The 55281-nt window shown below is 56.3% G+C and carries 57 protein-coding genes (2 of these 57 only partly in view); 28 read left to right on the forward strand and 29 right to left on the reverse strand.

What is annotated here, in order from left to right; translation table 11 throughout:
- The 9 genes from RSK20926_RS14505 to RSK20926_RS14545 all read right to left on the reverse strand — a co-directional run.
- On the reverse strand, positions 1-166 hold the 5' portion of the coding sequence (locus tag RSK20926_RS14505; protein WP_008207816.1) for a threonine aldolase family protein. It extends 869 nt beyond the left edge of the window; only the first 166 of its 1035 coding nucleotides appear in the window; the start codon lies at positions 164-166; the stop codon falls past the left edge of the window.
- On the reverse strand, positions 166-636 hold the full coding sequence (locus tag RSK20926_RS14510) for a YcgN family cysteine cluster protein (protein WP_008207818.1): 471 nt from the start codon (positions 634-636) through the stop codon (positions 166-168). Before RSK20926_RS14510 ends, RSK20926_RS14505 begins: the two co-directional genes overlap by 1 nt.
- The gene (locus tag RSK20926_RS14515; protein WP_008207820.1) at positions 633-1580 is read right to left on the reverse strand and encodes a bifunctional riboflavin kinase/FAD synthetase; all 948 of its coding nucleotides are present in this window, start codon (positions 1578-1580) and stop codon (positions 633-635) included. The genes RSK20926_RS14510 and RSK20926_RS14515 overlap by 4 nt, the downstream gene beginning before the upstream one ends.
- 96 nt (positions 1581-1676) lie before the next feature.
- Positions 1677-2120 carry a MaoC family dehydratase gene (locus RSK20926_RS14520; protein WP_037255243.1) on the reverse strand — a complete coding sequence of 148 codons (444 nt, stop codon included), beginning with the start codon at positions 2118-2120 and terminating at the stop codon, positions 1677-1679.
- Between the two features lie 216 nt (positions 2121-2336).
- Positions 2337-3212, reverse strand: coding sequence for a TIGR01459 family HAD-type hydrolase (locus RSK20926_RS14525; RefSeq protein ID WP_008207822.1), 876 nt, complete (start codon positions 3210-3212; stop codon positions 2337-2339).
- Positions 3213-3329: 117 nt separating this feature from the next.
- Positions 3330-3998 carry a helix-turn-helix transcriptional regulator gene (locus RSK20926_RS22155; RefSeq protein ID WP_232281908.1) on the reverse strand — a complete coding sequence of 223 codons (669 nt, stop codon included), beginning with the start codon at positions 3996-3998 and terminating at the stop codon, positions 3330-3332.
- 673 nt (positions 3999-4671) lie between these two features.
- A complete protein-coding gene (locus tag RSK20926_RS14535; RefSeq protein WP_008207824.1) occupies positions 4672-5592 on the reverse strand; it encodes a manganese-dependent inorganic pyrophosphatase in 921 nt (306 codons plus the stop codon).
- 112 nt (positions 5593-5704) lie between these two features.
- Complete coding sequence (locus tag RSK20926_RS22160) at positions 5705-6463, reverse strand: hypothetical protein (protein ID WP_008207825.1); 759 nt, start codon at positions 6461-6463, stop codon at positions 5705-5707.
- A complete protein-coding gene (locus RSK20926_RS14545) occupies positions 6463-7506 on the reverse strand; it encodes a TraB/GumN family protein (protein WP_050773091.1) in 1044 nt (347 codons plus the stop codon). Before RSK20926_RS14545 ends, RSK20926_RS22160 begins: the two co-directional genes overlap by 1 nt.
- Before the next feature lie 108 nt (positions 7507-7614).
- Here RSK20926_RS14545 and RSK20926_RS14550 point away from each other — a divergent pair, with 108 nt between their 5' ends.
- Positions 7615-8304, forward strand: coding sequence for a DUF2161 domain-containing phosphodiesterase (locus tag RSK20926_RS14550; protein WP_008207828.1), 690 nt, complete (start codon positions 7615-7617; stop codon positions 8302-8304).
- Positions 8305-8347: 43 nt separating this feature from the next.
- On the opposite strand, the gene RSK20926_RS14555 is transcribed toward RSK20926_RS14550, so the two are convergent.
- Together RSK20926_RS14555 and RSK20926_RS14560 are read right to left on the reverse strand one after the other, a co-directional pair.
- Positions 8348-8902: a VPLPA-CTERM sorting domain-containing protein gene (locus tag RSK20926_RS14555; protein WP_008207829.1), complete on the reverse strand. Its 555-nt coding sequence runs from the start codon at positions 8900-8902 to the stop codon at positions 8348-8350.
- Between the two features lie 250 nt (positions 8903-9152).
- Positions 9153-9707: a VPLPA-CTERM sorting domain-containing protein gene (locus RSK20926_RS14560; protein WP_008207831.1), complete on the reverse strand. Its 555-nt coding sequence runs from the start codon at positions 9705-9707 to the stop codon at positions 9153-9155.
- A gap of 494 nt (positions 9708-10201) precedes the next feature.
- Between RSK20926_RS14560 and groES the strand changes: the two genes are divergently transcribed.
- The 7 genes from groES to RSK20926_RS14595 all read left to right on the forward strand — a co-directional run bounded on the left by groES (position 10202) and on the right by RSK20926_RS14595 (position 16451).
- On the forward strand, positions 10202-10489 hold the full coding sequence (gene groES, locus RSK20926_RS14565; RefSeq protein ID WP_008207832.1) for a co-chaperone GroES: 288 nt from the start codon (positions 10202-10204) through the stop codon (positions 10487-10489).
- Between the two features lie 81 nt (positions 10490-10570).
- Positions 10571-12223, forward strand: coding sequence for a chaperonin GroEL (groL, locus tag RSK20926_RS14570; protein ID WP_008207833.1), 1653 nt, complete (start codon positions 10571-10573; stop codon positions 12221-12223).
- 86 nt (positions 12224-12309) lie between these two features.
- On the forward strand, positions 12310-13203 hold the full coding sequence (locus RSK20926_RS14575) for an HNH endonuclease (RefSeq protein ID WP_008207834.1): 894 nt from the start codon (positions 12310-12312) through the stop codon (positions 13201-13203).
- Positions 13204-13291: 88 nt separating this feature from the next.
- Complete coding sequence (locus RSK20926_RS14580; RefSeq protein WP_008207835.1) at positions 13292-14134, forward strand: DMT family transporter; 843 nt, start codon at positions 13292-13294, stop codon at positions 14132-14134.
- Between the two features lie 40 nt (positions 14135-14174).
- The gene (locus RSK20926_RS14585; RefSeq protein ID WP_008207836.1) at positions 14175-14981 is read left to right on the forward strand and encodes an alpha/beta fold hydrolase; all 807 of its coding nucleotides are present in this window, start codon (positions 14175-14177) and stop codon (positions 14979-14981) included.
- Positions 14978-16129, forward strand: coding sequence for an alpha-D-ribose 1-methylphosphonate 5-triphosphate diphosphatase (locus RSK20926_RS14590; protein ID WP_037255247.1), 1152 nt, complete (start codon positions 14978-14980; stop codon positions 16127-16129). Before RSK20926_RS14585 ends, RSK20926_RS14590 begins: the two co-directional genes overlap by 4 nt.
- Before the next feature lie 22 nt (positions 16130-16151).
- Positions 16152-16451, forward strand: coding sequence for a hypothetical protein (locus RSK20926_RS14595; RefSeq protein WP_008207839.1), 300 nt, complete (start codon positions 16152-16154; stop codon positions 16449-16451).
- A gap of 148 nt (positions 16452-16599) precedes the next feature.
- Here RSK20926_RS14595 and RSK20926_RS14600 read toward each other — a convergent pair whose 3' ends face one another.
- From RSK20926_RS14600 to RSK20926_RS14610, 3 genes are all read right to left on the reverse strand, one after another.
- Positions 16600-17682 carry a 5-(carboxyamino)imidazole ribonucleotide synthase gene (locus tag RSK20926_RS14600; RefSeq protein ID WP_008207840.1) on the reverse strand — a complete coding sequence of 361 codons (1083 nt, stop codon included), beginning with the start codon at positions 17680-17682 and terminating at the stop codon, positions 16600-16602.
- Positions 17675-18175, reverse strand: a complete 501-nt coding sequence (gene purE, locus RSK20926_RS14605; RefSeq protein ID WP_083805799.1) for a 5-(carboxyamino)imidazole ribonucleotide mutase — start codon at positions 18173-18175, stop codon at positions 17675-17677. The genes RSK20926_RS14600 and purE overlap by 8 nt, the downstream gene beginning before the upstream one ends.
- 325 nt (positions 18176-18500) lie before the next feature.
- Positions 18501-18725 carry a YdcH family protein gene (locus RSK20926_RS14610; protein ID WP_008207844.1) on the reverse strand — a complete coding sequence of 75 codons (225 nt, stop codon included), beginning with the start codon at positions 18723-18725 and terminating at the stop codon, positions 18501-18503.
- A gap of 178 nt (positions 18726-18903) precedes the next feature.
- Between RSK20926_RS14610 and RSK20926_RS14615 the strand changes: the two genes are divergently transcribed.
- From RSK20926_RS14615 to RSK20926_RS14635, 5 genes are all read left to right on the forward strand, one after another.
- Entirely contained in the window at positions 18904-19317 is a 414-nt protein-coding gene (locus RSK20926_RS14615) for an Hsp20 family protein (protein ID WP_198136585.1), read from the forward strand.
- A 5-nt stretch (positions 19318-19322) separates the two neighbouring features.
- Positions 19323-19547, forward strand: a complete 225-nt coding sequence (locus RSK20926_RS14620) for a DUF1150 family protein (RefSeq protein WP_008207848.1) — start codon at positions 19323-19325, stop codon at positions 19545-19547.
- A 136-nt stretch (positions 19548-19683) separates the two neighbouring features.
- Positions 19684-20568, forward strand: coding sequence for a PhzF family phenazine biosynthesis protein (locus RSK20926_RS14625; RefSeq protein WP_008207850.1), 885 nt, complete (start codon positions 19684-19686; stop codon positions 20566-20568).
- A gap of 39 nt (positions 20569-20607) precedes the next feature.
- Positions 20608-21471, forward strand: coding sequence for a glycosyltransferase family 10 domain-containing protein (locus RSK20926_RS14630; protein WP_037255253.1), 864 nt, complete (start codon positions 20608-20610; stop codon positions 21469-21471).
- 74 nt (positions 21472-21545) lie between these two features.
- Positions 21546-22688 carry a hypothetical protein gene (locus tag RSK20926_RS14635; RefSeq protein ID WP_008207852.1) on the forward strand — a complete coding sequence of 381 codons (1143 nt, stop codon included), beginning with the start codon at positions 21546-21548 and terminating at the stop codon, positions 22686-22688.
- Between the two features lie 86 nt (positions 22689-22774).
- Here the strand turns inward: RSK20926_RS14635 and RSK20926_RS14640 are convergent, their stop codons facing one another.
- From RSK20926_RS14640 to trxB, 4 genes are all read right to left on the reverse strand, one after another.
- Positions 22775-24850, reverse strand: coding sequence for a bifunctional sulfate adenylyltransferase/adenylylsulfate kinase (locus RSK20926_RS14640; protein ID WP_008207853.1), 2076 nt, complete (start codon positions 24848-24850; stop codon positions 22775-22777).
- 159 nt (positions 24851-25009) lie between these two features.
- Positions 25010-26707, reverse strand: coding sequence for an adenylate/guanylate cyclase domain-containing protein (locus tag RSK20926_RS14645; RefSeq protein ID WP_037255255.1), 1698 nt, complete (start codon positions 26705-26707; stop codon positions 25010-25012).
- Positions 26708-26830: 123 nt separating this feature from the next.
- Positions 26831-27163, reverse strand: coding sequence for a ribonuclease E inhibitor RraB (locus tag RSK20926_RS14650; protein ID WP_008207855.1), 333 nt, complete (start codon positions 27161-27163; stop codon positions 26831-26833).
- Between the two features lie 5 nt (positions 27164-27168).
- Positions 27169-28110 carry a thioredoxin-disulfide reductase gene (gene trxB, locus RSK20926_RS14655; RefSeq protein ID WP_008207856.1) on the reverse strand — a complete coding sequence of 314 codons (942 nt, stop codon included), beginning with the start codon at positions 28108-28110 and terminating at the stop codon, positions 27169-27171.
- 227 nt (positions 28111-28337) lie between these two features.
- On the opposite strand from trxB, the gene RSK20926_RS14660 reads away from it, so the two are divergent.
- A complete protein-coding gene (locus RSK20926_RS14660) occupies positions 28338-28838 on the forward strand; it encodes an Lrp/AsnC family transcriptional regulator (RefSeq protein WP_037255293.1) in 501 nt (166 codons plus the stop codon).
- An 86-nt stretch (positions 28839-28924) separates the two neighbouring features.
- On the opposite strand, the gene RSK20926_RS14665 is transcribed toward RSK20926_RS14660, so the two are convergent.
- From RSK20926_RS14665 to lgt, 5 genes are all read right to left on the reverse strand, one after another.
- Complete coding sequence (locus RSK20926_RS14665; protein ID WP_008207858.1) at positions 28925-29683, reverse strand: Hint domain-containing protein; 759 nt, start codon at positions 29681-29683, stop codon at positions 28925-28927.
- A gap of 315 nt (positions 29684-29998) precedes the next feature.
- Positions 29999-30160 (reverse strand): hypothetical protein, encoded by a 162-nt coding sequence (locus RSK20926_RS23040; protein WP_198136586.1) that lies wholly within the window; start codon positions 30158-30160, stop codon positions 29999-30001.
- Between the two features lie 244 nt (positions 30161-30404).
- Positions 30405-31160 carry a peptidoglycan editing factor PgeF gene (gene pgeF, locus RSK20926_RS14675; RefSeq protein WP_008207861.1) on the reverse strand — a complete coding sequence of 252 codons (756 nt, stop codon included), beginning with the start codon at positions 31158-31160 and terminating at the stop codon, positions 30405-30407.
- Positions 31157-32227: a class I SAM-dependent methyltransferase gene (locus RSK20926_RS14680; protein WP_008207862.1), complete on the reverse strand. Its 1071-nt coding sequence runs from the start codon at positions 32225-32227 to the stop codon at positions 31157-31159. The genes pgeF and RSK20926_RS14680 overlap by 4 nt, the downstream gene beginning before the upstream one ends.
- Complete coding sequence (lgt, locus tag RSK20926_RS14685; RefSeq protein WP_008207863.1) at positions 32224-33123, reverse strand: prolipoprotein diacylglyceryl transferase; 900 nt, start codon at positions 33121-33123, stop codon at positions 32224-32226. Before lgt ends, RSK20926_RS14680 begins: the two co-directional genes overlap by 4 nt.
- Before the next feature lie 97 nt (positions 33124-33220).
- On the opposite strand from lgt, the gene RSK20926_RS14690 reads away from it, so the two are divergent.
- The 5 genes from RSK20926_RS14690 to RSK20926_RS14710 all read left to right on the forward strand — a co-directional run bounded on the left by RSK20926_RS14690 (position 33221) and on the right by RSK20926_RS14710 (position 36486).
- Positions 33221-33469: an accessory factor UbiK family protein gene (locus RSK20926_RS14690; protein WP_008207864.1), complete on the forward strand. Its 249-nt coding sequence runs from the start codon at positions 33221-33223 to the stop codon at positions 33467-33469.
- A gap of 374 nt (positions 33470-33843) precedes the next feature.
- Positions 33844-34344: a YbjN domain-containing protein gene (locus RSK20926_RS14695; protein WP_008207865.1), complete on the forward strand. Its 501-nt coding sequence runs from the start codon at positions 33844-33846 to the stop codon at positions 34342-34344.
- A gap of 42 nt (positions 34345-34386) precedes the next feature.
- Positions 34387-35202 (forward strand): pyrroline-5-carboxylate reductase, encoded by an 816-nt coding sequence (proC, locus tag RSK20926_RS14700; RefSeq protein ID WP_037255257.1) that lies wholly within the window; start codon positions 34387-34389, stop codon positions 35200-35202.
- Complete coding sequence (locus RSK20926_RS14705; protein WP_008207868.1) at positions 35195-35533, forward strand: tRNA-binding protein; 339 nt, start codon at positions 35195-35197, stop codon at positions 35531-35533. Before proC ends, RSK20926_RS14705 begins: the two co-directional genes overlap by 8 nt.
- Positions 35534-35535: 2 nt before the next feature.
- A complete protein-coding gene (locus RSK20926_RS14710) occupies positions 35536-36486 on the forward strand; it encodes a 2-hydroxyacid dehydrogenase (RefSeq protein ID WP_008207869.1) in 951 nt (316 codons plus the stop codon).
- 60 nt (positions 36487-36546) lie between these two features.
- Here RSK20926_RS14710 and RSK20926_RS14715 read toward each other — a convergent pair whose 3' ends face one another.
- Positions 36547-37128: a thymidine kinase gene (locus RSK20926_RS14715; protein ID WP_008207870.1), complete on the reverse strand. Its 582-nt coding sequence runs from the start codon at positions 37126-37128 to the stop codon at positions 36547-36549.
- 422 nt (positions 37129-37550) lie between these two features.
- On the opposite strand from RSK20926_RS14715, the gene RSK20926_RS14720 reads away from it, so the two are divergent.
- Both RSK20926_RS14720 and arsH read left to right on the forward strand, forming a co-directional pair.
- The gene (locus RSK20926_RS14720; protein WP_008207871.1) at positions 37551-38027 is read left to right on the forward strand and encodes a hypothetical protein; all 477 of its coding nucleotides are present in this window, start codon (positions 37551-37553) and stop codon (positions 38025-38027) included.
- 4 nt (positions 38028-38031) lie between these two features.
- A complete protein-coding gene (gene arsH / locus RSK20926_RS14725) occupies positions 38032-38748 on the forward strand; it encodes an arsenical resistance protein ArsH (RefSeq protein WP_008207872.1) in 717 nt (238 codons plus the stop codon).
- 96 nt (positions 38749-38844) lie between these two features.
- On the opposite strand, the gene RSK20926_RS14730 is transcribed toward arsH, so the two are convergent.
- Positions 38845-39966, reverse strand: coding sequence for a beta-ketoacyl-ACP synthase III (locus tag RSK20926_RS14730; protein WP_008207873.1), 1122 nt, complete (start codon positions 39964-39966; stop codon positions 38845-38847).
- Positions 39967-40062: 96 nt separating this feature from the next.
- On the opposite strand from RSK20926_RS14730, the gene RSK20926_RS14735 reads away from it, so the two are divergent.
- The 3 genes from RSK20926_RS14735 (at position 40063) to RSK20926_RS14745 (ending at position 44740) form a co-directional block, all read left to right on the forward strand.
- On the forward strand, positions 40063-40605 hold the full coding sequence (locus tag RSK20926_RS14735; protein WP_008207877.1) for a MarR family winged helix-turn-helix transcriptional regulator: 543 nt from the start codon (positions 40063-40065) through the stop codon (positions 40603-40605).
- 62 nt (positions 40606-40667) lie between these two features.
- On the forward strand, positions 40668-41675 hold the full coding sequence (locus RSK20926_RS14740) for an efflux RND transporter periplasmic adaptor subunit (protein WP_008207879.1): 1008 nt from the start codon (positions 40668-40670) through the stop codon (positions 41673-41675).
- 11 nt (positions 41676-41686) lie between these two features.
- Positions 41687-44740, forward strand: a complete 3054-nt coding sequence (locus tag RSK20926_RS14745; protein ID WP_008207880.1) for an efflux RND transporter permease subunit — start codon at positions 41687-41689, stop codon at positions 44738-44740.
- A gap of 200 nt (positions 44741-44940) precedes the next feature.
- Here RSK20926_RS14745 and RSK20926_RS22540 read toward each other — a convergent pair whose 3' ends face one another.
- Positions 44941-45288, reverse strand: a complete 348-nt coding sequence (locus RSK20926_RS22540) for a hypothetical protein (RefSeq protein WP_198136587.1) — start codon at positions 45286-45288, stop codon at positions 44941-44943.
- 62 nt (positions 45289-45350) lie between these two features.
- On the opposite strand from RSK20926_RS22540, the gene RSK20926_RS14760 reads away from it, so the two are divergent.
- Positions 45351-46477, forward strand: a protein-coding gene (locus tag RSK20926_RS14760; RefSeq protein ID WP_085979697.1) for an IS3-like element ISRosp5 family transposase whose coding sequence is annotated in 2 segments (ribosomal slippage) — positions 45351-45615 and positions 45615-46477 — 1128 coding nt in all. Because the reading frame shifts where the segments join, the coding sequence is not laid out codon by codon here.
- 147 nt (positions 46478-46624) lie between these two features.
- Here the strand turns inward: RSK20926_RS14760 and carB are convergent.
- Positions 46625-49981, reverse strand: a complete 3357-nt coding sequence (gene carB, locus RSK20926_RS14765; RefSeq protein WP_037255260.1) for a carbamoyl-phosphate synthase large subunit — start codon at positions 49979-49981, stop codon at positions 46625-46627.
- Between the two features lie 237 nt (positions 49982-50218).
- Between carB and RSK20926_RS14770 the strand changes: the two genes are divergently transcribed.
- From RSK20926_RS14770 to aspS, 3 genes are all read left to right on the forward strand, one after another.
- Positions 50219-51379, forward strand: coding sequence for an aminodeoxychorismate synthase component I (locus tag RSK20926_RS14770; RefSeq protein WP_037255262.1), 1161 nt, complete (start codon positions 50219-50221; stop codon positions 51377-51379).
- Positions 51322-51978 carry an aminotransferase class IV family protein gene (locus tag RSK20926_RS14775; RefSeq protein ID WP_037255297.1) on the forward strand — a complete coding sequence of 219 codons (657 nt, stop codon included), beginning with the start codon at positions 51322-51324 and terminating at the stop codon, positions 51976-51978. The genes RSK20926_RS14770 and RSK20926_RS14775 overlap by 58 nt, the downstream gene beginning before the upstream one ends.
- Before the next feature lie 395 nt (positions 51979-52373).
- Positions 52374-54227, forward strand: coding sequence for an aspartate--tRNA ligase (gene aspS / locus RSK20926_RS14780; protein ID WP_008207889.1), 1854 nt, complete (start codon positions 52374-52376; stop codon positions 54225-54227).
- A gap of 321 nt (positions 54228-54548) precedes the next feature.
- Here the strand turns inward: aspS and RSK20926_RS23045 are convergent, their stop codons facing one another.
- Together RSK20926_RS23045 and RSK20926_RS14785 are read right to left on the reverse strand one after the other, a co-directional pair.
- Entirely contained in the window at positions 54549-54695 is a 147-nt protein-coding gene (locus RSK20926_RS23045; RefSeq protein WP_008207890.1) for a hypothetical protein, read from the reverse strand.
- A gap of 3 nt (positions 54696-54698) precedes the next feature.
- A protein-coding gene (locus RSK20926_RS14785; protein WP_008207892.1) for a response regulator crosses the window boundary here: on the reverse strand, positions 54699-55281 show its 3' portion. 137 nt of this gene lie beyond the right edge of the window; only the last 583 of its 720 coding nucleotides appear in the window; its start codon lies beyond the right edge, outside the window; the stop codon is at positions 54699-54701.

Raw genomic sequence — 55281 nt, forward strand, 5'->3', positions numbered from 1 at the left:
GGTAGACGGCGGCCTCTGGGGCTTCAAAGATCTCGCGGATCTTTGCCGTGACCGCTTCCATCTCGGCATCAGAGCCATAGGCCATCGCATAGCCTTGGTTGGCTTTGGTCAGGGCGTCAAGGACTTGCTGCGGCACAGGGCCAGAGTTGTCAGAAGCAAAATGCATCAGATGGGCTCCTCGATGATGTGGTCTTCCCAGTCTTCTTCTGGGGTATCGAATTCTGAGACGGTCCAGCCGCGCACTGATACCCCCGCCTGATGCACGCTTTCCGGATCCCCGGTTTCAAGCGGGTGCCAGGCGGGCAGGGGTTTGCCCTGCCAAAGCAGGCGATAGGCACAGGTCTGCGGCATCCAATAGGCATGCGTGTCCAGGTTCTCTGGCTTCAGCACAATACACTCCGGGATGAACTGATGGCGGATTTCATAATGGGCGCAGCCGCAGGTCGCATCGTCAAGCAAGCGGCAGGCCACCCGCGTCAGGGCAACTTCGCCACTGTCCTCATCCTCTAGCTTGTTCAGGCAGCATTTGCCGCAGCCATCACAAAGTGCTTCCCATTCTTGCGTGGAAAGTTTTTCCAGCGGCTTCTTCTCCCAAAACCGATAGGAGAGGCCTTTTCTGTCGATACCTTCACTCATGCGCTGGGTCGTGCCTCTGCGGCTAGAATGTCGCGTGCGCTGTCACAATCCGCAGTCATCTGCGCAATCAAGGCCTCCAAGCCGTCAAACTTCATTTCCGGCCGCAGGTATTCCACCAGGGCAACCGAGAGCGTGGCGCCATAGAGGTTGCCGGTAAAGTCAAAGAGGAAGGTTTCGATATTTGGGTGTTCGCCGTCAAACATGGGGCGCACCCCAACCGAGGCAGCACCTTGATAGCTGCCTTTATGTGGACCGTCGAGTACATCGACCAGGACTGCATAGACCCCAAAGGCCGGGGGGTGCAGCCCATCAATCGACATATTGGCGGTGGGAAAGCCCAGCTCACGCCCGCGCTGCTCCCCGCCGATCACCTCGCCTTCTAAACGGTGCCAATGGCTGAGCATGGCCGCCGCTTCGCGTGGGCGCCCTTCGCTCAGTGCAGTGCGTATAGCCGTAGAAGAAACGGTGTTTTCCGAATGGGCCATCAGAGGGGCTATGGTCACGCCGAAACCCATCTCGGCACCAAAACGCTGCAGGTCTTCGGCGGAGCCGCTGCGGCCCTTGCCAAAGCAGAAATCCGCCCCAACCACCACATGGCGCAGGCCCAGACCTTCCGAGATGACCTTGCGGGCGAAATCCTCGGGCGGTAGGCCGGAGAGCGCGGAATTGAAGTTGAGTTGGTAAAGGCGATCAACCCCCAGCTTCTCCAACCGAGAAGCGCGTGCTTCGGGTGACATGAGGCGAAAGGGAGGGGCGTCAGGGGCAAAGAACTCCCTTGGGTGGGGTTCGAAGGTCATGACCCCCAAAGGCGCCTGTGGGGCAGCGGCACGCGCCAGATCGATCACCGATTGGTGGCCGCGGTGAACTCCATCGAAATTACCGATCGCAACGCTGGCGCCGCGATCTTGCTCTTCCACGAATTGATAGTCTCTGACGATACGCATAGGGCCTGCCTATCGCCCCTCTGTAGGGCTTGCAAGCGCCGGATAGGCCAGAGGTGCAACGGAACTCAGCGGTGCCACTGGCAGAGATGCGGACCGTCAGTCGAATTTGCGCGACGGTGCCATTACCATGGCCTCGCCAACCAGAACCTTTTTACCGTCAACCATGCAACGGCAGTCGAGCTTTACGCGACGCTTGTCGATGACAATATCTGTGACTTCGACTTCTGCCAGAACCATGTCACCGGGTCGTACTGGCGCCAAGAATTTGAGGGACTGGCTCATATAGATGGTTCCATGCCCAGGCAGTTGTTCCCCGATGACAGCAGAGATCAGCCCCGCGGTCAGCATGCCATGAGCGATGCGGCCCTGAAACATGGTGTCCTGGGCATATTCTTCATCCAGGTGAACCGGGTTTCGATCGGTGGAGACCTGGGCGAACATCTCAATATCTTCGTCTGTCACGATCTTCCGCACATAGCGGGTCATGCCCATTTCAATATCTTCGATACAGATGGTTCCGCGTGGCATGTTATCCAACATTCGATCCTCCATTAGATCGGTCTGGTAATTTTTGGACGCTTTTATTATTGCGTTTGCAACTTTATTACTTTGCAGGTGCAGAAAATCAAGGGATTTCTTCCGATGATTTTTGCGCTGCTTTGCTGCACTGGCACAAAAGAAAAGGGCGGAAGCTCTGCTTCCACCCTTTCTCGGTTGGTTTTTATAATAGTTTGAAAATAAACTATTTTAGAGGATTTAGCGCAGAAACCCTATGCTGAAAGTGGGAGCCGATTGTTCCTGTTCCAGGTAACTCTGCAAGGCTTCCGGGTCAGGCTGGACCGATGTTTTTGTCTCACTGGCTGCAAGACCGCCGGTGATGAAGAGGGAATCGATACCCTCTCCCATTCCGCCTGCGATATCGGTATGCGGCCCATCGCCAATGGCAAGAATATCGGCATCCGCGATATCCTCTCCCAGTTCGGTCAGGCGACGGCGTGCCAGATCATAGATGGGAGGATGGGGTTTGCCGAAGTAGAGGCTCTCCCCGCCCATTTCAGTGTAAAGGCGCGCCAGCGCGCCGGCACACCATTCACGGGTCTCGCCCCGATCGACTATGATATCGGGATTTGCGCAGAGGAGTTTCATATCCTTCTGCTTGGCGAAAAGGAAATCGGCGCGGTTCACCTCTGGGTCCGCCAGTGGATCAAATGGACCGCAGCAGACAATACCCTCAGCCTCTGCCAGGGGAACGCGGGTGATCTCGATCGGGTTATCAAGCAGCTTCAAGGGTTCAAAGAAACCCGCGTCGCGCTCCCATTCACCCATGAAATAGACCTTGGTCCCCACGGCGCCCTGCAACATTGCACTGCGCGCAGAATCCCCGGATGTTGCAATGGTGTCATAGGCATCCTCGGGCACATTGAACTGGGCCAATTGGCCTGCAACCCCTGCGCGGGGTTTTGGTGAATTGGTCACCAAGACAACTTTACCTCCACGGGCGCGATAGGCTTGGAGTGCGGCAACCGCATCGGGAAAGGCAGTGATGCCGTTATGGACGCAGCCCCATAGATCAACAAAGAGCGCCTTGTAGCGGTCGGATACTTCGGCGAGAGAAGAAATGATCTGAGTCATGAGGATCCTTAGTGAAACGCGAAACGGGCTGGCGCAGATATGGCAGAGTTGCGCGTTCTTTGCCAGCCCGCGGGGAGAGAGCTGTCGCTCCGCGATTTTCAAGAGGGAGAGAGGCGCCTAAAGGGAAATGAGACCAAGCGACATGGCAAGAGCCAAAGCATGTTCGCGGGTATTTGCACCCAGGGCTTTGCGCGCCTTGGCAAAATGCTGCGACACAGCCACTTCGCTGATGCCCAGGGTCTCTGCAATGCGTGCGGTCATCATGCCCTCAGCAAGGAGGCTCAGAACCTCTCGTTGCCTTGTCGAAAGAATATCTTTTTGAAGCGTGCGATATTGCTTGGCCTTGGGAGCGCTTTCTGAGGAAATGGTTGTAGAGAGGAGCGCAGCCAATAGGTCCTTGCCGGTCATATCCAGTTGTGGTTTATCCGTGGCAGTTTCCTCAAAGCCGAGCGTCACGAATTTGCCAAAATCACCGTCTTTGCCAAAACGTGTGCAGTAGAGCGTTCCAAAACCTGTGTTTTTTAGTTGATGACTCAAGGTCCAAGCTTTGCGCGTTTTTGCCTCATCGCGCCTAACCTGGCCGCAATGAAACAACATGCTGCCCGGTCCACCGGCAAGCCCCTCAACGAAAGGGTCGTCCTTTACGTATTCTTCCGCAATGTATTCTTCCATCCAATGTCCAGGCATGTTTGTGGAAAGCCAGGAAATCGCTTTCATGGAACTATGGGCTTCTGCGACAAGGATACTTTTAACGCCTAGTTGCTCTGCTATGTCTTCGGCAGCCATCCAGCGATCCTGTCCTGGGCCCTGCGCAAGAAGTTTGTCCAATGAATCGATGAGCTGGTTCTTCTTCATAGATTTAGTCAACTTACACTCAGGCACACTGCCCTGCAGGGCTAATACGAAACGTAGCCTTGACGTTAGGTGGCGTCAGGGGTTCTTGCAAGAGGTATAAGCAAGCTATCGATATTGATAGGTTGTCGGACTTGGGGAATAAAACCGATAAGAGGTTGTGCTGTTCACTATTGTGTGGGCCTGCACGCGGGCCGTCGGTGGAAAGACGATTTTAAAAGTTTCATTTTCCTGCGCAGTGCGATGCAATTTGGCCTGTATCAAGCTGCAGGGCGGCGGAAAACCGTCGCTTGGGTTTTTAAAGGGACGTTTCCGGTGTCCCAGAAGTATTAGTCCTGCCGACGGTCCGGCTTATATCCGTGAATGCCAGCGTAACTTCTGAGCTTAGCGAATTGCGCGGAAAGCTGGATGGAGCGCGTATACTCTGGCCCGTGGGCGAGTGTGATGTCGCACCTACCATATGCTAGTTGACCCTGAAGGCCATCAAGAACCCGGCCGAACCCTGGCCAATTCCTGCAGCCGATTTTCACCTCCCTGTGTTGCAACGGCAGTCATAGAAAAAGGGCACCCTGAGGCGCCCTTTTTACGATCTCCAATTTCAGAAGGATCACACTTTCAGATTTGGGATGATCTGCTTTTTGCGCGACATGATGCCTGGCAGGACAACGCTGTCTCCCTCAACGCTGGCGCCAAAGCTTTTTTCGGCGACGCCTTTAACCAGGTCGTTTGGAACCAGCAGGGTGGCTTCTTCTTTCAGAATGTCCACGACAAAGAGAAGCACCTCATCGACGCCATCTTCACTGGCAACGGTCTTGAAGGTCTCCATCAGGCTGTCTTTGCGGTTCAGCGGGATCTCTGGCGCGGTGGTTTCCAGAACAGAGACGCGGAACTTGGTGCCCTCTACCTCATACTCTTTTGAATCCATCCGGATCAGTTCCGCGTCGGAAAAGGCAGAGACGTCAGATTTTGCGGCAAACATTTTGGCAGCAAAGTCGGTCACGTCCACGCCCAGGTCAGCGGCAAGCGCAGCAACAACTTCGCGGTCATGATCCGTGGTGGTGGGGGAGCGGAACTCCAGCGTGTCGGACAGAATACAGGTCAGCGCCGCGCCTTTGATGGCTTCTGGCATCTTTGCCGCATCCTCACCCATCAGATCGTACATGATGGTGGCGGTGCAGGCCAGCGGACGGATGGTGATGTCGATGGGGCCTTTGGTCTCCAACCCGCCAACCAGCTTGTGGTGGTCGATGATCGCTTGGACGTCGGCGCCATTGATATTGGCGGGCAGTTCGGCGGGGTTGTTGGTGTCGACGATGACAACAGGCTGGTCATCCGCAACATCTGCGATGATCGCAGGCTTCTCCAGGCCCCAGTGCTGCAGCATGAAAGCCGCTTCGGTGTTCGGCTCACCCAGCAGTTTGGGCTCAGCGGCAACGCCTTTCACCTCATTCAGATACCAGGCCCACACAATCGGAGAGCCGGTGGAGTCGGTGTCGGGGGATTTATGGCCAAAAACTTGGACAGTCATGATGCGATCCTATGAACAATGGGGAGTTTGCGGGCCTTATAGCAGGGAGTGAAGAATTGTCACCCCGTCTGTGCTGCGATGCGGCACAAAGCCATATGCGGCCCAGGAATGCTCAGTCAAATAGATCCGGGGTGTTTTGATCTCTCTCCACTCTCCCGGTCTGCTCTAGCACCGGACTTGCAAACATGCGGATCTGCTTTGCGAAATCAGGGTGGCTTCTATCCAGGTGAGCTGCAAGTTTCATGAGCATCTCCAGATCGGAAACTTCCATCTCTGGAAGCGCTTCATCAAGTTCTTCATCGTCACACTCATCTGCCAGCATTTGCAGAAACCCATTTGCCCAGGAGCAGCCCTTTATGGCGCAGAACCCTTCACTGAGATAGGCCACTTCATGTTGCGTGTTGCCCGCTTGAATACTTCTATAGGCACTCATGGCCATATCTTCGGCGTGCAATTCAAACCAGTTCTGCAAGTTTGACAGCGCTAGCATATCGCCCTTGGTCAGCCAGGTTTCTTTGGGGCGATAACTGTGGTGGTGCGCCTCTTCATGCAGTGGCAATCCGTTCCATTTTCTCGGAAAGGGAGGGGCCCCGGCGTATCCCTCGTCGCTTGCGTATGCGGCTGCGACGATGGTTGAAAAGAAGTATAAATTATCCAACGTGCGTGGAGCGGTTTCCCAGAGCCATGGCAAGGCAGCATAGGTCAGTGGATAAAGACTTCCTTGGTGATACAGGTCCTCCCAGAAAAGAGCGTTTGCTCTTTCCTGGCTCCAATCTGCGCAGAGACTCCGCAGGGTATCCGGGCAGGAATGCGCCTCATAAGCGCCATAGAGGCGGTCCCAAATCGGATCAGAGAACGGGATCTTGCACATCAGTTTGACTCTGGAAGGGTGGGTTTCAGCTTTACGGCCAAGAAGGTTTCGCGCTCCAGCGTGTAGCCTTCTGCTTGCAATAGATCCAAAAGACCGCCCTTGCCTGGCAGATGCAGCGCGCCAACGGCAACCATGATATGGTCTCCCTCGGCAGCCTCGATGACAGGCATCCAGTTCCGATTGCGCTGTTGGATCAGATCAGCAAAAAAATCATCCCACATCGCGTTTGCTTCATCTTGGGGGAGGTCCGTCTTGCTGAGGAAATCTTCTCTTTGGAGCTCAAGAAAGGTCAATACCTTCTCTTCGAAATAGGCTGCGATCATAGAGGCGACAATATTCTCATTGTCACCTCCACTCCCCATCATTGCCAGATGCGGGCGCATTTCCTGAATCTGTTCTTCGATACTACCTTGGTTCAACATCTGAATGGCGACAATCGGGTCTTCCAGCGAAAAACCGGGTACTCCAAGATCCTGAGCCATCGTGGCTAGCCTGCGATCCAGACCGTTTCGAAGATCTTTTTGTTTCTTCAGACAGTGCGGGATGCCAAGCGAGATTGCCAAGAACCAGGGACGCATTTTTGCCGCCAACCAGCTGGGCATGCCCGCAGCCTTGGCCTGAGCGGCAATGAGCTGCCAGTCTTCCGCCGGTAGCAGGTCGATCAGTGTGGGGCCCTCGGTGATAAAGGTGGTTTCGGGAGAAAGCGAAAGCTGTCTTTCAAAGCGCTTCAACTCTGCGGGCGTTGCTTCCAGATAGAGCGCATCCATTTCGGCCAGCGGCTTTGCAAGGCTGGCAGCGACCTCATCCATCCCCGACGTGTTGAGATGCAACGTACCCACCAAATGAATGCTGCGATCCTCCTTTCGGGCGATCCAGTAGTTGCCGGATCTATAGGGCTCTTGTGCAAGTCGTGCTTGCGCGCGTTGAATCTGCTCTTCTGGTGCCAAATGGCGGGTATCTTTGCCGTTGCATTGTGCTGCAGACGAAATCGGAACGAGAGCGAGAAGGGGGAGCAGGAGAAGCAGTGAAAGGTATCTGGGCATTTGATCAACTTTTGATTGTACCAGCAAATTTCTAGAGGGAGTATCGAGAGAGATCAAGTTGCAGACAAATTGTTGTTTTGGAGCGGTTTTCCTGCGATGAAACAAGGAATGGAACGCGAAGATCAACTCTACCTGCCGATAAAGGCGATGCTTGAAGCTCAGGGCTATGAGGTCAAGGGGGAGGTGGGGGCCGTGGATGTCATGGCGCGGCGTGGCGATGAAGAACCTGTCATCGTCGAGTTGAAGCTGCGTTTCTCGCTTTCGTTGTTCCATCAGGCCATTGCGCGGCAGTCAGTTACTGACCTCGTTTACATAGCCGTTCCGCGGCCAAAGGGACGCCAGGCACGGCGGATGCTAAAGGACAATCTGGCCTTGTCTCGCCGCCTTGGGCTCGGCCTGATCACGGTATTGGAAGATGGGCGCACTGAGGTCCATTGTGATCCAGGCCCCTATGCCCCGCGAAAATCAAAGAAGCGCCAACAACGTTTGCTGAGAGAATTCGGACGCCTTCAGGGAGATCCGAATCTCGGAGGGTCAACGCGCAGAGTTTTGATGACGGTCTATCGCCAAGATGCTCTGGCCTGTGCTGGCTTTCTGGTGGAAGCCGGCCCAAGCAAAGGCGCATCGGTTGCAAAGGCAACCGGGGTTAAACGTGCAACGCAGGTGATGCGCAGCAATCACTACGGCTGGTTCGAAAAGGTTTCTGTGGGGGTTTATCAAATCAGCGACAAGGGGCGCCTGGAAAGCGCCAAATGGCCGTCCCAACCAGAAATGCCAAAGCCCCAGGGAGCTGAGTGATACCTTTGGACAGAGATTCCGAGCTTCTGGCGAAGGCAGCCCGCTAGTTTGCTTGACGCGATTTGCGGCGCCTCAATCCGCCCAAGCCAAGGAGACCCAGCCCCAGCATTATCGAGCTTGCTGGCAGTGGAACCGGCGCAACGGACGAGGTGAAGGTGATGGAGCCGTAAAGCTCGTTGACGGAGCCGGCAAAGTTCACGGTCGAGCTGAAATCAAAAAACAGGTTGAGAAAACCGTCATTGATCAAGCTGGAAAAAACAGCGTTGGAGATCGTGGCACTTCCTGTGCGGAGGATAGCGTTTGCCGAACCTTCATCTCCAGCGAAATCAAAACTATCGTTGCTAGGGTCAGCATCTAGTACACGGCCAAGGCTGAACCCGTCGATTGATACCAGGACATTCTCATTTGTGGCGTCCAAATCCCCCCTAACTGAGAAGGTGAAGGTCGCATCGCCGGTGATCGTAGTTGGTGTCACCAGGTTGTCAAAGGCGATATTGGGGCCAATGCCACCGGCGCTTGTAGGGCCAAAAGTGATCGTCGTAGCCTGCGCAGCGCTTGCTGAAAACGCCACACTAGCTGCAAACAGAATGGATTTCATCGAACAGCCTCATAGTCTTGTTCCGCTGTGCCGAAACGAATTAACTTTGCACTTACTATCAGCTTCTCTGGTTCTGATCAATGGTGGGAAAAGGGCTTGATTGTTGCTGAAGGCAAAACATGTGCTTTTGCTGCTAGATGCCAGATGCAGCACGAATGCATGTGCGGAAAGGTTAAAGGAAACAAAGCCCGAAGCGCGAAAGTTGCGCAACGGGCTTTGCTTCTCTTGCTTCTGAGTGGAAAGCTAAGGGTTAGGCTGTTTGCTTTTGCTTGCGGCGGCGCATGGCGCCTAGCCCGAAAAGACCCAGACCCAGCATTCCAGCTGTTGCGGGCAGTGGTACCGGCGCCACTCCAGAAGTAAAGGTGATCGACCCAGAAAGAAGTTGAACCGTTCCGCAACAATTCACCCCGGCACTATAGTCAAACAGTAGATTAAGAAAGCCATCGCTGATCAGGCTTGCAAAGACCGCATTGGAGATTGTCGCGCTGCCCGTGTGGGTGGAAGAACTCTGCGTGCCGCTATCTCCAGCGAAATCAAAATCATCATTGCTAGAGTTGTTGTCAAATACACGGCCGAGGCTAAAGCCATCGATCGAAACATCCACGTACTCTGAGACGTGGTCCAAATCTCCGCGCGTGGAGAAGGTGAAAGTGGCATCGCCGATGATTGAGGTTGGCGTAACTAGATTATCAAAGCTTATATTAGCTCCGCTAGTCGTGGAACTGGTCGGCCCAAAGTCGATGGTGGTTGCGTGAGCGGTCGCAGCTGCAACGGTGAAGCAAGCAGCCAAAATAGTTGATTTCATGATCAAATCCTCACATCTGATTCGAAAAAGTTAAGCGGAATTAAACCAAGTTAACATAAAGTTAACACTTCACCAAAAAAATGCAGAAAAGCAATGAAACTTCTTAGTTTGTGGTAACCCCTTTAGCTGAACACAGTGAGCTGAGATTTGGCCTAGGGGCGGTGGAAAGCGTGACTGTAATGGGCATGTATCGCCCAAAATGAAGCGTTTTTTCGCGTGCTTTGACCGCTTGGTTGCGTCCTGCGCACAGGGATGGATTGGGGCACTGCTCGAATTTATTCTGTCACTTTCTGCCCCGTCACCTGGGATCTTTGGAATGCCAAGCAGCTGGAACAGGAGCCTGCTCAAATTTTATTGCTCTTATCGGTTGACTCACAGCTGGCGCCTGCCTAGCTATTCGTCCGTTAGCACTCATTCGATGTGAGTGATAACGCCCTCTGCGGGGAGCAGGGGGATAGAGATAACAACCTTTGAGCCTTTAAGGAGCTGCAAAGATGGCATTGAAACCACTCCACGATCGCGTGCTGGTTCGTCGTACCGAAAGCGAAGAAAAAACTGCTGGCGGTCTGATCATTCCTGAATCCGCCAAGGAAAAACCCAGCGAAGGCCAGGTCGTCGCAACCGGCGAAGGCGCCCGCAAAGACAATGGTGAGCTGATCGCAATGGCGGTTTCCGCTGGCGACAACATCCTGTTCGGCAAATGGTCCGGCACCGAAGTCACCGTCGACGGCGAAGAGCTGCTGATGATGAAAGAAAGCGACATCATGGGCATCATCGAGTAAGCCACCGGGTTTTCCCAACTGGCTTCTCTGATCCCATAACTTATCGCTAAAAAACACAGATTTTCTCGAGGAGAATAAAACATGGCTGCTAAGGACGTCAAATTCGACACCGATGCCCGCAACCGTATGCTCGCCGGCGTAAACGTACTGGCCGATGCCGTCAAAGTGACCCTGGGCCCCAAAGGCCGTAACGTGGTTCTGGACAAATCTTTTGGTGCGCCACGCATCACCAAAGATGGTGTTTCCGTTGCCAAAGAGATCGAGCTGGAAGATAAGTTCGAAAACATGGGCGCCCAGATGGTGAAGGAAGTTGCTTCCCGTACCAACGACGAAGCAGGCGACGGCACCACCACTGCCACCGTTCTGGCTCAGGCGATCGTCAAAGAAGGTCTGAAGCAGGTTGCTGCTGGCCTGAACCCAATGGATCTGAAGCGCGGCATCGACCTGGCAACTGCCAAAGTCGTCGAAGGCATCAAAGCCTCTGCTCGTGACGTAAAAGACTCTGCTGAAGTTGCGCAAGTGGGCACCATCTCCGCCAACGGCGAAGAAGCCATCGGCAGCCAGATCGCTGACGCGATGCAGAAAGTCGGCAACGAAGGTGTTATCACCGTCGAAGAAAACAAAGGTCTGGAAACAGAGACCGATGTTGTTGAAGGCATGCAGTTCGACCGCGGCTACCTGTCGCCTTACTTCGTGACCAATGCTGACAAGATGATTGCAGATCTCGACGACTGCATGATCCTTCTGCACGAAAAGAAACTGTCCTCGCTGCAGTCCATGGTTCCGCTGCTCGAGCAGGTGATCCAGTCGCAGAAGCCTCTGCTGATCATTGCTGAAGATGTTGAAGGCGAAGCCCTGGCGACCCTCGTGGTCAACAAACTGCGTGGCGGTCTGAAAATTGCTGCGGTCAAAGCACCTGGTTTCGGCGACCGCCGCAAAGCCATGCTGCAGGACATCGCCATCCTGACCGGTGGCCAGGTGATTTCTGAGGATCTGGGCATGAAGCTCGAGTCCGTCACCATGGACATGCTGGGCACCGCCAAGAAGGTTGAAATCACCAAAGACGAAACCACCATCGTTGACGGTGCAGGCGCCAAAGCCGAGATCGAAGCACGTGTTGCTCAGATCCGCACCCAGATCGAAGAAACCTCTTCCGATTACGACCGTGAGAAACTGCAAGAGCGCGTTGCCAAACTGGCCGGCGGTGTTGCTGTTATCCGCGTCGGCGGCATGACCGAAGTCGAAGTGAAAGAGCGCAAAGACCGCGTTGATGATGCTCTGAACGCGACCCGCGCGGCCGTTCAAGAAGGCGTTATCGTTGGTGGTGGTGTTGCTCTGGTCCAGGCCGGTAAAGCTCTGGCCGGTCTGGAAGGCGCTAACGCTGACCAGAACGCTGGTATCGTGATCGTCAAGAAAGCCATCGAAGCGCCTCTGCGTCAGATCGCCGAGAACGCGGGTGTTGACGGTGCGGTTGTTGCCGGCAAAGTGCGTGAATCCGACGACACCTCCTTTGGCTTCAATGCTCAGACCGAAGAATATGGCGACATGTTCTCCTTTGGTGTGATCGACCCTGCCAAAGTAACCCGTACCGCGCTGGAAGATGCAGCCTCGATTGCTGGCCTGCTGATCACCACCGAAGCCATGGTTGCTGACAAGCCCGCCAAAGACGGCGGCGCAGCTGGCGGCGGCATGCCCGACATGGGTGGCATGGGCGGCATGGGCGGCATGATGTAAGCATCTGCCATCCAACCGGATGATTTGGGGTCGCCTGCAAAGGCGACCCCTTTTCTATTGTAAAATGGTGGCTTACAACTTTTAGCATGGCAAAGGCTGTGTTCATTCAATCGACCCACTCCAGCTATGATGACCAACCTGGGAGTGCCTATAACTTCCCAAAACGGCAGTATCTTAGTCGTGTTGAACAGACCGTTGGCGACTGGGTGATCTTCTACGAAGGGCGGCGTGGCGGCGGCCGAGGCTACTACGCTGTCCAGAGGGTTTTGCGAGTTGTCGAAGATCCGCTGGATTCAAAGATGGCATATGCTGTTTTTGACCAAGGGAGTGAGCTGTCATTTGAGAATTTTGTTCCGCGTTGGGTGGAAGGGCAGGGCCCCTATGAAACTGGGCTACCCAGATCTCGGGGAAATAACACAAGTGCTGTTCGACCGATTTCTGATCAAGACTTTGCCAGGATCATTGACGCTGGTCTTGCCGTAAAAAGGGAACCAAACGCGATACCTCGGGTCGGTAATTTCAATTTGGAAACCGGGTTTGCAGATGAACAGGCGGAATATTTACACATGAGTGAGCCGCGAGACTCTGTTCTGACTCAGCGCGCCTTTCGCGACCGCAGTTTTGCCCGCCAAGTTAAGCATGCTTACGGTGGGAGGTGTTCTATGTCGGGGCTTGAATTGAGAAATGGCGGTGGACGCCCCGAGGTCGAGGCAGCACATATCATACCAGTCTCAAACAGCGGCCCAGATACAGTGAGTAACGGGTTGGCCCTGTCTGGCACCGTGCATTGGATGTTTGATCGCGGATTGATATCAATTAGCGATGATAGAGAGATCTTGGTAGCTAAGAAGGCGGTTGATGAAAGCACCTTAGAGCGACTGCTAGTGCCTGACAGACGACTAATCGAACCCGTGGATCCAGCATTTAAACCTCACAAGGCTTACCTTCGATGGCATCGGGAAAATGTTTTCAAAGGCTGAGCATCCCAGTCCTAAGACTTTTAGTGAACAGGCTAGGTTACTCAAGAATTGTCTGGTTCTTGATGTATCTGTGAGATAGCAGCCTTTCATGCATCTTTTTCTTCTTGTCTGCCTAACAATGCTGGCCTTCGCTGCCAATTCCATTTTGGGACGCATGGCGATCTCCTGGGACTATATGGATGCGCTTAGCTTTGGCCTGCTAAGGCTGGCTTCCGGAGCTGCTATTCTCCTGCTTTTGGTTCAGATCCAAGGCAAGCGCCCAAAGCAACCTCTGGTTCGCAGCTTGGCGGCGGCGGCGGCATTGACCCTTTACATGGTGGGTTTCTGTCTGGCTTACGAGGAGCTCGATGCCGGACTTGGAGCGCTGGTTCTGTTTGGGGTGGTGCAAATTGCCATGTTCGCCTGGGGTAGCCTGACCGGTGCGGGGAGTGGCAAGCTGCAGACCTGCGGGGCTGTGCTGGCCTTTCTGGGGCTGGCTTATGCTGTTTGGCCAGATGAGGCCTTGAATGTTCCCCTGTTTTCAACGTTCCTGATGGCGCTTAGCGGAATTGGCTGGGCCGCCTATAGCTTGTTGGGGCGCGGGGTCAAGGATCCCTTGGCTGCCACCAGCCTCAGCTTTCTATGGGCAACGGGCCTGATGCTCCCTCTGCTGCTCTTGTTGCAGGAGAATGCCGTGATTACCTGGCAGGGCATTGCTCTTGGGGTGCTGTCTGGCGCAGTCACCTCTGGCCTGGGCTATGCTCTTTGGTATCGGGTTCTGCCCCTCTTGCAGCCTGCGGTCGCCGCGACGATCCAGCTGAGCGTGCCGGTGATTGCGATCGCGGGTGGGGCTCTGTTGTTGGCAGAGCCTCTGGGGCTGCGCCTGTTGTTGGGAACGCTGGGGGTTCTGGCAGGGATAGCGCTGGTGATTTGGGCGCCGAAACCGCACTAGCAGTCTTTTCAGACCGCTCTTCCAACTCTATGTGGGAGAGATGACATTTCATCGGTTTTTGATAGCGTTCTTTTTCCTGCTCTTGGCGCCATTGCCGCTGCGTGCGGACTGTGTTGTGCTGCTGCATGGGCTTGCCCGAAGTGAGAACTCCTTTGCTTTGCTAGAGCAGATCCTGACCTCTCGCGGTTATACCACCTCTCGGCCCGGCTACCCCTCGACCAAGCTGCCGGTTGAGGAGCTTGCAGCGCGAACTCTGCCACAAGCCGTGGTCGAATGTGATGGGGCAGCAAAGATCCACTTTGTAACCCATTCCATGGGCGGGATCCTGTTGCGGCAGTGGCTAAGCCTGCCAGAAAACAACATTCCAAACATCGGTCACACGGTCATGTTGGGCCCACCAAATCAAGGGAGCGAAGTCGTCGACAAGTTTGGGGACTGGAAGGTCTTTGGAACCATCAATGGACCGGCTGGCGGACAGTTGGGAACGGGTGCGGATAGTCTGCCAAGCTCCTTGCCTGCGGTTGATTTCCCATTGGGGGTTATTGCCGGGCTAAAATCGCTCAACCCGCTGTTTTCCAAAATCATACCTGGGCCAGATGATGGGAAGGTTTCTGTTGCGAGCACCCATGTGGAGGGCATGCGGGATCACCTGATCCTGTCGGTTACACATACTTTCATGATGAATGATCCCGAAGTCATTGCGCAGACGCTGCACTTTTTGCAAAAGGGACGTTTTGATCCGCAGATGACCTGGATGCAGGCCTTTGAGGATCTGATCAAGGGGCAGTGCATCGGTGAGGGCTGCACGGCTGGAGCGCATTTAGAGCAGAGGGAGAAATCCGAGTGACAGCGTTGAGTTTTACCCTGCAAGGCGCGGATGTCCTGCACCCCGGAGGTGTCGAAGCGAAGTCCGAAATCTCGATTTCAGAGGGGGTGATTGCGCCGTCAACGCAGGGGCGGAAGCTTGATCTGTCCGGATTTCAAGTTTTACCTGGGATCATTGATACCCATGGCGATGGCTTCGAACGCCACCTGGCGCCACGGCGTGGGGCTATGAAGCAAATGGAAGAAGGGGTGGTTGCCACAGAGGCTGAGCTGGCCGCGAATGGGATCACCACCGCTGTTCTGGCGCAGTTTTACAGCTGGGAAGGTGGCGTGCGCGGGCCCGAGTATGCGGATCAGGTCTTTGCCGCTATCCGTAAGGTGCGGGGCGATCTGGTCACCGATCTGATGCCGCAACTGCGGTTTGAAACCCATATGCTCGAAGACTATGCTGATCTGCCTGCCATGATTGCCGAGTGGCAGGTGCCTTACCTGGTCTTCAACGATCACCTGCCGCATGATCGGCTGGCCGAGGGGCGCAAGCCGCCGCGGCTGACCGGACAGGCGTTGAAGGCACGACGCAACCCGGAGAAGCACTTTGAAATGCTGATGGAGATGCACCGCCGCAGCCCGGAGGTGCCCGCAGCCCTAGAGAGGCTGTGTCAGCAGCTGACAGAGCAGGGGTTGCGTCTAGGCAGCCATGATGACCAGACCTCGCAGGATCGCGCGACATGGCGGGGGCGCGGGGCCACTATCAGCGAGTTTCCCGAAACGCTGGAGGCGGCAGAGGCGGCGCGAGCCGGGGGCGACCACATCATTCTGGGCTCCCCCAATGTGGTGCGTGGTGGCTCACACAAGGGCAATGCCTCGGCACTGGATCTGATAGCAATGGGGCTCTGCGATGCGCTGGCCTCTGACTATCACTATCCCAGCCCACGCCGGGCGGCGCTGATGCTGGCGCGCTCTGGCCTCTTGGATCTGGCTGGGGCCTGGGCGCTGGTCTCTTCCGGCCCGGCGCGACTGTTGGGGTTAGATGATCGCGGTGATTTCACCCCCGGCAAGCGCGCCGATATGGTGATCCTCGACAAGGAAAGCGAGCGGGTGGCAGCCACGCTTTCCGACGGCCGGGTGAGCTATATGTCAGGTGAGGTTGCTGCGCGGTTTCTGGGGTAGACCAGTGCGGGTCCTGGGCCGAGTGCGAAATCTTGTTGTCGTTCTGGCCGGGACGTGCCTGGCGCTGGGCGTGACCTCCACATTGGCCTGTGGTGGGTTTGTCTTGGACACCAAGCTTGAGGAAGGGCGTTACTTACTCTTGTTGCGGTCAGGTTCGCAACCTGCGGAGTGGGTAGAGACAGCAGCTTTGCGATATTGGTTCGAAACAATACTCGATGTGGTCGTTATGGGCACTGCTCTTGCCGCGTTGACCTGTGCGGTTCTCTACTTCCTGAAACGGGAATGGGATCTCGCAAAAGACTCTCGAAACCCGGACGACTAGAATTTTCAGGAACATCTGACGCTCTTGCGCCTGTCCGCAGGCGGAAGCAAAGCGCCCGCCCATGGGGGCGGACGGGCGCTGCTCGGCCTATGGCCGAGCGTGGTGTTGGATTGTAGGGTAGTCACTCGCGAGAGTACCAACCGACGCGCTACTTTGCCTGTTTGGCGCGTTGAATCCGGTTCACATGGGCCATCTTGCGGCCTGGTTTAGCCTCAGCCTTACCATAGAGATGCAATGCGCAGTCGCGTTCTTTGGCCAGGTCTGGAATGCGATCCATGTCGTCACCGATAAGGTTTTCCATCACCACATCCGCATGGCGTTGGCCATCGCCCAGGGGCCAGCCGACCACAGCGCGGATATGCTGTTCGAACTGGTCGACGCTGCAGCCGTTTTGGGTCCAATGGCCTGAGTTATGCACCCGCGGGGCGATCTCGTTCACGATGAGGCCTTCGGGGGTTACAAAAAGTTCCACGCCCATCACGCCAACATAGTCCAGAGCATTCAGGATTTTCGCAGCCATCAGAACCGCATCCATGCGTTGCCCGGCAGTCAGTCGCGCGGGCACGGTTGTGGTATGAAGAATGCCATCACGATGCACATTCTCGCCGGGATCATAGCAGGCGACCTCTCCGGTGACACCCCGTGCGGCAATGACGGAAACTTCATGGCTAAAGGTTACAAAGCCTTCCAGAACCGAGGGCGCGCCAGCCATGGCTGCCAGCGCTTCGGGGGCGTCCTCCAGCGACTTCAGTCGAGCCTGTCCTTTGCCATCATAGCCAAAGCGACGGGTTTTCAGAATGGCCGGGGCGCTGATCTCTTCCAGAGCTTTGTCCAGGCTGGTCTGATCGGTGATATCAGCAAAGGGCGCAACGGTCAGGCCGAGGTCCTGCAGAAAGCTCTTTTCGGTCAAGCGGTCCTGTGAAACCCGCAGTGCTTCGCGGCCGGGGCGAATGGGACGAATGGCCTCGATAGTATCCAGGGCTGCGGTTGGGATGTTTTCAAACTCATAGGTGATGACATCCACAGATTTTGCAAAAGCTATGAGGGCTTCGCTATCTTCGTATCCGGCAGTTGTGACCTGATCCGCCACCTGTCCTGCAGGTGGGTTGGCGCCGGGTTCAAAGATATGGGTCTTGAAGCCCAGACGCGAGGCCGCAACCGAGAGCATGCGACCCAATTGTCCGCCCCCCAGAATGCCGATAGTGGCGCCGGGATTTAGTACGTCAGTCATCGGAAGGCTCCTCGGGGATAGAGGCGGAAAGGGCATCGCGCCAGTCATCAAGCCGCTTGGCCAGTTCAGGATCTTGCAGAGCCAGAATGCCCGCAGCCATGAGACCCGCATTGGCAGCCCCCGCCGCTCCAATCGCCATGGTCGCAACCGGGAACCCTTTGGGCATCTGAACAATCGAGTAGAGTGAATCTACGCCGGAAAGAGCGCGGGTTTGCACCGGAACACCAACAACCGGTACCCGTGTTTTGGAAGCAACCATTCCGGGGAGATGCGCCGCACCACCAGCACCTGCGATGATTACCTGCAGGCCACGTTCAGCGGCGCTCTTACCATAGGACCAGAGACGGTCAGGGGTGCGATGCGCCGAGACGATCTTGGCTTCATAAGAAATGCCAAGCTCATCAAGAATCGAAGCAGCTTCCTTCATAGTCGGCCAGTCAGACTGGCTGCCCATGATTATGCCTATTTTGATGTCGGAAGGGGTCTGTGCCATCTGGTCCGGTCCTGTCATGCCATGCGCCCTGTCGAAAATGCGCCGAGGTGGAAGGAGCGCGCACTATAGTGGAAGTTCCTGCCCACGCAATGCAGGAGGGCGGGCGGATTGCCGCGCTTCCTTTGATTTTCACGACAGAGCCATGGCTTTGAGGTTCGTTTCATTTGAAACAGGCATCGAAAACACAGTTTTGGGTCTGTGAGACCCGTCGCACGCCCAGAGAAATGCCAACAAAAGAGAAGGGAGAAGCAAGAGTTTGGTTGCTGATTCCCAAATGCAGGATCCTAGGTGTCAGGCTTTGGCCTGCTGCGGTTGGTCTGAAAACCTAGGCTATGATATCCGGCGTCAGGCGATCTTCGATCAAAGCAATTTTGTCTTTCAGAACCAGTTTTTGCTTTTTCAACCGTCTGATCGTCAACTGATCACTGGTCCCGCGCTCTTGTAGGGCGATGATCGCCTCATCCAGGTCTCTGTGTTGCCGACGAAAAACTTCGAGTTCGACTTTCAGAACCTCATCCGTTTTCATCGAAATATCAGAGGGTGCGTTCATGGGGGGACTCGACCGATGTTAAGAGCTTTGTACAGCAGGATACTTCGTTAACACCTTTTCCGCTAGACCTATGCGTGCATGCCCTTGAGAATTTGGAGAAAGTTACCATATTCTTTGCGTGTGGTTGCCGAACCGGGACCACCACCTGACGTCGCTTTGAAGAAAAAGGACGAGATACGTGTCGAAACTCACCTTGGGTTCATACCCTCATATGCTGGGGTTTGAGCAGTTGGAACGCCTCCTGGAGCGCTCGGCGAAATCCGGGAATGAGGGCTATCCCCCATATAATATTGAACAAACATCCGATTTTTCCTATCGGATCACGCTGGCCGTCGCGGGCTTTGCCGAAGAGGATTTGGCAATCACCGTTGAAGACAGGCAACTCGTCATTCGCGGACGTCAGCGAGACGATGGCGAAGGGCGGGTCTTCCTGCATCGGGGAATCGCGGCGCGACAGTTCCAGCGGATGTTTGTTCTGGCAGATGGCGTGGATGTTGGCGAAGCGGTGATGGAAAACGGGCTGCTTCATGTGGATCTGACCCGCTCCAGGCCTGAAACCGTTGTGCAGACAATCAATATAAAGAAGGGGTAGAGGCAATGAACACACCATTTGATTTCTCTTTTGGCGAGGCAAAGACGGTCTATGTAAAAACCGTGGAGGTTGCTGATCTGCCAGAAGAAATGCGGGCGGGCGCAGAAGGGCGCGAGCAGCTCTATGCGGTGCATGATGCCGAAGGGGAGCAATTGGCGCTGGTTGCTGACCGCAGGCTTGCGTTTTTGTTGGCAAGGCAGAATGATTTCGCGCCAGTTCCGGTTCACTAGGTCACGCTAGGTCCCCAAAATTTCAAGTGCCCTGGTAAAAGTTTGAGCCGCCCTAAACCTTGGGGGCGGCTCTACTTGTTTGACAAAGCAGCCCGGCTCATCAAAACCTAGCGCGCAATCAAAAAGGGAGAGAGAGATGCCTCAGTTTGATTTTGATTGGGTTGATGCCTTCTCGTCGCGCGCTTTCGGGGGCAATGGTTGCGCGGTTGTACATGGTGGTGCCAGCCTGCCAGTCGATGTCTGCATGGCCTATGTGCGGGAAACCTCGCTGGTTGAATGCACCTTCACCGGACCTTCTGATATCGCTGACTTTAAGGTGCGGTACTTCCTTGCCAGTCGCGAAATCCCCTTTGCAGGTCATCCGACAATCGCAACGGTTGCTGCAATGCGGGATCGCGGCCTTATTGGCGACGGAGAGGTCCGGTTGGAAACGGGGGCAGGTGTCGTGCCAGTCACTATCCAAGATGGCCTGATTGAAATGACGCAGATCGCGCCGGTCTATGGCCAGACGGCAGATCCTTCTCTTGTTGCCTCGGCCATCTCTCTGCCACCAGATGCGATTTTGGAGACACCGCAGGTGGTCTCTACCGGGCTGCCATTTTGTATCACGCTCTTGCGCGACAAAGAGGCCCTGCTTGCGGCCAAACTAGACCTCGCTGGGTTGGCGCAACTAGGAGAGAGCCTGGGCGCCGACGGCATAGACGTGATGGAGCCCTTCCTAGTGACGCTGGAGGGGGCGACAGAAGCTGGAGATACCTATTCGCGCCTCTTGATGGCGCCGCCCAGTCCGCCGGAAGATCCCTTTACAGGCTCAGCCACCGGAGCAATGGCGGCCTATCTTTGGAAACACGGGTTGATCAAGAAGGAAAGCTTTGTTGCAGAGCAGGGCCATGGTCTGGGGCGTCCGGGGCAGGCACAGGTGAGGCGTGTTGGCCCTGCGGGCAACCTTCAGGGCGTCCGCGTTTCAGGCAAGGGTTTTGTTTTGATGCGGGGGCAGGTGGATCTGCCCGCCGCAGTTTGACTGCCAGAAACACGATGTGCCACCCATGGGAAGGCTGCAATGACTGAAGCTGCTATAGCTGTAGCACCTTATGGTGTAACTCTGGGGAAGTCCTTGGCGGATTTGCCTTTGTCGGCTTTGGCCTGGCCCTTGGGTTGTCCCGAAAGGCTGCAAGGAGGGCGAGTTTGTGATCTGGGTCCCCAGGACCATCTGGTGCTCTATATCAAGCGGGCCATGCATTGGCAGAGCCACCGTCACTGCAAGGCGCAGATCTCGGTCATGGTGATGGAGCCTAGGATCATGTCACGCCAGCATCATTGGTTGCTGCGCCTTAGCCATAGCAGGTTCTTTCGCGTTTTTACCTATGATCCAGCCTTGTTAAAGGCGCTGCCCAATGCTGAGTTTTTGGCTTTTGGCACCACCTGGGTGCCGGAATGGCGTGATCTCGATCTTACGAAACACAAAGATCTCTCGTTGATTGCTTCGGCTAAGAGAGACCACCCTGGTCACCAACTACGCCATGAGATCGTTGGACATCTACAGGATGCGGTTTGCGATGCAGATATTCTGGGGCGCGGCTACCGATCTTTTGACGCCAAAGCGGAAGGGCTTGCGCCATACCACTATTCAGTTGTGATCGAAAACGTTCGAGAGGAAAACTACTTTTCAGAAAAGCTCATCGATGCGCTGCTTTGCGAGACCGTGCCGATCTACTGGGGGTGTCCAAATATTGCTGATTTCCTCCCCGGCGAAGGCATTATTTCTTGCAATACTCATTCGGAAATAAAGGCCGCGGTTTCGAGCATCAGTGAAGCGGATTATCTGAGGCGCTTGGCAGGCCTCCGTGAGATCAAGCATGAAGCGAGCCTGCTTGCCGATCTTCCAATGCGCGCTGCAAAAGCCCTAAGAGCAAGTTTGCCTTAGGTTGCGAAGAAAAACTCTTTTCATCCTTTGGAATGTTTCCTAGGCAAGGGGCAGGAATAGGGAGATATTGTTTTATGAAATTCCTCTTAGGCTGGGCAGCATCATTTTCCATTGCTTTGACTGCGCAGCAGGCGGTGGCGGCTGAGCCTCAGCAAAAAGAATATGTAACCTGCGTTCAAAATCAGCTGCGATCCTTGGGGCAGGCCAATGTGTCGGTAACTGGCCGACTTGACAGTGCAACCAAGACGGCAACCAATGCGGTTCTTGAGCAAGGTTCCGAAACAAAGGGTCTGACCTTGTTGCCCAGGATCACAAATAAGACAGCGGTGAGCTGGTGTCGTGAGTTAGCGGCGTTGCGGCCAGCTTTAAAGCGTTACATGCCAAGTGCTAAACCGCCGATTGTTGTCGCCGAAGGTGGAACAGGTAGTCTGCAGACGAAACTGGTTTCAACGGCATTCAAAAATGTAGAGAGTTTCTTTCGAGCGCACTATGGAATTCACCTTGCGAGCAGGGTTGATGTCGCCGGGGCGGCTTCAGGAGAGGAACTTGCAAAACTGGCCGTTGGCTTGCAGCGCCAACGCGGACAGTCCTACGGAGGCATGTCATCCTCGATCTCGCGGATCTGTCGTACGCCCAGTCTTGGCTATGGTGGGCAGGCCTATCGCGACCAGCTTCTGATTTGTTGGAAGCACCGAAGCCGCTATGATCAGGCTTGGTACAAGAAGGTCAGTCGCATGGTTTCGAGCATCATGGCGCATGAATATATGCACCATTTGCAGCGCGAGTTGACCAACGACAAGATCTGGAAAGCGAACTACCGAAGCCAAGCCAAGATGGGGCCGCTCTGGATGGTTGAAGGTGGCGCGGAGCTTGCTGAATACAATTGGCGGATCAAGAGAGGTGGGGGCAAGGTTCTTCCCTTTAACACCTTAATGAAACCCGCAGCAAAGAGCGCCAAGAATTTGCGGGCTATGCAAAGGTGGCAATCTATTCGGGGGCGCGAAGAATACGCGACTTCGCGCTTTGCGGTGTACTTGCTTGCACGGCGTTTTGGCGAAGAGGCGATCATCGACTACTGGCGTTACCTTGGTCAGGGCAATTCCTGGGAGGCAGCCTTCAAAGCGGCATTTGGTATGTCGATGGGAGAGTACTACCAAAAGTTTGAAACTGTACGCCGCAATTCCAAGTTGGCTGCGGCTTTTGCAGCAGGACACTAATTTGGGAGGTCACTCCGTCTGCTACACAAAGAAGGCCGGGGAAACCCGGCCTTCTTCACTTTGAGGCAGGTGAGCTGCCTTGGTGTTTAACCTGCGATCAGGCCCATGCTTTCCAGCTTTAGAAGAACCTGGTGGGCACAGTTGTCAACTTCGACATTTTCAGTCTCGACCGACAGCTCAGGGCTCTTTGGAACATCATAGGGGTCGGAGATGCCGGTGAACTCTTTAATCTTGCCTTCACGCGCGAGCTTATACAGGCCCTTGCGGTCGCGGCGTTCACATTCCTCAATGGAGGTGGCGACATGAACTTCGACAAAGGCTCCAAACTGCTCCACATCTTCGCGTACCGCTCGGCGGGTGGTGGCATAGGGCGCAATCGGCGCGCAGATTGCGATACCACCGTTTTTGGTGATCTCAGAGGCCACATAACCGATGCGACGGATGTTGAGATCGCGGTGCTCTTTTGAGAAGCCCAGCTCACTGGAGAGGTTCTTCCGCACGATGTCACCATCAAGAAGGGTCACCGGGCGGCCGCCCATTTCCATCAGTTTGACCATAAGCGCGTTGGCAATGGTGGATTTGCCGGAGCCTGAGAAGCCGGTGAAGAACACGGTGAAACCCTGCTGCGAGCGTGGCGGCTTGGTTTTGCGCAACTCGGTCACCACCTCAGGGAAGGAGAACCACTCGGGGATCTCCAGGCCTTCTTGCAGGCGGCGGCGCAGTTCGGTGCCGGAGATGTTCAGGATAGTGACATTGTCGCGATCCGCGATCTCGTCGTTGGGCTCATACTGGGCGCGCTCCTGCACATAGACCATGTGTTTGAAGTCGACCATTTTGATGCCAATCTCGTCCTCGTGCTGGCGGAACAGATCCTGTGCATCATAGGGGCCATAGAAATCTTCACCTTGGCTGTTCTTGCCGGGTCCGGCGTGGTCACGGCCAACGATAAAGTGGGTGCAGCCGTGGTTCTTGCGGATCAGACCGTGCCAAACAGCTTCGCGTGGGCCTGCCATGCGCATCGCCAGGTTCAGCAGCGACATGGAGGTGGTGGCGGCTGGATACTTATCCAGGACGGCCTCATAGCAACGAACACGGGTAAAGTGGTCGACATCGCCGGGCTTGGTCATGCCAACAACCGGATGGATCAGCAGGTTGGCTTCGGCTTCGCGCGCAGCGCGGAAGGTGAGTTCCTGGTGGGCGCGGTGCAGCGGGTTGCGCGTCTGGAAGGCCACAACCTTGCGCCAGCCCACCTTGCGGAAATAGGCGCGCAGCTCATTCGGGGTGTCGCGGCGGGCACGGAAATCATAGTGCACAGGCTGCTGGATGCCAGTCACAGGGCCGCCCAGGTAGATCTTACCGGCTGTATTGTGCAGATAGTTGACAGCAGGGTGCGCCTCATCATCGGCGCCAAAGACTTTTTCCGCCTCGCGAGATTTGTTCGGCTCCCAGCGGTCGGTGACGGTCATGGTACCCAGGATAACGCCTTCCTGATCGCGCAGGGCAATGTCTTCACCCAGTTCGATGGAGGCCGCAAAATCCTCTGATACGTCCAAAGTGATCGGCATTGGCCAGAGCGTTCCATCGGCCATGCGCATGTTTTCAACAACGCCGTTGTAGTCTTCTTCGGTCAGGAAGCCTTTGAGTGGGTTGAACCCGCCGTTCATCAGCAGTTCCAGATCGCAGATCTGGCGCGGGGAGAGATCGTGGCTCTTGAGGTTTGCGGCCTCGACCTTGAGTTTTTGCGCGGAGTCGTAGGAAACATAGAGTTCCTGAATCGGAGCAAGATTGTTCTGCATTATCTTTGTCCTGTATTTAAAAGGGGCTAGACCGCTGGTGGTACCGGTCAATTCGGCATGAAGGGCGTCGTATTCCGCAAATTTGCGGGTCAGGAATTGGTCGGTGAGCCGTATTCTTTCGGCGGCTCCACGGGTGGTCACTGCATAGGCAAAGCGTTGGCGCTTATCCGGCCCTGAGCGTTGGCTGACCTGGATTAAGCCTTCTTTTTCAGCTGACTTCAGCAGCCCGTTAAGGCGCCCCAAGGAGATGGCCAGCGCTGTAGAGGTGGCCCGTTGCGATGCATCCGGGGCCAGATCGAGCTGGCGCAAGAGACGAAAAAGCAGATCGTCGTCCTCTTGCGAAGGGGTTTTTTCTGTTTGAGCCATCGAAGTCTTTACGCAGTGCGTTCACGAGTGAACACATTGCACATGTCGCAAAGAAAACAAAGCCCAGAAAGCTTAGAATTTGCGCTATGCCTTTGGGCAAGAGAGCTGGAAATACCGTTCAGACCGGAAATGGCTACCTGGATAAAACCCGGTTCTGCTTTAGCTGGGTGAGAGGGACGGGCATTCAGCTTGGCGTAAAACTTCGGGAAGCTCTGACGCCTGCGCAACCGAGAGGGCTTGCATGGGGGTAGGAACCCCCCTGAGCGATAGCCGAAGCAAGTCGAGGGTACTGGTGTCGTAACCTGCAGCCACCAGAAGATCCGCAGAGACAAGAAGCTCTGCTTGGAGTTCCTTGGTCTGGGCTTCCAGCCGGCTCGCGGTGTTCACGGTGCTGCCGATGATCGTCCGAGGTGCATTGCCGGAAGAGCCAATCTCACCGATCACCAGGCCACCAAGATGCACGCCCATTCCGATGCGCAAAGGGGTCTCGGCCTCGTTGTGCAGGGCGGCATTGAAGTCTTGCAGTGCTTGCCCCGCAGCGGCACAGGCCCGGAGTGCAGATTCCGCTGAGGCTTTGGCGTCTTGCGCCTCGAACAGGGCCAGAAACCCATCGCCCAGGTATTTGTCGACCTTGCCGCCCTCGGCCTCGATGCAGGGCACGACGGCGTCAAAGAAGCGATTGAGAAGGAAAACAACGTCATAGGGTAGTTGGGAGGCGGTACGTTCGGTAAAGCCGCGAATATCGAGGAAGAGGATGGCCAATTGCCGCTCTTCCCCCTGGCTGGCATGGGCACGTTCCCGGTTCCCATCGGGTCGAAACTGGCGGCAGACCGTAAGAGGGGCGCCTGGGTGGATCTGGCAGGCGAGCCGCATGTTGTCTGGCGCCTTTATTGCGGCAAGGCTTCGTGCTTCGGCAGCCTCTGGAAGGGGGAGGTCTGCCCCACCTTCTTCCACGATGACGCGACAGGTTGTGCAACGCCCCTTGCCGCCACATAGGGCCGCGTGAGGGATGTCATGGGTTCTGGAAATTTCCAGAAGGGTCATACCTTTTTCACCGGTGATGGTGGGGCCGTGGCGGTAGGTGATGCGAACGGAACGCCGTCGCCGCAGGATCTTTTTGACGCAATAGGCAAGCGCTGTGAGTGCAAGCAAAGCCATAAAGATCTGGACCAAACGGTTTTCGGTCAAGATCAGGGTCGCAAAGTTCTCTCTGTCGGGCCAATTGAAATCTGCCATCAGTGCGGCTCTTTGGCTTGCGTCCTGAAAGAGCTCATAAATCCTGCGCCCTTCGGTCAACAGGCCCGCCAGGGCGAAGCTGGGTACAAAAACAGCAATCCCGATCATGTAAGGAAGAAAACGTGACCACCAATCGGTGAGGCGGAGCCAGAAGTGCAGGCCCATGCATCCATGGATCCAGACCGCCAGCAAAAGGGCGGATTGCCACCAGACGACAGGGGAGTTCCACATCAGAATGATGACATATGGGTATTCGTCATTCACCTCAAAAACTTGATGGGCCACCGAGGTATGGGCGATATGCGGCAAGAGCTGTAGCGGGATCAGCAGCCCTAGCACGGTTTGAAAGGCCTCACCACGCGGCATGCGCAAACTACGGCGACGTGCCAGCCGCCAGAGCGCGAGGCCGGGGTGCAGCAACAAAGCGCTGATCATCACCAGGGCGCCCAGGGGGGTGCGCGTAATGAGGTGGCGAACGTCCTGCATTGCCTCCATGGCTTCTGGAGAGATCAGGCCAAGGCCTAGGTTGACAAAGTGAAAGAAGGCATAGGTCAGTAAAATCAAGCCACTGACAATTCGACAGCGGGTAATCCAATCCCCAAGCCAGAGCGTGCTTGCCACTCAGGGTCTCCTGTGTTGCGGTTTTCTCTTTCAGTCTGAGGGGTGCTGCGAACTGGGTCAAGAGAGGCCAGAGGACTGGGGCAAGAGAGGTTAGGGGAGGAGAGGCTAGGCTAGGCGGGAGGTTTAGCTCTCCATGCCCCAGCCATCAGGTGCAAACCCGTGTTCAAGAGCGAGCTTGGTCGCTATTTCTTCGCCGATCCAGATGCCCGTAGCAGAGACGGTTTGATCTGCCAGAGTTGCGCGAAGATAGGACGGGTCATCCCCTTCCGCTTCGTAAAACTCGCATTCAAAACCATTCTGGTGCAGCGCTTCGGCCAAGGGGAGCCAATCGGCACCTTCTTGGGTGGGGATGAAAAAGTAATCTACATCCGCCACCTCAGGCAGGCCATGTTTGCCTTGCAGATCGTTATATGCCGCAAGTGTTTCGGCCCTTTGGCTGTCAAAATCATGCGGCATGGATCTTACTCCTGCTCTGCCAGAAAACGCTCTGCGTCCAGCGCGGCCATACAGCCCATGCCCGCAGATGTGACCGCCTGGCGATACTTGTGGTCGGTCAGATCGCCGGCGGCGAAAATGCCGGGAACCGATGTCTCGGTAGAACCGGGTTTTACAGAGACATAGCCGCCGTTGTGCAGCTCAAGGTCGTCTTTAACCAGCTCATTCGCAGGGGCATGACCAATAGCAACAAAAACGCCCTTGCAGGGGATTTCCTTGGTCTCGCCGGTCTGCACGTTTTTGACGACGACGCCCTCAACGCCCAGCGGGTTCTCGGTGCCGACAACTTCCTCCAGCGTGTGGAACCAGAGGGGCTCAATCTTGTCGTTCTTCATCAGGCGGTCGATCAGGATCTTTTCCGCGCGCAGCTCATCGCGGCGGTGGATCAGAGTGACCTTGGAGGCAAAGTTGGTCAGGAACAGGGCTTCCTCAACCGCAGTGTTGCCGCCGCCAATCACAACGATCTCTTGACCCCGGTAGAAAAAGCCATCGCAGGTGGCGCAGGCAGAGACGCCAAAGCCTTTGAACTTCTCTTCGCTTTCCAGGCCCAGCCATTTGGCGCGGGCGCCGGTTGCCAGAATAACCGCATCCGCAGTGTAGGTAGTGCCACTATCACCCTTTGCGGTGAAAGGACGCGCCGAGGTGTCGAGCGAGGTGATGATATCGCCGATGATCTCACAGCCCATCGCCTGGGCGTGTTCCTGCATCTTGATCATCAGATCTGGGCCCTGAACCTCGGTGAAACCGGGGTAGTTCTCCACCTCTGTCGTGGTGGTCAGCTGGCCGCCGGGCTCAATCCCTTGAACCAGGATCGGTTCCAGCATGGCGCGCGAAGCATAGACCCCGGCGGTATAGCCCGCTGGGCCGGAGCCGATGATCAGAACTTTGGTGTGGCGCGTGTCGCTCATCTCTTTTCCCCAATTCGGTAGCCTAGCAGCTGGGCCGCTTTGAAATCTGCATATAGCGATTGGAGGTGGGTACTGAAACCCCTCCTGCGTTCCTGATTTCCACGAGAAGTCACAAGAATTTTCCACTTGATCCCAAGCGGGGCAAAGATTATTGCGCCGCGGTGAAATATTATTGCGTGATTGAGCCTGGGTGCTATAAGAAACGCAATCTGACAGGAGCTTTGCACATGGTCACTACCCGTCTTGATCCGATTGATCGCAAGATACTTTCGGAGCTTCAGGCCGATGGGCGTATGACCAACGTTGAACTGGCAAAGCGTGTCGGGATCTCTGCTCCACCCTGTCTGCGGCGTGTTCGCGCGCTGGAAGAGGCGGGGCTGATTGGGGGCTACCATGCTGAAGTCAACGCCCGCGAGCTAGGTTTTGAGGTTCAGGTCTTTGCCATGGTTGGGCTGGAAAGCCAGGCCGAAGCGGAGCTCTCTGCCTTTGAGGAAAAATGCCGCAGCTGGCCTTTGGTGCGGGAGTGCCACATGCTGAACGGTGAGGTGGACTTCATTTTGAAATGTGTGTCACCTGATCTCAGCACGTTCCAGAGCTTCCTGACCGGCGATCTGCTAACGACCCCGAATGTGGCAAGCGTCAAGACCTCGCTGGTTATCCGGGGTGCCAAGGACGAACCCGGCGTGCCATTTGATGTGCTAGAAGAACGGCTGCAGCGCGAAGCCTGATTGGTCAGCCACCATGCTTTCTACCATTTGATCCTTTGCCGCAGATCCCACTGTGATTTTGCGGTGTGGCTTTGCGGCCTTTGATGTCAGAACTCTAACCGTTCATAGGCGAGAGGACCAAACCCGCTGAGGTTATCTACATGGCTGAACAGGTTTAAGAACAAAGTCTTAATCGCATAGCTGACGAGTTTCAGTGCATCTGGGCCGGGGTGATAGGTTTCGAACTCCAATCCACCGACCTTGATGATTGCATGCTGTGGCAAGCAAATATGGTAGAGATCCACGACCGTAGGCGGTGTGGTTTCAAAAATGCTCATATCGTCCTGAAAAGAGGCTGCCGGGATAAGCAAAGGGCTTCCGTCTGAACGACCGGACCCATTTGAAGGCAGGCGTAAGAGGCGCGCAGAGGGGCCGGCAACCATGCTGGACATGGGTTTTTGCAACCCGAGACTATCCGCCATGAAACTGGTGAGGCGATGCTGACGACCTTTGGAATCCACGCGCGCAGGCATCAGGCTCGTGGTGCCTTTCCAAACCAGGGGCTGCGGCTCTCCAATATCTGTGATCAGCAGATCTCCGGGCAGAAGATCCTCGACGGCAATGGGGCCGGTTGTCGTTTCAACCAATGAGCCACGGGTAAAAGCGCAGAATGCTTCGTCAAAGAGTGGAAGCGCCGGAGCGATATGGCGTGTTTCCGCGATATTGCCATTGGGCAAGAGGCTGCTGACCTCATAGCGGCGCAGTTGTGGCTTGTTGCTATGACGCAGAGCAGCCGGGTCCTGCAGCAGGGCCCGGGTTTCGGCGGCGTTTACCGCTGCTTGTTGCAGCGACGTGGGGATGGTCATCTACTTAGACCTTTCTCGTAACCTGCGCAGCTCATCCGGATCCTGACCGGATTGGCATTGGCGCGATAGGGGCTGGCAGCGGAGTTCTCTCCAGGCCCGAAACTCTTTTGGCTAGCTGTTCTGGCGGCCTTGATCACCTTGCAAAGACACCCTTTCAGCAAACGATGTGAAAACGGATTGCCCAAGCACTCCATGGAACGCTGAAGGCCAAAAGCTAACAAAGGGTCACCGAAACGTGCAGCGGGAACGCAGTGAACCCGTGAAATTCGTAGCTCAGGCACTTTGAACCAGACCCCAGTTTTCGAGCGCCCAGATCTAGGCGCGTTTCAGGGCGAATTCGGTTTCCTGTAGCAATTTGGTTTTGGTGCGGTTTCTCAGCATTGTGCTGCGAGGGGTTCCGCGTGACCAAGGCATAGTCGTTGTCTCTGATTTCGCAGCGGAAATCACCGACTTCAGGAAACGGTTCCGGGCTTTCATCACTCTCTCCTGCCAGTTTGGCGAACTGTTATTGCCATCTTTATCGGCAAGGTTTGCGCCCAGAATATGGCCAAGCAAAGGAATTGGCTGGACCAAAATCAAAAGAGAAATCACACAGCAAAACCGCGACGGGTCAGACCGAATTGAAAAGTAACAACAATTTTAGGAAGGGTGTGAATTTACGGCGATTTCACCCCATCAGGCGAGCCCGCCGCAATCCATTCTCGGCTAGTCGCGGTGTGAGCTAGAGGCGAATGCAGGAAATGAGTCGGCCATAATCGGCTTCGCGGGCATGGGTCGCCCGCCGGTAAGAATAAAATCGCTCCTCATCACTATAGGTGCAATGCTTGATCCACTCTGCACGACCAACGCCAGCAGCTCGTAATTTGTGAAGCCCAAGGGCGGGCAAGTCAAAGAGATATCTATCACCTTCGCCATTGGCAAAGAAACGGGCGAAATCCGGGTCCTGCTGCAAAAAGTCCTCTGCGAAATCGGGACCAACCTCATACGCCTGTTGGGAAATGGAGGGGCCGATCACCGCCACCGTGTTTGAGCGATCCGCACCGAGACCTTCCATGGCTTCCAGCGTTGCCTCCAGAACTCCATCCAATGTGCCGCGCCAGCCCGCATGGGCCGCGCCAACAACGCCTGCCGCCTGGTCCGCAAACAGGACCGGCTGGCAATCCGCGGTCAGAATGGCAAGGGCCAAGCCGGGCGTGCGGGTCACCATCGCATCAGCCTTGGGGCGCGCGCTGCTGGGCCCCGTGATCAACTCGACCTTGGCAGAGTGGATCTGATGTACACCGGTGAGGTCTTGCGCCGTGACGCCCATAGCCTCTGCCACACGGGTTCGGTTGACCGTGACCGCTTCGCTTTGATCAGAGGACCCCATCCCGCAATTCAGGCCATGGAAAATGCCGGAAGAGGCGCCGCCGCGTCGGGTGAAAAATCCGTGACGCGTCGCGCCCAAGAGATCAGAGGTCAGAATTTCCAAGGTCATGACAGCAATCCAGGCGGTGGGGAAAATTGCGCCGGGTAAAGCCCGAGCACTTTGAACAAGTTTCCCATTTCTTCAGGATGCGTCAAGCGCCGATGTGCAGCGATCAAAGTGTCGAGAGCTTCCCCCTGCAAGGCGCGGGACAGTGCCTGTGCACGTTCGGTGATGCCCAGCCGCTCCAAAAAGACCCCTTGTGGTGTTACCCGGCTGTGGGCGCAGCCGGTGGATTTGGTGCTTTGGGCCAGGAATTCAAAATCTACATGCAGCGTCAGATCTGCCTTGCCGGGGTTTTCCAGTGGTGGCGTAGATTTATGCGCGCGCAGGGCCTGCAGGGTATCCCCAAGCGAACGCCAATCGCCATAATCGATGATCAGAGCCGCCCCCCCGAATGTAGAAATCCGATCTGCGATTGGCTCCAAAAGGGTCGCAGCAGGGCTGCACAGCTCAACCAGATCTCCCGGCCGCGTGTCCTCCAGCCGATATGCAAGGGCAGGCTGATCCGTCGCGCTTCCAAGGCCAAAACCCAGTTTCCCCTCTTCCAGCCCAATCAGTCTTTCGCGCCAGCCATCACTATCGCGGACAAACTGGCGCGCGGGCAGGGCGTCAAAAAACTCATTTGCGACAAGGAAAACTGGCAGGTTGGGCAGCTCCATCGGCTCAGCCACCCATGATACATCGTATTCCTCAAGGGCTTTGGCTTGCTCGCGTTGCAACTTTGGAGAGGCCTCAACCAAAAACACCTGCATTGCTTGGTGAAAACCAGTGACCCCAGCGGTGGCGCGCAATAGGTCCCGCATCAGAGTGCCGCGACCTGGCCCCAACTCTACCAGAGCAAAAGGGGAGGGCGCGCCCTGATCCAACCAGCATTGGGCCAGGCAAAGCCCCAGCAGTTCGCCAAACATCTGGCTGATTTCGGGCGCTGTGACAAAGTCCCCGCTTTGGCCAAAGGGATCACGGGTGCTGTAGTAGCCGAATTCGGGGTGGAGCAGGCATTCAGACATATACTCGGCCAGACTGATCGGGCCGTTTTCCTGAATGCGCGCGACAAGTTGTTGTTCCAAAGAGCTCATTCAGCTGTGCCCTGTGTTGGTTTTGCCTTCATGGCAAAGTAGATCCCAAGCGCAATCATCGGCAAGGACAGGATTTGCCCCATGGTGAGGCCATAGTCTCCTACCTGCCAGGCCAGCCCAAGCGGATTGCCGGGCGCGATAAACTGCGCGTCTGGCTGACGCACAAATTCAACGAGGAACCGGGCCAACCCGTAGCCGGCCAGGAAAAGGCCAAGCGTCAGGCCAGGGCGGTGAAAACTCTGTCGCCGCCAGACAATCCACAACAACAAGACCCCCAGCACGAGCCCTTCCATCAGGGCTTCGTAGAGCTGCGAAGGATGGCGGGCGCAAATCTCGCCAAGGGCCTGGCCACAGGCCTGTGCCGCTTGTCCTGGAAAGGCCACCCCCCAGGGCAAATCGGTCGTTCGACCCCAGAGTTCCGCGTTGATGAAATTGGCAAGCCGCCCCAGGAGCAACCCAACAGGAACGGTATAGGCGATCAGATCCGCCAGCTTCAGCTTGTCTATCTTTTGCTGGCGCGCAAAGAGCCAAGAGGCAATAATGACGCCGAGAAGGCCGCCGTGAAACGCCATGCCCCCCTGCCAGATCCGCAGGATCTCACTGGGGTTCGCAAGGTAGTAGCCCGGTTGATAAAAGAGAACAAAACCCAGCCGTCCCCCCAGAATGACGCCCAGAATGATCCATGTCAGCAGGTCTTCCAACTGTGCCGCTTGCATCGGGGCCTTGCCACCGGGCCAGAGATGCGTGGATTTCAACGCAGTTGCGGCAAGGCGCCAAGCCAGGATAATCCCGAAGATATAGGCCAGGGCATACCAGCGCAGCGCAAACTCCATACCAAAAAGGGAAATCGAGAATATCTCGGGTGAAAGTTCGGGGAAAGGGATCATTGCCTGCATGTGCGTCTGAATGCCTCTGCTCAGGATGGGAAGTCAACGGCTTGTCCGCGACCGCTTTGCGCCCCATATAGGGGGTAACCCTGATACGGAGAAGACAATGCAGACCCGCAACAAGATTATGGATGATATTTCTCAGCTGATGACCAATGCGATGGGCGTGGCCCAGGGCGCAAAGGACGAAGCTGAGACCGCCATGAAGAGCCTTTTGGATCGTTGGTTGGCGGATCGTGATTTCGTAACCCGCGAAGAATTTGATGCGGTGCGCGCCATGGCGCAAAAAGCACGGGAAGAAAACGAAGCGCTAAAAGCGCGTTTGGATGCTCTGGAAGACGCCCCAAAGGGCTGAGTGCGACTGCGCTGACCTTTCTCCTTTCTTAGCGTTAGGTTCCCCGTGGCGGAAACACAGGTTTCCGCCCGCGCCCTTTGGTGGGAACCCCTAGCGCAACAGCATGACATCTAGCGGTGTTATCGCCAGATCGGGTCGTTAAAACTTCAGGAATGCTGGCACATAGGGTGCAAATTCTGCAGCCGACATATTGCGGCAATGTACCTTTCATCCACAACTTATTGAAGATATCCCCAAATAAAGGGTTGCCAGACCCTCGCTCTCGCCCCACCATATCTAGTATGAACTTGGGTGATACCCTCGGTTCATAGACCAGAAAACTAGTTGTTGCGGCCCACGGGCCTGGACCACTAGATAAAAAAGAGAGGTGAGATATGGCCCTTTCCGAGCACCTTCTGGACGAAGAATCCCATCCCATAGATATTGTCGAAACGCTGGCCGCCAATCACGACTGGGACTTTGACCGTATTGGGGATGACCAGATCGCCATGGCCGTCGAAGGCCAGTGGCGGACCTATTCCCTGACCTTGGCCTGGTCAGGATTTGAAGAAACGCTGCGGTTGGTCTGCAGCTATGAGATGGAACCGCCGCAGGATCAGCTTGGCCAGCTTTACGAGTTGATCAATCTTATGAATGATCAATGCTGGAGTGGCAGTTTCACCTATTGGGAAGAGCATCGCCTGATGCTGTTTCGCTATGGTTTGCTGCTGTCAGGCGGGCAGGTTGCCAGCCCGCATCAGATTGATGCGATGATTCAGGCGGCGGTCACCAGTTGTGAACGCTACTACCCGGCAATCCAGTTGACCACCTGGGCAAAGCAATCCCCACAGCAAGCAATGCAGGTTGCTATTGCGGAGGCCTATGGCCGCGCCTAAACCTATGCATCGGAGTTAACGGCTGCAGGGGAGGCTGACCCGATGGATTTGAGCGCAATAGAAGCGCGTGGCTTGGTATTGTTGGGCTGCGGAAAGATGGGATCGGCGATGCTTGCCGGTTGGCTGGAAGGCGGCTTGCCCGCATCTTCCGTCTGGGTTCTGGACCCGCATCCTTCGGATTGGTTGCAGGCAACCGGTGTGAACATCAATCAGGATCTGCCAGCTGAACCGGCCATTGTTCTGATCGCTGTTAAGCCGCAGATGATGGGGGCTGCTCTGCCCAGCCTTCAGGCTTTGGGCAACGGTAGAACGCTGTTTGTATCTGTTGCTGCCGGGACCTCGATCGGAACCTTTGAAGAGATTCTGGGCCGTGAGACGCCGATTGTGCGCGCGATGCCGAATACACCTGCAGCAATCGGTCAGGGAATCACCGCACTGATCGGGAACGATAAGACGGCCGAAGCAGACATCTCCCTTGCGCAATCGCTGCTCTCGGCAGTGGGTCAAACCGTCAGGCTGGAGAGCGAAAGCCAGATGGATGCGGTCACCGGGGTGAGTGGCTCTGGGCCTGCCTATGTCTTCCACCTGATCGAGACCCTGGCCGCAGCCGGAGAAGCGCAGGGTCTGCCTGCGGCACTCGCCATGCAACTGGCCAAGGCAACGGTGGCTGGCGCAGGCGCACTGGCGGAAGCCGCAGAGGAAGATCCCAGCCAGCTGCGTGTCAATGTGACAAGCCCCAATGGGACGACGCAGGCCGCACTGGAAGTCCTGATGGATCAAAACGGTGGCTTCCCGGATCTGCTCAACCGGGCCGTTGCAGCGGCGACCGAACGCTCAAAGGAGCTGGCTCGTGGTTGAAATTAACTTCGACGATTTCATGAAAGTCGACATTCGGGTCGGCAAAGTCGTCCGCGCTGAACCTTACCCGGAAGCGCGCAAGCCCGCGATCAAGATGTGGATCGATTTTGGGCCAGAGATTGGAGAAAAGAAAACCTCCGCTCAGGTTACCGCGCATTACACCCCGGAATCCTTGCTGGGTAAGCAGGTCCTGGCGGTGGTGAATTTCCCAGCCCGTCAGATTGGTAAATTCATGTCCGAAGTTCTGGTGCTTGGATTGCCCGATGCGGATGGGGAAATTCGCTTGATTGGACCTGATGGTCCCGTGCCTCTTGGCGGAAGGATGCATTGACGATGAAGATCCTGATTACCCGCCCCATGACACCAGCGGTGGAAGAGCGTGCGCGGAAAGAACTCCAAGCGGAAATTCGAAGTGAGACTTCCGTGCTGAGTGAGCAGGAAATACTCGATGCGCTGCGCCAGTATGACGTGGTTGTCCCAACTCTGGGGGATATGTTCAGCGCAGATATCTTTGCGCAAGTGGGCGATATAAGATGCCGCTTGCTGGCGAATTTTGGCGTTGGCTTTAATCACATCGATGTTGCGGCAGCTGAAGCCGCAGGACTTCAGGTGAGCAACACGCCGGGGGCAGTGACGGATGCGACCGCTGACATCGCACTGACCCTGATTTTGATGTCCGCACGCCGTGCCGGAGAGGGCGAACGCCTGGTTCGTTCAGGATCCTGGCAGGGGTGGCACCCAACTCAGATGCTGGGGCTGCATGCAACGGGCAAGAAGCTGGGAGTACTGGGCTTTGGTCGCATCGGGCAGGCTATCGCCCATCGCTGCCACTTTGGCTTTGGCATGGAGGTGTTCTACACCGCCCGTAGTGACAAAGAGGTTGGGTTTCCAGCCAAACGTATGCCGGATCTGAACACCATGGCGCAGGAGGTGGATTTCCTGGTGGTTGCCGTTCCCGGCGGCGCTGAAACCCGCCATCTGGTGAATGCAGAGGTCCTGGCGGCGATGAAGCCCACGGCGCATCTGATCAATATCGCCCGTGGTGAGGTGGTTGAGCAGAAGGCTTTGATCTCGGCACTGCAATCGGGCGCGTTGGCTGGCGCCGGTTTGGATGTCTATGAGTTTGAGCCAGATGTGCCGCAGGAGCTGATTGACCTGGAAAATGTGACACTGCTGCCGCATCTGGGAACCGCCACCGACGAGGTGCGCAGTGACATGGGGCATATGGCTCTGGACAATGTTGCAGCCTTCCTGGCCGGGCGGGAATTGCCCAATCGAGTTTAACTCTATCTCGCTTGAATAGGCGCCTGCTTTGGCAAGGCTAGCCCTGTCAAAGGGGAGACCTCAGGGGTCTCCCACAGCTTCTCGCCAATGACGGCGGCACAGGGAGACGTAGCTTTCATTGCCGCCGATCTGAACCTGGTCACCCTTGGTGATGGCACGACCGCTGTCGTCCTGACGGATAACCATAGTGGCCTTCTTTCCACAGTGGCAAATGGTGCGCACTTCACGCATCTCATCCGCGAGGGCCAGCAGTGTTGCGGAGCCGGGGAAAAGATTCCCCTGAAAATCCACCCGCAGACCATAGCAAAGCACTGGCACTTTCAGATCGTCGACCACTCGGGCCAATTGCCAGACCTGATCCGGCGTCAAAAACTGCGCCTCATCCACAAAAATCGCTGCCACCGCACCCAACTCGAGGCGCTGTTTGATCTTTGCAGACAGATCTTCTGTGGGAGTAAAGGTGTCAGCAGCTTCGCTGATCCCAATTCGAGAGGCGATTCGACCCTCTCCGGCGCGGGTATCTATCTGCGCCGTGAGCAGATAGGTATTCATGTCGTTTTCCCGGTAGTTATGCGAGGCCTGCAGTAGAACTGCGGACTTACCGGCATTCATGGTCGAGTAGTTGAAGTAGAGCTTTGCCATGCCCTTCCTTTAACGCGCACAGAGGTTGGTGAAAACAGGATAGTCGCCGTCGCGGATGCAGCTGTTTAGGGCAAGACACCCGCCCTCGAATTGGCAAGGTTTTATGTGTCGAAGGTCAATAAAATACACCCTTCCCAGCCCTCGCCAAGTGGCGAACCCAGTAATGCGCCCGGGTGCTGGGAAGGGCTTTGCTGGAAACAATCACCTAGTAACTTTACGGGAAAACAACCCGCATCGAAGAAAAGCACACTCACCAGCTCACTTCGAAGAACACCCGAAAGCGATAGAATACAGCCTCCGATACTCGCTATGTCCCCAAAACCCTTAGGGATGGTTTAATAATAACATTTGCTTTACAACGTACTTATGGGAAATTAACCGCTGACTTCCCCTTATTGGCGTCTGAGATCGGGTGAATTTGAATGGCAGAGATTGGGACTTATCTGAAGAAGCATACCGAGGCCTTGGTAAAAGATGTGGGGATCGAAGCCGCGTGCCAGATCACCGGGAAATCCAAAGCCACATTGGGGCGGTATTATTCGGACAATGCCGAGCATACTGATCGCTTCATGCCCGTTGATGCGGTTGCCAAATTGGAAGAGGCAGCTTCCTTTCCGCATGTGACATCCGCTTTGGCAGACCTAAAGAATATTACTCTGTCCTACGGGGTGAAGCCGCAGGATGATGCTGCGGAGAGTTCGGTGGACCGCAATGGCGGTGTAAATGCGGATGTCATCGCGCTGAGCCAACGCTTTGCGATGCTAATGAGCGAGTATCAGACCGCCATTGAGGATGGGATCATCACCGTCAACGAAGCCAAGCGTCTTTTGCGTGAAACCGTTTTGTTGCAACAGGTACTTCTCGATATGAAGCTTCATCTGGAAGAAGAAAGCGCCTGAGCGAATGAAGCTGGAAGACCTGCCGCAGATTCAGGCACAAGAATTCTCTCCTATCGACATCGAGATGCTGGCCGGCCCGGAGGATCCCAGACATCCTCCGCGGATCCTCCTTCTGTACGGTAGCCTGCGAGAAGTTAGCTATTCCCGCAAAGTAGCAGAGGAATCTGCCCGCATTCTTGAAGTCCTGGGCTGTGAGACCCGCATTTTCGACCCCGAAGGGTTGCCATTGCCAGATGCCAAGGACGCAGAGAAGCACCCCAAGGTGCAAGAGTTGCGCGATTTGGCCGTCTGGTCGGAAGGCATGGTGTGGTCCAGCCCTGAACGTCATGGGGCGATGACCGGTATCATGAATTTGCAGATTGATTGGCTGCCCCTATCCTTGAAGGGCGGCATTCGTACCACCCAGGGCAAAACACTGGCCGTATTGCAGGTCTCGGGCGGGTCGCAAAGCTTTAACGCGGTGAACCAGATGCGCATTCTGGGGCGTTGGATGCGGATGGTAACCATCCCGAACCAAAGCTCTATCGCCAAGGCTTGGCTTGAGTTTGAACAGGGGGAGCGTCTCCCGGATGGGCCATTCTACCGCCGCGTGGTGGATGTCATGGAAGAGCTGGTGAAATTCACCTGGCTGGTGCGCGGTCGCAAAGACTACCTGGTTGATCGCTACTCTGAGAGGGTCGAAAACGCCGAAGCTGTGCATGCGCGGGTTTCAAAGAAGTAGTTTTGTCTGCCTGTGTCAGGCAAACAGCTACACTTTTCCTGTGTTTGGATCCCGACAGGCAGGTCAGGCCGGGGGCGCAGATTGCGCCCCTAGGTACTAGCGTTTGCGCAGAATGACCGAACCAACGGAATAGCCTGCCCCAAAAGAACAGATCAAACCCAGATCTCCGGATGCCAGATCATCTGAGTATTTTGAAAAGGCAATGATGGATCCTGCCGAAGAAGTATTTGCGTAGTCCTGCAAGATATTGGGCTGCTCTTGCGGCTCGGGTGTCCGCCCCAAAACTTTCTTGCCGATGAAATCGTTCATGGTCTTATTGGCCTGATGCAGCCATAGGCGCTTCATATCGCCGCTTTCAATCTTCTCGTCAGCCATGTGGTTGGCGATATGCTGGCTCACTAGTGGCAAAACCTCTTTGAAAACCTTGCGCCCATTCTGCATGAATTGCATGTCGCGCCGATCTTGGACACCATCCGGTCGGGAACGGCGGAGATAGCCATTGTTGTTGCGGATGTTGTTGGAAAATTCGGTCGCGCAGCGGGTGGAGAGGACCTCAAAACAAGGTCCTGTTGCATCCTCCGCCCGTTCAAGCAGGGTGGCCGTCGCCACATCGCCAAAGATGAAATGGCAATCCCGGTCGCGCCACTCCAGATGACCGGAGCAGATTTCGGGGTTTACCACCAAAGCAGACCGGATAGAGCCCGCGCGGATCATATCAGCTGCGGCCTGGATGCCAAAGGTGGCGGAGGAGCAGGCCACATTCATGTCAAAGGCAAAACCCTTTATGTCCAAGAGCTTCTGGATCTCGATCGCGACGGCGGGGTAGGCGCGTTCCAAATTCGAGGCGGCGCATATCACGGCATCGACATCCGCTGCGGTCTTCCCAGCCTGTTCCAAGGCCTTCTTGGCGGCATCCAGTGCCATCTCTGCCATGATGCCAGGCTCATCATCTGAGCGCTGACGCAACAGCGGGTGCATCACTTCGGGGTCCAGAACGCCCTGTTTGTCCATGACATAGCGTTGCAAGATGCCAGAGGCTTTGTAGATGAACTCTTCAGAGGAATGCTCAAGAGGGGTGAACTCACCAGCGGCGATTGCATCGGCCTGTTCAGCATTGATCTTATCGGCATAGGCGTTGAAAGCCTTGACCAGCTCGGCATTGGTGATGACCTCTGAGGGAGTAAAAACACCGGTGCCGGTGATGGCTACTGTAAACATGATCTGGATCCTGGCGGTTTGCGAGCGCAGTAATGTGAAGCCTTTGCTGCCTGAAGGTCAAGATTTCCAGGAGGTTTCCGTAGCGGGAAGCCAACTGTGAACTTCATCACAGGAAAGTTTCTTTGCGTGAAGTATAGCAAAGAGAATCAACAAAGCGATTCCGAACCTATGTCGTCACCCAGTTCAAAATCTCCTCCTCAAGATGCCTCAGCGATCCACGGTGTTTTGGCGCTTTCCAGCTATCTCGAAGAGGCCATTGCCGAGCTGGGAAACAGCGAGGGAGTTGGGCGGGTAGAATGCCTGCTGCTTTTGCGGCTGAACAGCCCGCGCAGGATGGGAGAGCTGGCACAGGTCCTACGTTTAGTACCCTCAGCGGTCACTGCAGCGGCAGACAGGCTAGAGAAGCGGATCTTGTTGAAACGCCTGCAAGATCCGAAAGACCGGCGCGCTTTCCTTCTGTGTTTAACGTCACAGGGAGAACAATACAGAGCGAAAATCCTGAACAACTGTTGCGGAATTCTGCAAAGGGTCCCAGGCTTGACGCAAAAGGAAAGACAGAGGCTGCTAGAGCTTTCTGCGAAAATTGATGGAACAGAACAGGCGGTATGCACGGCCGACCGACCCGGTAAGGAGAACTAAAAATGGAATTTAAGCAGAACAGGCAGCTAGCTCCGCTCCCCGCCCTTGCTTTTGCACTGGCGATGCTCCCGCTTTTGGCCCTTCCGGGCAATGCCGAAGAGCCATTGAAACCAGTGAAGCTGCTCAGCACCTCTTCTGGTTCCATCATGCTAGAGCGCCAGTTCTTTGGGCAGGTTGCGGCAAAACAAACGGTGGATTTGGCCTTTCAGGTAAATGGGCAAATTCTAAAGTTCCCTGTGACTGAAGGCTTCATCGTTCCTGAAGGGCAGCTGATCGCAGAGCTGGATCTGGAACCCTTCGAGCTGAACCTGGAGCAGGCACGCTTGCAAAAAGAACAGGCAGATCGCACGGTTGCCCGTCTCGAAAAACTGGAAGGCACGGTCAGTCAAGTCTCCATCGAAGATGCAGAGACCCAATCAGGCCTTACCGGTGTGGCCCTGCGCAATGCAGAATATGAGCTCAAACATGCCAGTCTCTATGCGCCGTTCGACGCCCTGGTCTCCGCCCGCAAGGTGGAGAATTTCACCACCGTTTCTGCCGGATCCCCGATTGTGCGGCTTCACGACATGTCAGAGCTTCATATCGAAGTAGACGTGCCAGAGGTTCTGTTTCAACGCGCCAGTCGCGGTGCAGAAGCCTCGTTGACAGCGCATTTTCCTGGCAGCGCCGAGGCCTACCCTTTGCAAATCCTGGAATTCGATGCCGAGGCAAGCACTGTTGGTCAGACTTTTCGCGTGACATTCAAACTTGACCCCCCTGAGGATCGGGAGGTTCTGCCGGGCGCCTCGGCGACGGTGCGGGTCAAGGTCGATACCGGTGAGGCGATCATTCGGGTCCCTTCCACTGCGATCGTTGCATCTGCGACGGGTGAAACCGGTGTCATGGTCTTTTCCCCAGCTGGTGCAGAGGAAGGTGAGGTGACCTGGACTGCGGTTGAACTACAGGCCACTCAGAATGGAGATTTCTCGATCACCTCCGGCCTGAAGGGCGGTGAGGAAGTGGTTCTGACCGGTGGCAATGCCTTGCAAGATGGTCAGAAAGTTCGCCGCTTCTCTGGCTTTGCGAATTAAGGGAGGCGAGCATGGATATTGCACGCGCTTCTATTAATCGGCCGCTTTATACATGGATCATCATGCTGGCGGCCCTTCTGGGTGGTATCTGGGGGTTCTTCAATCTTGGACGCCTCGAAGATCCGGCCTTTACCATTAAACAGGCGGTGGTTGTTACCCATTACCCCGGCGCCAGCGCAGAACAGGTGGCGCGCGAGGTCTCGGAGCCGCTGGAATCTGCGATCCAAAAAATGGGTGAGGTGAAGAAGATCACCTCTATCAACCGTCCAGGGCAGTCACAGATCGATGTCGAGATGCACGATATCTATGACGGGACAGAACTGCCCGCCATCTGGACGGATCTGCGCGCAAAGGTCAGTGATGCCGCTCGCAGCCTGCCTGATGGGGTTGCTCAGCCCTTTGTGAACGACAGTTTTGGCGATGTGTTTGGCCTGTTTTACGCGGTGACGGCCGAAGGCTACTCGGACGCAGAAAAGCACGAGCTGGCGACCTTCCTGCGCCGTGAGCTTCTGGCAGTTGATGGCGTTGCCGATGTCTCAATCGCCGGCCTGCCGAATGAGGCGGTCTTTGTTGAACCCGATATGGCGATTTCGGTAAACCAGGGCATTTCGATCGCCGCGATTTCGAACTCCATTGCAACATCGAACTCTGTGCGCTCCGCTGGTCTGCTGGACAGTGGCAAGGCTGAGACGCGGATGAATGTGCCAGAGGGATCTGATACGGTTTCGGAAATCGCAGGCCTTTCGATTGGCACCCAGGGCGAAGTGATCAATGTGATCGATATGGCCAAGGTCTATCGGGGACGGCAGGCCAACCCCAGCCTTATCGTGCGCTACGATGGGGTGGAGGCCTTTACCTTGGGGGTTGCGGGCCTCGCGACAGAAAACATCGTTGACGTGGGCAAGCGCGTTGATCAACGGCTGAACGAGCTGGATCAGCAAATTCCCTATGGTGTCGAGCTGAAGCCGATTTACCAACAGCATGTTGTTGTTGAGCAGGCGTCAAACGATTTTCTTCTGAACCTTGCTACCTCCGTCGCCATCGTGGTCACAGTGCTGGCCCTGTTCATGGGCTGGCGAGCGGCAATTGTTGTCGGAACCACGCTTTTGCTCACCGTGGTTGGCACGCTTTTGTTCATGAACCTCTTCTCAATCGAGATGGAGCGGATCTCTCTCGGCGCTCTTATCATTGCGATGGGGATGCTGGTGGACAATGCCATTGTGGTTGCCGAAGGCATGCAGATCGCGATGCAACGTGGCAAGACATCTCGTGAGGCCGCGCATGAGGCTGCCGCCAAGACACAGATCCCGCTTTTGGGGGCGACCTTGATTGGTATCATGGCCTTTGCGGGTATTGGTCTCAGTCCCGACTCGGCTGGTGAGTTCATGTTCTCCCTATTTGCGGTCATAGCCATTTCCCTGCTGCTGAGCTGGCTGCTGGCGCTGACGGCAACGCCTTTGCTGGGGCACTACTTCTTTAAGCAAGGAGAGGCAGGCGCTTCGGAAAGCTACAGCGGTTTTCTGTTCCGTGCCTATGGTTCTGTCCTGCGTCTCTCGCTGAAACTGCGCTGGTTGGTTGTCGCTGGGCTAATTGGCCTGACAGCAGTCTGTTTGGTTGCCTTTGGCACGGTAAAGCAGCAGTTCTTCCCGGACAGCAACACGCCGCTTTTCTTTGTGCACTACAAGCTGCCGCAGGGGACAACCATCGAAAACACCTCTGCGCAGATGGAGCTGATTGAAGGATGGCTGGCCGAACAAGAAGATGTCATCTCGGTCGCGAGTTTTGTCGGTCAGGGAGCTACCCGCTTTATGCTGACCTATGAGTCGGAAAAAGCAAACCCGAGCTATGGTCATCTGATTGTTCGCGCCAAGGACCTGTATGCTATCCCTGCACTGCAGGAAGGGCTGGAGGCCTTTGCCTATGAAAACCTCCCCGAAGGTGAGTTCCGGAGCAAGCGATTGGTCTTTGGTCCCGGTGGTGGCGACCCGATCCAGGCGCGTTTCTCTGGTCCGGATCCACAGGTGCTGCGTCAATTGGGAGAGGAGGCCCAGCGTCTTCTGGTTGCAGCCTCCCCCAATATCCTGAGCCCGCGCCATGACTGGCGTGAACAGGAAGTGACCCTGACACCGATCTATGCAACGGACCGCGCGCAGACGGCGGGGATCGCCCGCGAGGACATCGCCGATACCTTGCAATTCTCAACTGATGGGTTGCAGGCAGGCGTCTTCCGCGAGCGTGAGAGGTTGATCCCGATTATCCTGCGTCGCGCTCCTGAGGAAGAGTACAATATCATGGATCAGGTGGTTTATTCGGCAGCTGCCGAAGGCTTTCTGCCCCTTGAGCAGATGATCGATGGCATTGATGTGCGTCTCGAAGATACTCTGGTGCATCGCCGTGACCGGGTACCGACGCTGACCGTTGGTGCAGATATCCCAACTAGTATGACTGCCGCCTCTGTCTTCTCAGAGGTTCAGGAGACGCTGGAAGCGATGGAATTGCCAGCCGGTTACACCATGGAATGGGGCGGTGATCACGAAAGCTCTGGCGATGCCAATGCCAGCCTTGGCAAACAGCTGCCGGTGACCATCCTGATCATGGTGCTGATCTCGGTCTTCCTGTTCAATGCCATCCGCCAGCCGGTGATCATCTGGCTTTTGGTGCCGATGTCGGTGAACGGCGTTGCAATGGGCCTCTTGGGAACCGGACTGCCTTTCACCTTCACCGCTCTTCTGGGTCTGCTCAGCCTTTCGGGGATGCTGACCAAGAATGGCATCGTCCTGGTGGAAGAGATCGATCTGGTCCGCGAAAGCGGCAAACCGCTGCGCGAAGCCATCGTGGAGGCCTCGGTCTCGCGGCTGCGCCCGGTTATGCTGGCGGCGATAACCACCATTCTGGGTATGATCCCGCTCTTGTGGGATGCCTTCTTTGTCTCCATGGCGGTGACCATCATGGGCGGGTTGGCCTTTGCCACCGTGCTGACCCTGGTGGCCGCGCCGGTCTTCTATCTGATCTTCTTTAGTCGCGACGAGAAGCAGGAGCTGAAGGCGGTCCTAGCCGCGGCCTGAAAAGCCTAAGAAAACCCGCCGCGTTAGCGGCGGGCGCCTGTCCGCCCACAGGTCAAACCGAAGGCTTGCCTACGGCAAAGGGCAGGTGAATTTCACATCCCAACTAGGCGTTTGCAAGCAGAGTGCTGGAACCGATCAGAACCGGTTCCGGCTTCGATGGATGGAAGAATCTCCGTTTCGCAAAGCCGATCGCGCGTGATTCAACCAAGTTGCGCCAAAGCTCGTTTGACCAGCTTTTGACATCTTTGGGATAAATGCTTGGCTACGCAGTCTTGATCCAGTGCGCGACGACGAAGGAACAGGGCAAAAGCATGAGCACGCGATTGTTGACTCATGTAACCTGTCCAGCCAGCATCGTCTGCCCCTTGGAGCTGAAATATCCCGAACCCAGCAATTATACAGCCCAGATCCGTTGCCAATTCATGAGCCCCCGCGCCGCCAGGCACTTCGTCTTCCATACCAGACAATCGAGCATGCATCACTTCATGGGCAAGAACATTGATGAATTGGAGCGGGCTCTTTAGCAATTCGGGGTCGTACCGGATCACTGAAGTTGATCCTCCCCCACTGAAGTGATCCGCCCGTATAGTTAGGAAACGGAGGATCAGATATGGGAATCAAGCGACACAAGCCCGAAGAGATTGTCACGAAGTTACGGCAGGTTGAGGTGCTTTGCGGCCAAGGGATGCCGCGCGTAGACGCCATTCGACAGGTGCAGATTACAGAACAAACCTTCTATCGCTGGCGCAAGCAATATGGCGGTATGGGAACCGACCAACTGAAGGAACTAAAGCGACTTCAGAAGGAGAATGACCGGCTGCGTTGGGCAGTTTCTGATCTGACATTGGACAAGCTCATTCTGTCGGAAGCTGCACGGGGAAACTTCTGAGCCCCTCGCGCCGCCGTAACTGCATTGATCATGTGCGACGCCAGTTCCACGTCTCAGAGCGTCGCGCCTGCCGTGTTCTGGGACAGCACCGTTCCACACAGAGGCGGGTGCCTGTTGGACGTGCTGACGAAGACCGGTTGGTGTCTGACATGATCGAACTGACACGCCAATATGGTCGATACGGTTACCGTCGGATAGCGGCTCTTCTGAGAGACGCCGGCTGGCAAATCAACGACAAACGTGTTGAGCGCCTATGGCGGCGTGAGGGGCTGAAAGTTCCAATGAAACAACCGAAGAAAGGACGGCTCTGGCTGAACGACGGGTCGTGTGTTCGACTCCGGCCCGAATATCGTGACCATGTCTGGTCCTATGACTTCGTGCACCATCGAACGGATGACGGGAAAGCGTTCCGGACACTGAACATTCTGGATGAACACAGCCGGGAATGCCTGGCGATCCGGGTGAAGAGGCGCTTGAACTCGGCAGAAGTTATTGACGCGCTGACAGATCTTTTCATCCTGCGTGGCGTTCCTGCTTTCATCAGATCAGATAATGGCCCAGAGTTCATTGCTCAGGCCGTTCGAGATTGGATCGCAGCGGTCGGTGCCCAAACGGCCTACATTGAACCAGGATCACCTTGGGAGAACGGATACTGTGAAAGCTTCAACGCGCGCTTCAGAGACGAGCTGCTGAATGGAGAGGTATTTTACAGCCTGCGTGAAGCCCAGATCCTGATTGAACAATGGAGAAATCACTACAACACAAAACGGCCGCATAGTGCTCTGGGCTATCGCCCACCGGCTCCGGAAGCCATCGTTCCGGTGGAAACCAGGCCGATCATGCACTAACACTCACACTGGACCACTTCGATGGGGCTGTTCAATTTGTTCTCAAAAACCAATGGGTCGTGTGTAAATTCGACCGGAAACCTGGAGCCCCTACGAAAAAGACCGGCCAATGGCCGGTCTTTCGGTTTCATTTCATGGGGCTGGGTATCACCCCTGCAAGCTCTTTACCTCGACTTCACCCTCGGCCTGGGCCTTGATGGCGCGGGCAGCAGCGTTAGAGGCTGCGGCGGTGGTGAAATAAGGGATCTTGCCGTAAAGGGCGACCGAGCGCATGTCTTTGCTATCCTCAACCGCCTGAGCACCCTCAGTGGTGTTCATCAAGAGCTGCACATGGCCGTCCTTCAACAGGTCGATCACATGGGGGCGACCCTCATAGACCTTGTTGACCTGCTCACAGGGCACACCGTGGCCATCCAGCCAGCTCTGGGTGCCGCGGGTGGCCACCAGGGTAAAGCCCTGCTCCACCAGAACCTGTGCCGCTTCCAGCATGAGTGCGTTCTTGTCCGCATCCTTGATCGAGATAAAGGCACGGCCTTCGCGGGGCAGCACCATGCCCGCACCCATTTGCGCCTTGAGGAAGGCACCGGCAAAGCTGCGGTCCCAGCCCATGACCTCACCGGTGGAGCGCATCTCGGGCCCCAGGATGGTATCGACGCCGGGGAAGCGGGCGAAGGGCATCACCGCTTCTTTCACCGAGAACCAAGGCATATTGGGATCCGCCAGGGTCATCGGATCTGCCATCGGGGTATCCACGTCATAGCCCGCATCGGGCTCGTAAGGCGGGCGCTCAGGGAAGGCAGAGAGTTTCTCACCGGCCATGACGCGGGCGGCGATGGAGGCGATGGCGCTGTCGGTGGCCTTGGCCACAAAAGGAACCGTACGGCTGGCGCGCGGGTTCACCTCAATGAGGAAGATCACCCCGTCTTTGATGGCGAACTGGATGTTCATCAGACCCACAACGTTCAGCGCTTTGGCCAGCGCATGGGTCTGCGCCTTCACCTCTTCGAGAACCTCATCAGAAAGAGAGTAGGGTGGAAGCGAACAGGCGCTGTCACCGGAGTGCACGCCAGCCTCTTCGATGTGCTGCATGATGCCTGCCACATGCACCTGGTCGCCATCGCAGATCGCATCAACGTCCAGTTCGACAGCACCCGACAGGTAGCTATCGAGGAGAACCGGGCTATCGCCTGAGACAACGACAGCCTCGGCGATATAGCGTTTCAGCTGGTCCATGTCGCGCACGATTTCCATCGCCCGACCACCCAGAACGTAGGAGGGGCGAATGACCAGTGGGAAGCCGATTTCCTCTGCAATCGCAAGGGCTTCCTCATCGGTGGAGGCGATGCCGTTATGGGGCTGCTTCAGGCCCAGATTGTTCACCAACTCCTGGAAACGTTCGCGGTCTTCGGCCAGGTCGATGGCGTCGGGCGAGGTGCCGAGGATCGGGATGCCGTGCTCTTCCAGCGAATTGGCCAGTTTCAGCGGGGTCTGTCCGCCGAACTGGACGATGACGCCGTGCAAGGTGCCGTTCTCCTGCTCGGTGCGCAGGATCTCCATCACATGCTCAAAGGTGAGCGGTTCAAAATACAAACGATCCGAAGTGTCATAGTCGGTCGACACGGTCTCGGGGTTGCAGTTGATCATGATGGTCTCATAGCCCGCATCGGTCAGCGCGTAGCAGGCGTGGCAGCAGCAGTAATCAAACTCGATACCCTGGCCAATGCGGTTTGGACCACCGCCAAGGATTACCACCTTCTTGCGATCCGATGGGCGCGCTTCGCATTCCGCCTCACCCATCATCGGGGCCTCATAGGTGGAGTACATATAGGGGGTCTGCGCTTCGAATTCGGCCGCACAGGTGTCGATCCGCTTGAAAACCGCGGTCACACCCTTGGCGATACGCGCCTCGCGCACCTGCGCTTCGCTTCTGCTCGCAAGGTTCGCCAGGCGGGCATCGGTGAAGCCAAGCATCTTAAGCGCGCGCAGCTCTTTTTCGCCCTGTGGCAGGCCGTTTGCACGGACATCCTGCTCGGCTTCGATGATTTCGCGGATCCGGTCCAGGAACCAGGGGTCGAATTTGGTGACCGTAAAGATTTCATCATTGCTGAGGCCGTGGCGCATGGCCTGGGCGATAGTGCGCAGCCGGTCCGGCGTCTGTTGGCTGATCGCTTTGATCACTGCAGCCTTGTCGTCTGCGATGTCCCAAGTGCCGACCGCGAGGCCGGGAATTTCAATTTCGTCAAAGCCGGTAAGGCCCGATTCCATTGATGCCAGTGCTTTTTGCATCGACTCGTGGATGGTGCGGCCAATCGACATGGCCTCGCCCACGGATTTCATCGCGGTAGTGAGATAGGGCTCGGAGCCGGGGAATTTCTCAAAGGCGAATTTTGGGATTTTGGTGACAACATAGTCGATGCTGGGCTCAAAGGACGCGGGCGTCACCTTGGTGATGTCATTATCCAGCTCATCCAGGGTGTATCCGACCGCCAGTTTGGCGGCGATCTTGGCAATCGGGAAGCCGGTTGCCTTGGAAGCCAGCGCCGAAGAGCGGCTGACGCGGGGGTTCATTTCAATGACCACCATGCGGCCGTCATCCGGATTCACGGCCCATTGCACGTTGGAGCCGCCGGTTTCCACGCCGATCTCACGCAACACGTTGATCGAATGGGTCCGCATGATCTGGTATTCTTTGTCGGTCAGCGTCAGGGCAGGGGCCACGGTGATCGAATCACCTGTGTGCACGCCCATCGGATCGATGTTCTCGATCGAGCAGACGATGATGGCGTTGTCGGCTTTGTCGCGCACAACCTCCATCTCATATTCTTTCCAGCCCAGAAGGCTCTCATCCACCAGGATCTGGTTCACCGGAGAGGCATCCATGCCGGTGCGGCAGAAGTGCTCATAGTCTTCCCGGTTATAGGCCACACCACCGCCGGTGCCGCCCATGGTGAAGGCGGGGCGGATGATTGCAGGAAGGCCGATGTCCTCAAGGGCTTCCAGCGCGATGCGCACGCCTTCGGTCAGGTCGGCAGAGCCATCCTCATTCTTGGGGGCGGTAACAATGGTGGCGCGTGGGTTTTCGATACCCAGACGGTCCATCGCGTCGCGGAACAGCTTGCGATCTTCAGCCATTTCAATGGCATCGCGGGTGGCGCCGATCATTTCGACGTCGAATTTCTCCAGCACGCCCATCTCTTCTAGCGCCAGAGAGGTGTTCAATCCCGTTTGCCCGCCCATGGTTGGCAGCAGCGCATCGGGGCGTTCCTTTTCGATGATCTTGGCGACCACTTCCGGGGTGATCGGCTCGATATAGGTGGCATCGGCTAGGCCCGGATCGGTCATGATCGTCGCCGGGTTGGAGTTTACCAGAATGACCCGGTAGCCCTCTTCCTTGAGTGCCTTACAGGCCTGGGCACCGGAGTAATCAAACTCGCAGGCCTGGCCGATAATGATGGGTCCTGCACCGATGATCATAATCGACTGGATGTCGGTTCTTTTAGGCATGGGTGAGGCTCCTTCAGGTTTACGCGGGCAGTTTAGCGCAGGGCGGTGCGTTGGGCGATGTGGCGAGTCGGGCAGCGGCAAGCGCCCAAATTGTCCTGCGTTATAGGGAGTGATCGAAAAGGTGCAAGAGGGATCGGAGCTGAGCATCGATTTGCCGCTTTTGGGGCTGTTGTTCGCTATGCGAACGGATATAGGTTTACAGGAGAAACGCGAAACCATTCAGACAGGAGCAGCCGGGTGCGTATCCGCTTTGACCGCGGGCCGGATGGGAAGGCCATGGGGTTTGCCAAGCCTCAAGAGGTGATCCGTGCGGATCGCCCCGAAGAGGTGCCTGCGGCCCTGGCGGCCATGGATGCCGCGCGCGCTGGTGGGAACTGGCTTGCGGGTTATGCATCCTATGAATTGGGCTATGCGCTGGAGCCCAAGCTGGCGGCGCTGATGCCCCAGGAGCGGCGCCTGCCGCTGATCTGTTTTGGAGTTTATGACAAGCCTGAGCCTTCATTTGCAGATGTTGGCCAGACCTCTCCCAGCCTAGCGGCGGGCGAGGCAGGGTTGGAAGGTATCAGCCCACGCTGGAGCTATGAACGCTACGCCGAGGCTTTCGCCGAAGTGAACCGCAACATCGGCAAGGGCGACATCTATCAGGCCAACCTGACCTTCCCGATAGATGCAGTGGCCTATGGCTCGCCAGAGGAGCTCTATGCCGCACTGCAGGCCAAGCAGGCGGTGGGCCACGGCGTGCTGGTTGAGCAGGACGGTTTGCCCGACCTTCTGTCACGCTCGCCAGAGCTGTTCTTCCGCACCGATGCACAGGGTACGATCGAGACCCGCCCGATGAAGGGCACCCAGCCACGCAGTGAAGATCCGGTCGAGGATGCCCGGCGCCGTGATTTCCTGCGCCAGGACGAAAAGAACCGCGCCGAGAACCTGATGATTGTGGATCTCCTGCGCAATGACATTTCTCGCGTGGCCCAGACCGGGTCCGTACATGTGCCAGAGCTCTTTGCGGTCGAGAGCTATGCGACTGTGCATCAGATGGTCTCTTTGGTGCGTGCGAAACTGCGCCCCGATGTGGGGCTGGCGGAGATATTCGCGGCGCTCTTTCCCTGCGGGTCCATCACCGGAGCCCCGAAGATCCGTTCGATGGAGGTCCTGGCCGGGCTGGAGCCCTGGGCGCGCGATATCTATTGCGGCACCATCGGCTGGGCAGCGCCGGATGGCGCGTCTGAGTTCAATGTGGCGATCCGCACGCTGATGCTGGAAGAAGGTCGTGCGACACTCAATGTGGGTGGTGGTGTGGTCTGGGACAGCACTGCGGAGTCAGAATATGAGGAAGCCCTATGGAAAGCCCGTTTTGCCCGCGTGACGCCCTCCAGAACGATCCCGCTTTCCGCCTGATCGAAACTTTTGGCTATCGCGTTGATAGCGGGATTTTAAATCTTGACCGGCATTTGCGGCGGCTTGAACGCTCTGCCCAGTTCTTTGGCATCGCCCTTGATCGTGACGCCACGGCGGAAGTTCTGCGGGACGTGCAGAGTGCGGTGGATCTGCGTTGCCGTTTGACCCTCGCAGCGAATGGCGAGGTTGGGCTTACGACTGCTCCGCTTGCTCCAGCGTCCCGGCGCTGGAATGTTTCGCTTGCGAAACAAAGGGTCAGATCGGATGACCCATGGCTGAGGCACAAGACCACTAAACGCGGGCTCTATGATCAGGTACGCGCCAGTCTTCCGCTGGGCGTGGATGAGCTGTTGTTTCTCAACGAAAGGGATGAAGTCTGTGAAGGGACGATCACAAACCTCTTTGTGACCCTGCAAAACGGCCAGCGGGTGACGCCTCCGCTAACATCGGGCCTGTTGCCTGGTGTTTTGCGGCAATGCCTTTTGGATCAGGGGGAACTGGTGGAGCAGGTGGTGACTAAACAGGATTTGCGGCAAGCGCGTGGAATTTCACTTGGCAATTCACTGCGTGGAGAAATCCCGTCGGAGCTGCATTTCTGAAAGAAGACGTAGGGTACAAAGAAGAGCGGTAGCTCCCGCGCACAAACCCTGTTTGACTAACGCCAAACCCGGTTTGCCCTTGGGCCCGGCAGCGCGCCTTACGGCGCGCTGCGGCTGCGATCAGGCGCCATCCGCGCCCGGCCCTCGGCCGGGCGCCAGGCCCAAGGCTTCAAACCCTATCGCATCAGCGATAGGTGCAGAAGGGGCGGGAGAGTTCTGCAGAAGCCCGGGAAGTGATGAAAACACTTGCTGGAATAGCTGGAATTGGCCCTGTTTGCTTGACAAGCGCGTTGCAACCTTGTGTACCAGCCCGGACGAATTTGAGCGCGCCATCGCGCCTATAGACTACGACGGCCCTCTGGGGGCCAGTGATCCGCTTAACGAAAGGCCGAGCCATGCACGCCTACCGCAGCCATACCTGCGCAGAACTGAACAAATCCAACGTCGGCGAAACCGTCCGCCTGTCCGGTTGGGTCCATCGTGTCCGCGACCACGGTGGCCTGCTGTTTATCGACCTGCGGGACCACTATGGCGTGACCCAAGTCATGGCCGACCCAGACAGCCCGGTCTTTGCCGAGCTGGAAAAGGTCCGCTCGGAATGGTGCATCAAAATCGAAGGCAATGTGCTGGCGCGGGATGAAAGCCTCGTAAACAATGCGATCCCCACAGGTGAGGTCGAGGTTTTCATTCGGGATCTTGAAGTCCTGGGCAAGGCGGAAGAGCTGCCGCTGATGGTCTTTGGTGAGCAGGAATACCCAGAAGAAACCCGCCTGCGCTACCGCTACCTGGACCTGCGCCGTGAAAAGATGCAGCGCAACATGGTGCTGCGCGCCAATATGATCCAGTCGATCCGCAAGCGCATGTGGGACAAAGGATTCAACGAATACCAAACCCCGATCATCACGGCCTCCAGCCCTGAAGGAGCGCGTGACTTCCTGGTTCCCTCGCGCCTGCACCCGGGTAAATTCTATGCGTTGCCGCAGGCACCACAGCAGTTCAAACAGCTGATGATGGTTTCCGGCTTTGACAAGTATTTCCAGATCGCACCCTGCTTCCGCGATGAAGACCCACGCGCCGATCGCTCGCCCACTGACTTCTACCAGCTGGACCTGGAGATGTCCTTTGTCACCCAGCAGGATGTCTTTGACACCATTCAGCCGGTGATGCAGGGCGTGTTTGAAGAATTTGGCAAAGGGCGCAAGGTCGATAGCGAATGGCCGCAGATCTCCTACAAGGATGCGGCCAAATGGTATGGCACCGATAAGCCTGACCTCCGAAACCCGATCAAGATGCAGGACTGCTCCGAGCATTTCCGCGGCTCCGGATTTGCAATCTTTGCCAGCCTCTTGGAAAACGAAGGCACTGAGGTGCGCGCCATTCCTGCGCCGACCGGTGGTTCGCGCAAGTTCTGCGACCGCATGAACAAATTTGCCCAGGGCGAGGGCCTGCCGGGCATGGGCTACATCTTCTGGCGCAAGCAATCGGCAGACAGCATCGCGCAGGAGCGTGGCATCTCGGTCAAAGAAGTCAACGCGCTGATCAAATCCGGCGAAATTACCCTTGGCGACGAAGCGGCCGGCCCGGTGGCCAAGAACATTGGTCCAGAGCGTACAGAGGCCATTCGTCAGCAGCTTGGCCTGGATGTGGGCGATGCGGTCTTCTTCCTGGGTGGCAAGCCAAAAGCCTTTGAAAGCGTTGCAGGTCGGGCCCGTACCGTCATCGGCGAAGAGCTGGGCCTGGTTGACAAGGATCGCTTTGCCTTTTGCTGGATCGTGGACTTCCCGATCTACGAAAAGGACGAAGAAACCGGCAAGATCGACTTTGAGCACAACCCCTTCTCGATGCCTCAGGGTGGCATGGACGCGTTGCTCACCGATCCGCTGGCCGTCAAAGGTTACCAGTACGATCTGGCCTGTAACGGTTATGAGCTGGTCTCGGGCGCGATCCGGAACCACAAGCCGGAAATCATGTTCAAAGCCTTCGAGATCGCCGGCTATGGCAAGGAAGAGGTCGAGAAGCGCTTTGGCGGCATGGTCAATGCTTTCCAATATGGTGCCCCGCCACACGGTGGCTGCGCGGCCGGTATCGACCGCATGGTGATGCTCTTGGCGGATGAAGCCAATATTCGTGAAGTCATCATGTTCCCGATGAACCAGCGCGCTGAAGACTTGATGATGTCAGCCCCGTCGGAACCAATGTCTGAACAATTGATGGAACTGGGACTGCGCGTCATTCCACAAGATCAGTAGTTCTGCAATAAAAGAACGTTGTTAAAGGGGCTGCCATTAGGTGGCCCTTTTTTGTGGTTGCTGTCTTGATGTTTGGTTTGAGAAGAGCACCTGCGCGCTGCTGGTAGAAACCGTATGCGGGCACTACTTTTGCAAAACACATGTATGCTTTTGAAACGCGCTGGTTGGAACTTGTTTGTTTGGCTTCTTAGCCGCTGTTGCGGCCTAGAGCGTGCAAAACCCAGCCTGCACAAGGGCATGTCGCGCGGGTCGCTTGGTGGAAGAGACCGTGGAGAAGGCGCTCCATCTGAGAGCAGTTCATCGCGTGGCAGAGGGACCTGGCTAGTGTTCCGGTGGGAACAACAGAGTTGGTAGCTGTTGGCCACTCGCATTGTCGCGGTTGCGGCGAATTTCGCGGGCCGCCTGTCGCGCTTGCATATAAAGCACAATGGCCAGTGTGGCGGTTGTTGTCAGGATGATCTCGAGCATGGCTTAAATCGCGACCCTGCGCTCCAGTCGCTCCTGCACCAGCCCCGAGAGCATCTGTGCACAGTTTTTCCCTGGACGTCCCAGGGAGCGTGCCTCTGCCAGGTCGGCTGCAGCTTTGGCAAGCGAGGAGTCTCCCGCACTTTTGGCGACACCGCTCAGGAATTGAGCGAGGTAATCGAGGGTGGCGCCTTCTTCGGGATCGTTGAGCACATCCGCCGCATGCGCCATATCATCAAGGAAGGCAATCGGATCCGGTTCGATTGTTTCATCCTTAAGCTCACGCGGGCCACTGGGTTGGTTTTCGCTTGGAAGCCTGGACAGGATGGCATTTTGGAAGGCCGCAAGGGAGGTGATGGGCTTGGCAAGGAAACCGTCGGCACCGGCTTCCATGGCCTCTTGCTCTAGGTTTTCGTCTCCGGAGATGGCCAGTATGACCCGAACGCGCTGATTGGCCTGGTTCATTTCCCGGATCAGATCAAGGCCAGAGCCATCGGGGAGGCCCGCATCTGCAATCACAACTGAAGGACTGTAAACCTGCAAATGACGGCGCGCGGATTTCAAACAGTCGGCGCGGCGAATACGCGCG

Source organism: Roseobacter sp. SK209-2-6 (genome assembly GCF_000169455.1).
Classification (GTDB): domain Bacteria; phylum Pseudomonadota; class Alphaproteobacteria; order Rhodobacterales; family Rhodobacteraceae; genus Pseudophaeobacter.

Coding starts and splice junctions, on each gene's coding strand:
- RSK20926_RS14665 (WP_008207858.1), bottom strand. CDS start 29,683: ATGACCATCCCCACGTCGCTGCAACAAGCAGCGGTAAACGCCGCCGAA.
- RSK20926_RS14680 (WP_008207862.1), bottom strand. CDS start 32,227: ATGAGCTCTTTGGAACAACAACTTGTCGCGCGCATTCAGGAAAACGGC.
- purE (WP_083805799.1), bottom strand. CDS start 18,175: ATGGCACAGACCCCTTCCGACATCAAAATAGGCATAATCATGGGCAGC.
- RSK20926_RS23045 (WP_008207890.1), bottom strand. CDS start 54,695: ATGCTCGAGATCATCCTGACAACAACCGCCACACTGGCCATTGTGCTT.
- RSK20926_RS14715 (WP_008207870.1), bottom strand. CDS start 37,128: ATGGCAAAGCTCTACTTCAACTACTCGACCATGAATGCCGGTAAGTCC.
- RSK20926_RS14640 (WP_008207853.1), bottom strand. CDS start 24,850: ATGGCTCAAACAGAAAAAACCCCTTCGCAAGAGGACGACGATCTGCTT.
- RSK20926_RS14745 (WP_008207880.1), top strand. CDS start 41,687: ATGGATATTGCACGCGCTTCTATTAATCGGCCGCTTTATACATGGATC.
- RSK20926_RS14775 (WP_037255297.1), top strand. CDS start 51,322: ATGGAAAGCCCGTTTTGCCCGCGTGACGCCCTCCAGAACGATCCCGCT.
- lgt (WP_008207863.1), bottom strand. CDS start 33,123: ATGCAGGCAATGATCCCTTTCCCCGAACTTTCACCCGAGATATTCTCG.
- RSK20926_RS14575 (WP_008207834.1), top strand. CDS start 12,310: ATGGCAAAGGCTGTGTTCATTCAATCGACCCACTCCAGCTATGATGAC.
- groL (WP_008207833.1), top strand. CDS start 10,571: ATGGCTGCTAAGGACGTCAAATTCGACACCGATGCCCGCAACCGTATG.
- arsH (WP_008207872.1), top strand. CDS start 38,032: ATGAAGCTGGAAGACCTGCCGCAGATTCAGGCACAAGAATTCTCTCCT.
- RSK20926_RS14580 (WP_008207835.1), top strand. CDS start 13,292: ATGCATCTTTTTCTTCTTGTCTGCCTAACAATGCTGGCCTTCGCTGCC.
- RSK20926_RS14650 (WP_008207855.1), bottom strand. CDS start 27,163: ATGCCGCATGATTTTGACAGCCAAAGGGCCGAAACACTTGCGGCATAT.
- proC (WP_037255257.1), top strand. CDS start 34,387: ATGGATTTGAGCGCAATAGAAGCGCGTGGCTTGGTATTGTTGGGCTGC.
- RSK20926_RS14515 (WP_008207820.1), bottom strand. CDS start 1,580: ATGCGTATCGTCAGAGACTATCAATTCGTGGAAGAGCAAGATCGCGGC.
- RSK20926_RS14510 (WP_008207818.1), bottom strand. CDS start 636: ATGAGTGAAGGTATCGACAGAAAAGGCCTCTCCTATCGGTTTTGGGAG.
- RSK20926_RS14635 (WP_008207852.1), top strand. CDS start 21,546: ATGAAATTCCTCTTAGGCTGGGCAGCATCATTTTCCATTGCTTTGACT.
- RSK20926_RS14600 (WP_008207840.1), bottom strand. CDS start 17,682: ATGACTGACGTACTAAATCCCGGCGCCACTATCGGCATTCTGGGGGGC.
- RSK20926_RS14620 (WP_008207848.1), top strand. CDS start 19,323: ATGAACACACCATTTGATTTCTCTTTTGGCGAGGCAAAGACGGTCTAT.
- carB (WP_037255260.1), bottom strand. CDS start 49,981: ATGCCTAAAAGAACCGACATCCAGTCGATTATGATCATCGGTGCAGGA.
- RSK20926_RS14660 (WP_037255293.1), top strand. CDS start 28,338: ATGGTCACTACCCGTCTTGATCCGATTGATCGCAAGATACTTTCGGAG.
- RSK20926_RS14690 (WP_008207864.1), top strand. CDS start 33,221: ATGCAGACCCGCAACAAGATTATGGATGATATTTCTCAGCTGATGACC.
- RSK20926_RS14730 (WP_008207873.1), bottom strand. CDS start 39,966: ATGTTTACAGTAGCCATCACCGGCACCGGTGTTTTTACTCCCTCAGAG.
- RSK20926_RS14585 (WP_008207836.1), top strand. CDS start 14,175: ATGACATTTCATCGGTTTTTGATAGCGTTCTTTTTCCTGCTCTTGGCG.
- RSK20926_RS14720 (WP_008207871.1), top strand. CDS start 37,551: ATGGCAGAGATTGGGACTTATCTGAAGAAGCATACCGAGGCCTTGGTA.
- RSK20926_RS23040 (WP_198136586.1), bottom strand. CDS start 30,160: ATGAAAGCCCGGAACCGTTTCCTGAAGTCGGTGATTTCCGCTGCGAAA.
- RSK20926_RS14560 (WP_008207831.1), bottom strand. CDS start 9,707: ATGAAATCAACTATTTTGGCTGCTTGCTTCACCGTTGCAGCTGCGACC.
- RSK20926_RS14710 (WP_008207869.1), top strand. CDS start 35,536: ATGAAGATCCTGATTACCCGCCCCATGACACCAGCGGTGGAAGAGCGT.
- RSK20926_RS22155 (WP_232281908.1), bottom strand. CDS start 3,998: ATGGCTGCCGAAGACATAGCAGAGCAACTAGGCGTTAAAAGTATCCTT.
- RSK20926_RS14535 (WP_008207824.1), bottom strand. CDS start 5,592: ATGACTGTCCAAGTTTTTGGCCATAAATCCCCCGACACCGACTCCACC.
- RSK20926_RS14695 (WP_008207865.1), top strand. CDS start 33,844: ATGGCCCTTTCCGAGCACCTTCTGGACGAAGAATCCCATCCCATAGAT.
- RSK20926_RS22160 (WP_008207825.1), bottom strand. CDS start 6,463: ATGTGCAAGATCCCGTTCTCTGATCCGATTTGGGACCGCCTCTATGGC.
- RSK20926_RS14525 (WP_008207822.1), bottom strand. CDS start 3,212: ATGACTCAGATCATTTCTTCTCTCGCCGAAGTATCCGACCGCTACAAG.
- RSK20926_RS14630 (WP_037255253.1), top strand. CDS start 20,608: ATGACTGAAGCTGCTATAGCTGTAGCACCTTATGGTGTAACTCTGGGG.
- RSK20926_RS14555 (WP_008207829.1), bottom strand. CDS start 8,902: ATGAAATCCATTCTGTTTGCAGCTAGTGTGGCGTTTTCAGCAAGCGCT.
- pgeF (WP_008207861.1), bottom strand. CDS start 31,160: ATGACCTTGGAAATTCTGACCTCTGATCTCTTGGGCGCGACGCGTCAC.
- RSK20926_RS14545 (WP_050773091.1), bottom strand. CDS start 7,506: ATGCCCAGATACCTTTCACTGCTTCTCCTGCTCCCCCTTCTCGCTCTC.
- trxB (WP_008207856.1), bottom strand. CDS start 28,110: ATGAGCGACACGCGCCACACCAAAGTTCTGATCATCGGCTCCGGCCCA.
- RSK20926_RS14740 (WP_008207879.1), top strand. CDS start 40,668: ATGCTCCCGCTTTTGGCCCTTCCGGGCAATGCCGAAGAGCCATTGAAA.
- RSK20926_RS14550 (WP_008207828.1), top strand. CDS start 7,615: ATGGAACGCGAAGATCAACTCTACCTGCCGATAAAGGCGATGCTTGAA.
- RSK20926_RS14625 (WP_008207850.1), top strand. CDS start 19,684: ATGCCTCAGTTTGATTTTGATTGGGTTGATGCCTTCTCGTCGCGCGCT.
- RSK20926_RS14520 (WP_037255243.1), bottom strand. CDS start 2,120: ATGTTGGATAACATGCCACGCGGAACCATCTGTATCGAAGATATTGAA.
- aspS (WP_008207889.1), top strand. CDS start 52,374: ATGCACGCCTACCGCAGCCATACCTGCGCAGAACTGAACAAATCCAAC.
- groES (WP_008207832.1), top strand. CDS start 10,202: ATGGCATTGAAACCACTCCACGATCGCGTGCTGGTTCGTCGTACCGAA.
- RSK20926_RS14610 (WP_008207844.1), bottom strand. CDS start 18,725: ATGAACGCACCCTCTGATATTTCGATGAAAACGGATGAGGTTCTGAAA.